Origin of the sequence: Hansschlegelia zhihuaiae, assembly GCF_004103825.1 — a bacterium.
In the GTDB taxonomy this organism is placed as follows: Bacteria; Pseudomonadota; Alphaproteobacteria; order Rhizobiales; family Methylopilaceae; genus Methylopila; species Methylopila zhihuaiae.
Genome location: NZ_RYFI01000003.1, coordinates 98,142 through 145,158 on the forward strand (window position 1 = coordinate 98,142; position 47,017 = coordinate 145,158).

Consider the following 47,017-nt stretch of genomic DNA (forward strand, 5'->3'; position numbering starts at 1 on the left):
TCTGTCCGAGGCCGACATCGGCTTCGACGGCCATGTCCCATCGCGCTTCGACGCCGGCAACGCATTCACGCTCGTTCCCGTGACGGGGCTCGACGCCCTCGGCCGCGCCCGACCCGATGCAGCGCGCTGGGCGGAAGCGATCAGCGACCGCGGCGCGTTTCTCTACACGCGCGAGACCGGCGATCCGACGCTCGCATTCCGCGCGCGCATGCTGCGGCCGGACGCCTCGGAGGACCCGGCGACCGGCTCGGCCGTCGCCTCCTTCGCCGGCGCCCTGGCGGCGTTCGAGCGGCCGGCGGACGGCCGCCACGCCTTCGCCATCGGCCAGGGCTTCGAGATGCAGCGGCCGAGCGTCATCGAACTCGGGCTCGAGGTCGCCGGCGGAGCGCTGGTCTCGGCGACGATCGGAGGCGCAGCGGTCGTGACCGCCGAAGGAACCCTCTTCCTGGCCTGACCGTCCGGCGTTCGCCTTCCGACGAAACCCCTGTACGACTTTGGTCTGGCGGTCCACTCTGGCCCTCTTCCAACGTCGGCGGGTGGCGTCCGCGCTTGTCTCCGTCGACCTCCGACCGACGTCAGCAGAAGGGATCCGACGGTGAGACTGAAGATCGCAAACCGGGCCTTCGCGGCCGCCGCCGCAACCGCGTTTCTCGTCACTGCCGCGCCTGTCGTTGCGCAGGAGGCCGCGGCGCCGGCCGCCGGCCAAGCCACGACCGCAAAGCCCAACATCGTCATCATCGGCACCGGCGGCACGATCGCAGGCGCGGGGGCGTCGACCGTCAACACCGGCGACTATGACAGCGCCAAGGTCGCCGTCGACAAGATCATCGCCGCCGTGCCGGAGATGAAACAGGTCGCCAATATCCGGGGCGAGCAGATCTTCCAGATCGGATCGGAGAGCTACAATGACGAGCGCATGCTCAAGCTCGCCAAGCGGATCTCGGAGCTCGCCAAGCAGCCCGACGTCGACGCCGTGATGGTGACCCACGGCACCGACACGATCGAGGAGACCTCCTATCTGCTCAACCTGACGCTGAAGACCGACAAGCCGGTCGTGATCATCGGCGCCATGCGGCCGGGCACGGCGCTGTCGGCCGACGGCCCGCTCAACCTCTACAACGCCGCCGTGGTGGCGGCCTCCAAGGAAGCCAAAGGCAAGGGCGTGCTGGTGGTGATGAACGACGAGATCCACTCGGCGCGCGACGTCACCAAGTCGAACGCGCTCAAGGTCGAGACCTTCCGTTCGCTCTACGGCCCGCTCGGCGTCGTGGTGGAGTCGAAGCCCTATTTCTACCGCCTGCCGGCGCGCCCGCACACGATGGCGACCGAGTTCGACATCGACCAGATCACGGCTCTGCCGAAGGTCGACGTGTTCTATGCCCACACCAGCATGGACCCGAAGATCCTCGGGGCGATCGCCGATCTCGGCGGCAAGGCGCTGATCTATGGCGGCACCGGCAACGCTTCGGTCGCGGACTACATGGAGGATCCGCTGAAGGAGGTCCGCAAGAAGGGCCTAATCGTGGTCCGCGCGACCCGCACCGGCTCCGGCCAGGTGGTGCGCAACGGCGAGGAGAAGGACGACGAGAACGACTGGATCGTGGCCGCCGACCAGACCCCGCAGAAGGCGCGCCTGCTCACCTCTCTCGCCCTCACGAAGACGCAGGACCCGAAGGCGATCGAGGCGATCCTGTACAAGTACTGAGCGGCTTCTCCTCTCCCGTTTGCTCGCGGGGAGGGCGACCGGGGGGCCCTACCCTTCTGCCCTCGCGGGAGAAGGTGGACTGCGCCGCAAGGCGCAGGCCGGGGCGTCTCGGCCATCCGCGACGGCGACCGATGCGCCGCATCCTGAACCGCCCCCTCACCCCGGCCCTCTCCCGCGAGGGGAGAAGGCGCGCCGCTCCGGCCGCCGGTCATGTTCGGCCGCCGTCACGTCAGGTCTCCTCTGGTCAGACAGCACGGTCGATGGGAAAGGCGCGGGAGGCCGGGCGACCCTCCGGCCAATTCCGCACGCCGCGCGCATGTCAGGCATGCCGAATGAGCAAGGCGATGGCCTAACGCGCGTTAACTTCGTCCGGCTAAACAGGGGCTCATCCTCCCCTGCCCGCCTCCGCCTAGCCTCCCGATGTCCGCCTTATCCGCAAATCTCTCCGCCCGGGCCGGCGCGCTCGACCCGACCACGCGCGGCGTCCTCGCCATGCTCACCGGCATGGGCTTCCAGGTCGTCAATGACGCCATCGTCAAGCTCGCGGCCGCCCGCCTGCCGGCGAGCGAGATCATGGCCCTGCGCGGCGTGCTGGCGATCCTGGTCGCGTTCCTGGTGATCCTAGCGCTCGGCGACCGGAAGCGCCTGAAGACGCTCGCGCATCCGCTGGTCGCGCTGCGCTCGATCCTCGAGGCCTGCGCCTGCCTCAGCTACATGACGGCGCTCGCCCATCTCGGCCTCGCCGAGTTCACCTCCATCGTGCAGGCGACGCCGCTGATCATCACCGCGCTCGCGGTCATGCTCGGCTGGCAGCGCGTCGGCTGGCGCCGCTGGGTCGCGGTCGGCGCGGGCTTCGTCGGCGTGCTGCTGATCGCCAGGCCCTCGGCGCACGGCGTCAACGCCTATGCTGCGCTCGCGCTGCTCTCTGCGTCCTTCATGGCGGTGCGCGACCTCGTGACCCGCAAGATTCCGGGCCATGCGCCCTCAATGGTCGTGACGCTGGGCTCCACCATCGCGGTGACCGCGGTGGGCATGGCGGCAGGCGCTGCCTCGCCCGGCGACTGGGTGGTTCCGGGCCTCATGGATCTCGGCTTCATCGCGATCGCCGCGGCGCTGGTCGTCGCGTGCAACATGACGATCGTGCTCGCCTTCCGGCTCGGCGACATGACCGTTGTCGGACCGTTCCGCTACAGCGTGATCCTCGGCTCCCTCGCGCTCGGCTGGGCGATCTGGGGCGACGTGCCCGACGCGCTCGCGCTGGTCGGCTCCGCGCTGATCGTCGGATCTGGCCTCTACGCCCTGAAGCGCGAGCGGCGCCCGATCGCCGCCAAGGCGGCGCCGCTGGGCTGAGCCAAGGCGGGGCAAGTCCGTCTTGCGGACTTTCCCCGACTATAGAAGGTGAGCGTGGCTCAGGCAGCCGCCTTGCCCGCGAACGCCGCTTTCAGCGTCGCGACGTCGAGCTTCATCATGTCCATCATGGCCTCGAAGGCGCGCTTCGCGGCCGCCGAGTCGGACGAGTTCAGCATCTCGATCATTGCCCGCGGCACGATCTGCCAACGCACGCCCCAGCGGTCGTGGATCCAGCCGCATTGGATCTCCCTGCCCCCGCTCTCCAGGATCTTGGCCCAGACGCGGTCGACCTCAGCCTGATCCTCGCACTCGAGCGAGAGCGACAGCGCGTCGGTGTAGTCGACCTTGGAGCCCGCGTTCAGCGCCTGGAACGTCTGCCCGGCGAGCGTGAACTGGACCAGCAGCACGGACCCCTGCTTGCCGCCCGGATAGTCCGACGGGCTGCGGGCGATGTGGTCGATCCGTGAGCCCGGCAGCAGCGACACATAGAAATTCGCGGCCTCCTCGGCGTCGTCGACGAACCAGAGGCACGGTGAGATCTTGGACATTGGCGGTCGTCCCTTCTGCTTTGCTGCAATGGCCGCGGTTCAGGCCGCGGCTTCGTTGGACTGAGGGGCGACGGCGGCGGGATTCATCCACACCACCTCCCAGATGTGGCCGTCCGGGTCCTCGAAGCTGCGGCCATACATGAAGCCGTGGTCCTGGGTCGGGGTGGGATCCGCGGAGCCGCCGGCGCCTGTCGCGTCGGCGACGCGGGAGTCGACCGCCTCGCGGCTGTCCTCGGTCACGGCGATCATCACCTGGGCGACGGCCTTGGCGTCCGGGATCTGCTTGGTCGTGAACGACCGATACTTGGGGTGGGTGAGCAGCATCACATGGATGGTCTCCGACAGCACCATGCAGGCGGCGGTGTCGTCGGAGAACTGCATGTTCTGGGTCGCGCCGACCGCCTTGTAGAAGGCGATCGAGTGGGGAAGGTCGGCGACGGGGAGATTGACGAAGATCAGCTTGGGCATCGGGGGCTCCTGTCCTCAAGATCCGAGCTTAGGACGAAGCGCGATGCGGTTTCCCGACAAGCGGCGCGCAAAATTATGCGAGCAGAGCGATTTCGCGCGGAAACGCCCGGAACTCAGTCGTCGTCCTCGAAGGTCTCGCCAAACAGGCGCGCCACCTTTCGGGGAAGCACGAGGATCGCGAGCGTCAGCACGACGCCCATGGCGATGATCGGCCAGCTCGCGAGCGCGCAGGCGACGCCGAGCGCGGCCGTCACCCAGACCGCCGCCGCCGTGGTGAGGCCGCGGACGCGGCTGTCGCCCGGAAGCTTCAGGATGACGCCGGCGCCGATGAATCCGACCCCCGTCAGCACCCCCTGAAGGACGCCCTGGATCACGCGGCTCATCGCGTCGGGCTCGGTGCGCATCGGCTCCGCGTGAAGGCCGGAAAGCGAGACGAGGCAGGCGCCGAGCGACACCAGCCCGAGCGTGCGCATGCCCGTCGGCTTGTTCTTGAGATCGCGGTTGAAGCCGACCAGCAGACCGCAGGCGGCGGCCGCCAGCAGTCGCAGCGCCGCGTCGAGTTCGAAGGGGGTCAGCATCGTGGCCATGGGCGAACGGGCAACCTCCGGCGCCGCCGGCGGGTTCCGTCCGCTCAGATCCCGAGCTTCGACTTCAGGATCTCGTTGACAGCCTGCGGGTTGGCCTTGCCGCCCGAAGCCTTCATCACCTGCCCGACGAACCAGCCGATCAGGGTGGGCTTGGCCTTGGCCTGCTCGACCTTGTCGGGATTGGCGGCGATCACCTCGTCCACAACCTTCTCAATCGCGCCCGCGTCGGTGACCTGTTTCAGGCCGCGCGACTCGACCAGCTCCTTCGGGTCGCCGCCTTCGGTCCAGAGAATCTCGAACAAATCCTTGGCGATCTTGCCCGAGATGACGCCGGTCGAAACCAGCTCCACCAGCCCGCCGAGTTGCTCCGCCGAGACCGGGCTCTCGGAGATCGGCGTTCCGTCCTTGTTGAGCCGCCCGAACAGCTCGTTGATCACCCAGTTGGCCGCGAGCTTGGCGTCGCCGCGCCTCGCCACCGCCTCGAAGAAGTCCGCAGATTCCCGCTCGAGCGTCAGCACCATGGCGTCGTAGGGCGTGACGCCGTAGTCGCGCACGAAGCGCGCCTTCTTCTCGTCCGGAAGCTCGGGCAGCCCCGCCGCGAGTTCGTCGACCTCCGCCTGCTCGACCACCAGCGGCAGCAGATCGGGGTCGGGGAAATAGCGGTAGTCATGCGCCTCCTCCTTGGAGCGCATGGCGCGGGTCTCGCCCCTCACGGGGTCGAACAGCCGCGTCTCCTGGTCGATCGCGCCGCCGTCCTCCAAGATTTCGATCTGGCGGCGCGCCTCGGTCTCGATGGCCTGGCCGATGAAGCGGATCGAGTTGACGTTCTTGATCTCGCAGCGGGTGCCAAACGGCTGGCCAGGCTTGCGGACCGAGACGTTCACGTCCGCGCGGAGATTGCCCTTGTCCATGTCGCCGTCGCAGGAGCCGATGTAGCGCAGGATGGTCCTGAGCTTCGACACATAGGCCTTGGCCTCCTCGGAGGAGCGCATGTCGGGCTTCGACACGATCTCCATCAGCGCGACGCCGGAGCGGTTGAGGTCGACGAAGGACGATTTCGGGTCCTGGTCGTGGATCGACTTGCCGGCGTCCTGTTCGAGATGGATGCGCTCGATCCCGACCGTGACGCTCTCGCCGTCGCCCATGTCGACCAGAACCTCGCCCTCGCCCACGATCGGGCTCTTGTACTGAGAGATCTGGTAGCCCTGCGGCAGGTCCGGATAGAAGTAATTCTTGCGGTCGAAGGTCGACTGCAAATTGATGCGCGCCTTGACCCCAAGCCCCGTGCGGATCGCCTGTCGCACGCATTCGTGGTTCAGCACCGGCAGCATGCCGGGCATCGCGGCGTCGACCAGGCTGACATGGCTGTTGGGCGGCGCGCCGAAGCCTGTCGAGGCGCCCGAGAACAGCTTCGCCTCGGACGTCACCTGCGCGTGGATCTCGAGCCCGATCACCACCTCCCAGTCGCCGGTCGCGCCGGGGATGAGCTTGGACGAGGCGGGGATCTTGGAGGGGGCGTTCATGGGGGCGTCGGCTTCCTTCGTTCGCGCGCCTAACTAGACCTATGTTACGGTCTGGGACAACGGGCGAGCCCCCCGCGGCGGAGGTCGCGATGAACCAGAGATTCGATCCTCAAGTCCCCTATCGGCTCGCCGAGCTGGAGCCGGGCATGGCCGTGCCGGCCGAGGTGTTTCTCGACTGGGTCGAGACGCAGGAGGGCAAGTACGAATACGACCGGGGGACGATCGGCATGATGGTGAGGGTCACCCGCAACCATTCCCGATTGGTCTCGAGCTTCGTTTACCTCCTGAGCAGAGCGCTTGAAGCGAAGCCGGTCGAAGTCCATGCCGAAGCGTTCGCCGTTCACACCGAGGACAGCATCCGCTTCCCCGACATATTGGTGCAGGAACCAGAACCCGACGGGGGCGCGCTCGCCTCGAAGGCGCCTCTGCTGATTGTCGAGGTGCTCTCGCCTTCTTCGCTCTACGCGGATCACGTGATCAAACGCGACGAGTATCTCGACCTGCCGACGCTGCAGGCCTACGTCGTCGCCGATCCGAATGCGGCGAACCTGACAGTGTGGGAGCGCGGCGAGACCGGCGCATTTCCTGATGCGCCGCTGGTAGTCGAGGGGCTGGGCGCCACCTTGACGCTGCGCGAACTCGGCCTGTCGCTGCCGCTCGCCGAGCTTTATCGCGGCGTCAGCCTCTAGCCCGCTCCATCAGCCGCCGCTCATGCGCGATGAACTCGCGCATCATGGCGCGCCACAGCGCCTCCGCGAGATCAGGGTCGATGTCGTTCCGTCCGGCGAGCTCGCGAGCATGCGACGCCACCTCCTCGACCCGCCAGGGCACGAGCGCCGTCTCGGGATCGCCCTTGAGGCGCGCGGCCTCTGCGATGCAGTGGGCGCGCTCGGCGATCAGCGGCATCAGTCTCTCGTCGAGCGCGTCGATCGCGGCGCGCACCTCGTCCATCGAGACGTAGCTCGGGCGATCCGGCGCGCTCACCACCAGCGCTCGGGGGAGAATCGGCCGGAGGCGTCCTCGATCACCGCGCCGGCCGAAAACAGCGTCTCCTCGTCGAACGGGCGTCCGATGAGCTGCAGCGCGAGCGGCAGGCCCTCCGCCGAAAGCCCCGCCGGCACGGCGACGCCGGGCAGGCCGGCCATGTTCACCGTGACGGTGAAGACGTCGTTCAGATACATCTCGACCGGCGACGCGTTGGCCATCTCGCCGACGCCGAACGCGGCGGACGGCGTCGCAGGGGTGAGGATCGCGTCCACCCCGTCTGCGAAGACCGTCTCGAAGTCGCGCTTGATCAGCGTCCTGACCTTCTGGGCGCGGACGTAATAAGCGTCGTAATAGCCGGCCGAGAGCACATAGGCGCCGATCATCACGCGGCGGCGGACCTCCGGTCCGAAGCCTTGCGCACGCGTCCTCTCATACATCTCGGTGACGTCGCGCCCATTGACGCGCGCGCCGTAACGCACGCCGTCATAGCGCGCGAGATTGGACGACGCTTCGGCTGGAGCGACAATGTAGTAAGCTGGCAACGCATATCTGGTGTGCGGCAACGAAACCTCGACGATCTCGGCGCCCGCCGCCTTGAGCTGCTCGGCGCCTTCGGCCCAAAGCCTCTCGATCTCGGCCGGCATGCCGTCGACCCGGTACTCCTTCGGCACGCCGATCTTGAGCCCCCTCACCGAGCGGCCGACGGCCGCCTCGTAATCCGGGACCGGACGGTCGACCGAGGTGGAGTCGCGCTTGTCGTAGCCCGCCATCGACCGCATCAGGATCGCGGCGTCTCGCACGTCGCGGGCGATCGGGCCGGCCTGGTCGAGCGACGAGGCGAAGGCCACGATCCCCCAGCGCGAGCAGCGGCCATAGGTCGGCTTCACGCCGACCGTGCCGGTGAACGCGGCCGGCTGGCGGATCGAGCCCCCGGTGTCGGTTGCGGTGGCGCCGAGGCAGATGCGCGCCGCGACCGCCGCCGAGGAGCCGCCCGACGAGCCGCCGGCGACGAGCGCCGCGTCCGAGCCCTTGCGGCGCCACGGATTGATGACGACGCCGAAGGCAGAGGTCTCGTTCGACGAGCCCATGGCGAACTCGTCATTGTTGAGCTTGCCGAGCATGACCGCGCCGTCGGCCCGCATCTTGGCCGAGACGAAGCTTTCGTAGGGCGGCGTGAAGTCGCCCAGAATCCTGGAGCACGCGGTCGTCCGCACGCCCTCGGTGCAGTAGAGATCCTTGACGCCGAGCGGGAGCCCTTCAAGCGGCCCTGCCTCGCCCTTCGCGATGCGCTCGTCCGAGGCGCGCGCGCGCTCGAGCGCGATCTCAGGCGTCTCGAGCACATAGGCGTTGAGGCCCCGAGCGGCCTCCATGGCGTCGAGATAGGCTTGAGTCAACTCGACCGCCGAAAAGTCTCTCTCTAAGAGAAGCTTACGCGCCTCGGCGAATGTCAGGTCGCAGAGTTCTGTCATTCGACGACCTTCGGCACGACGTAGAAATCGGCTTCGCGCGACGGCGCGTTCATTAGCACGGCTTCGGGGTTCTCGCCGTCGTCGACCACATCCTCGCGCAGCCGCGCCGACGCGGGGATGACGCTCGTCATCGGCTCGACGCTCTCAACGTCGAGCGCCGACAACTCCTCCACGAAGGCAAGGATCGCGTCGAGCTCGCCCTTGAGCTTCGTCACCTCGTGGTCCTCGACCGCGATGCGCGCGAGCCGCGCCACGCGGCGCACCGTGTGTTCGTCGACCGACATTCCTCGCCCTTCAGAGCTGACCGGCGCGGCGCCTCATGGTCCGGCGACGCGGGGCGCCTTTAGCATGGGGCTCTTCGCGCCCGCAACGGCGGGCAAGCAAGCTCGGAGCCGATCTGACAATTGAACAATGGCTGAAAGCGCTGCGTCATGCCAAACGAAGTTCCGGCATCCATTTCCGCAATCGTGGTCAAGGCCGTCGGACGCGGCGGGAATGGGCTCCGGGACTTCGCCCGGAACGACGGCGTCAAGACCCCAGGGCCGTCCCGCGGCGACCTTTCGGCCGAGGCTCATCCTTCGGCTTCGAACTCCACGCCGACTTCCGGGACCTTCACGGTGGTGCCGCGCACGCTGTCCATCAGCTCGGTGAAGCGCTCGGCCGAGGGGTCGAGCAGCGGGAAAGTGCCGTAATGGCAGGGCACCACGAGATCGAAATCGAAGAAATGCCGGCAGGCGTAGGCCGCGGTCTTGGCGCCCATGGTGAACCGGTCGCCGATCGGCACGAAGCCGATATTGGGCGCCCAGAGCTCGTTGATCAGCTTCATGTCGCCGAAAATGCCGGTGTCGCCCATGGCGTAGACGACCGGCTCGTCCTCGCCGTCGGGCGCGACGATCAGCCCGTGGGGATCGCCGAGATCGATCGAGACGCCGTTGTCGAGCAGCTTCGCGGAGGAGTGGAAGGCCTGAAGCATCGTGACCTTGAAGTCGCCGAGCTTGATCGAGCCGCCGGTGTTCATTGGCTCGAGCTTCTCGACCCCCTGGGCCCCGATCCACTGGGCGAGGTCGAAATCCGCGACCACGGTCGCGCCGGTGCGTTTCGCGATCTCCACGGTTTCGCCGACATGGTCGAAATGCCCGTGGGTCAGCAGGATGTGCGTGGCGCCCTCCGTGGCCGCCGTCCGATCTCCCTCGAAGACGCCGTTATCCAGGAACGGGTCGATCAGCACCACCGATTCGCCGAAGACGAGCTTGAAGGCGGAGTGGCCGTACCAGGTGATTCGCATGGGTCTCGCTTCGTCCTTCTCGCCGGGCGGAGGTCGCGCCCGAGTCTAGGCCCGGGCGCCGGGAGGGCAAGCGCATGGCCCCGTGGCGCTGGCGCCCGCCGGCGTGCTAGCCGGAACCCATGCCCGTCATTCCCGGCGCCTTCGAGGACTTCATCGCGGCCGTTCCGCCGAGCGGCTCTCTGATCGGCGTCGACCTCGGGACCAAGACGATCGGCGTCGCCTCGTCGGATCCGGGACGCATGGTCGCGTCGCCGCTCGAGACCATCGCGCGCAAGAAATTCACGCCGGACGCCGAAAGGTTGCTCGCGCTCGCGGCGAGCCGGGGCGCGGTCGGAATCGTGCTCGGCCTGCCCGTCAACATGGACGGCACCGAAGGCCCGCGGGCGCAGTCGACGCGCGCCTTCGCCCGCAGCCTTTCGGGCTTCACGGAGCTGCCGATCGGCTTCTGGGACGAGCGGCTCTCGACCGCCGCCGTGGAGCGCATGCTGATTTCGTTCGACACCAGCCGAAAGCGCCGCGACGAGATCGTGGACAAACTCGCGGCCGCCTACATCCTGCAGGGGGCGCTCGACCGGCTGGCGGCGATGCGTCGCGCAGGCGCCGTCGAGCCGTGATCGTCGCGATCGAGAGCCTGCTGCCCTCGCTGCTGCTCATCGCGCTCGGTTTCGGACTGGCCAGGACGCCGCTGTTTCCGACAGGCGGTTGGGACAGCGTCGAGCGCCTGAACTATTACGTGCTTTATCCGACGCTGCTGTTCGTCAGCGTGGTGAGGGCCGACCTCTCAGCCGCGCCGATCTTCGCCATGGCGCTCGCGATGGCGCTCGGCGTGCTGACCGTCGCAGCCGCGATGGCCGCGTCCCGACCTTTGTGGTCCCGCGCCGGGATCGACGGTCCCGCCTTCACGTCGCATCTGCAGGGCGCGATCCGGTACAACACCGCGATCGCGCTCGGCGTGGCGGGCGCGCTGTTCGGCGCCGAAGGACTGGCGCTGACGGCGCTCGGGACGATCGCGATCGTGCCTCTCGTCAATGTGATCTCGGTCGCGGCGCTCGCCTCGCTGGCCTCGAGCCGCCGGCCGACGCCGCGGCGCGTGCTGACCGAGATCGCGCTCAACCCGCTGATCCTCGCCACGGTCGCGGGGGCGCTCGTCAATGCGGCCGGGCTTCCGCTCTATCGGCCGCTGGTCGAGACCCTCGACCTGCTCGGCCGCGGCGCGCTGAGCCTCGCGCTGCTCCTCGTGGGCGTGGGTCTGCGGCCACAGTCGCTTGCGCCTCCGCGTCCGAACGTCGGCTTGGGCGTCGTGGTGAAGCTGCTGGTGACGCCGCTCGTGATGTTCGGCTATGCGCGCCTGCTCGGCGTCGAAGGCGTCGCTCTCGCGGCCATTGTGATCTCGGGGGCCGTGCCGACCGCGAGCAGCGCTTATGTGCTTGCGCGACGAATGGGCGGAGACGCGGATCTGATGGCCGCGCTGATCACCGCGCAGACGATCGCCGCCTACGCGACCCTGCCGATCGTCCTGTGGATCGCCGGCGGGACCGGAGCCCCGCCGTGAGCGTCGAAGGCCTCAGCAAGGCCGGTAGCGCACGACCCTGACCAGCCGCCCGCTCGCCGCCCGGCGGTTCACGATGACCTGGCACTCCGCGCCGTAATAGCGGCGGGGGGCGTAATAATCGTCATCGTAGTAGCCGTCGTAATAGTACGGGCTCGCAAGCGCCGCGCCAGCGGCCAGGCCGACCACGCCAGCGGCGTAGTAGCCGCCATAGTAATTGCCGTAGCCGCGCCGCCAGTAGCCGTAACGGCCGTAGGGGTAGCCCCGGTAACCGTAGCGATAGCCGCCGCCGCGATAGCCATAGCCGCCGCGATACCCACGATATCCGCCACGATAACCGTAGCCGCCGCCGCGATAGGCATAGCCGCGACCACCGCCATAGTAACGGCCGCCGCCACCCCATCCACGACCGCCTCCGCCGCCCCAACTACGGCCTCCGCCGCCGCCCCATCCACGGCCGCCGCCGCGGCCGACCTCCTGGATGTCTTTCATGCTGATGCCGGCCACCGAATTGCGGGACTTCCCGCCATTCGCCGGGGCCGCGTTCGCGGGCGCGGCCGTGGCGCCGACGCCGAGCGCGCAGGCGCCGGCGATGAGGGCATGGCTGAACGATTTCATTGGCTTCTAGCCTCCTGGCGAGCGTTTCGCCCCACCAACTCCGAAAGCAAACGCCGCGATGTGGCCGACAATGTGACTACACGCCCCATCGATCGGCGGGCGTCCCTTGGAGTGAAAAATGGGGTCAGACGGCGAGCGGACAAGAGAGCTGCGCACGAAGCGATCTCGGCGCTTGCCCCCCGCCCTAAAGGCGGCTTAAGAGACCGCCCTTGATGACCCCAGAACCGAACCCGCCGTTCGCGTTCCCGCACCGGCACCTGCTCGGCATCGCGGGGCTGTCGCCAACCGACATCGAGGGGCTGCTGGCCTCCGCCGAGAAGGCGGTGGCGCTGTCCCGCCAGGTCGAAAAGAAGAAGGCGACGCTGCGCGGGCGCACGCAGATTAATCTGTTCTTCGAAGCCTCCACCCGCACCCAGTCGTCCTTCGAGATCGCAGGCAAGCGTCTCGGCGCCGACGTCATGAACATGTCGGTCGCCTCCTCCTCGCTGAAAAAGGGCGAAACGGTGCTCGACACCGCCGCGACTCTGAACGCCATGCGGCCCGACATCATCGTGGTGCGCCATCACGCGGCAGGCGCGGTCGCGCTGCTCGCCCAGAAGGTCGACTGCTCTGTGGTGAACGCCGGCGACGGCGCCCATGAGCACCCGACGCAGGCGCTGCTCGACGCGCTGACCATCAAGCGCTCCAAGGGGCGGATCGCCGGGCTCAAGGTCGCGATCTGCGGCGACGTCCTGCACAGCCGCGTCGCGCGCTCCAACATCATCCTGCTGAACGCGCTCGGCGCCGAGGTCCGGGTCGTGGCGCCCTCGACCCTGCTTCCCGACGGCGTAGAGCGGCTCGGCGTCTCGGCCTTCCGCAACATGCACGACGGACTTGATGGGGTCGATGTCGTGATGATGCTGCGCCTACAGCTCGAGCGCATGCACGGCTCCTATGTGCCGTCGGTGAAGGAGTACTTCGCCCGCTTCGGCCTCGACGCCGCGAAGCTCGCCCACGCCAAGCCCGACGCCGTCGTGATGCACCCCGGACCGATGAACCGCGGCGTAGAGATCGCCTCGGAGGTCGCGGACGGGCCGCGTTCGCTGATCCGCGATCAGGTCGAGATGGGGGTCGCGGTCCGCATGGCGGTGCTCGAGGCGCTGGCGAGGCACCTGCCCAATGCGTGAGTACAAGCCCTCCGAGCCGCGCCCGACCCTGTTCGTCAACGCCCGCCTGGTGTGCCCTGCGACCGGCCGCGACGAGACGGGTTCGCTGCTGGTCGACGGCGGCGCCATCGCCGAGCTCGGCCCCGACGTGCCGCCGGCGGGACGCGCCGACGTCGTCGACTGCCGGGGCGCGGTCCTGGCGCCTGGCCTGATCGATCTCGGCGCCTTCATGGGCGAACCGGGGGCCGAGCATCGCGAGACGATCGAGACCGCGAGCCTCGCGGCGGCCGCCGGCGGCGTCACCACGATCGTCGCCCGCCCCGACACCACGCCGCCCGTCGACGCCCCCGAGATCGTCGATTATCTGAAGCGCCGCGCCCGCGACACAGCGAGCGTCCACGTCCATCCGATGGCGGCGCTGACCAAGGGCATCGCCGGCGTCGAGATGACCGAGATCTCGCTGCTGCTCGAAGCCGGCGCCGTGGCCTTCACCGACGGTCCGCGCTCGATCGCGAACGCCCGCCTGATGCGCCGCGCCATGACCTATGCGCGCGACTTCGGCGCGCTGATCTGCTGCCACACGGAGGACGCCGACCTGATCGCGGGCGGGGCCATGAACGACGGCGAGTTCGCCTCGCGCCTCGGCCTCCCCGGCCGCCACAAGGCCGCCGAGGCGCTGGTGCTGGAGCGAGACGTCCGCCTCGCCCTGCTCACAGGCGCGCGCTACCATGCCGGCCTTGTCACCTGCGCCGAGAGCCTAGAGGTGGTCGCGCGGGCGAAGCAGGGCGGCGCGGCCGTGACCTGCGGAACCTCGATCGCGCATCTCACGCTGAACGAGAACGACGTCGGCGAGTACCGCACCTTCTTCAAGCTCGCGCCGCCGCTGAGGCACGAGGACGACCGCCGCGCGCTCGTCCAGGCGCTCGCCGACGGCGTGATCGACGTCGTCTGCTCGGCCCACGACCCGCAGGACGTCGAGACCAAACGCCGCCCGTTCGCCGAGGCCGAGGACGGCGCGATCGGGCTCGAGACGATGCTGGCGGCCGGCTTGCGGCTGGTGCATTCGGGCGACGTGCCGCTCCCGAAGCTGCTCGCCGCGATGTCGACGCGGCCGGCCGAGCTTCTCGGCCTGCCGGGCGGCGCGCTCACGGTCGGCGCGCCGGCCGACCTCATCGTGTTCGACCCGGACGCCCCCTGGGTGCTGGACGCCCAGAGCCTCAAGTCGAAGTCGAAGAACACGCCCTTCGACCAGGCGAGATTTCAGGGCCGGGTGCTTAGGACCGTCGTTGCCGGGCGCACCGTCTACGCCTACGGTTGAGTGCCCCTGCGCGACGGAAACTGCCGACCTCCATGTCGACCGCCCTCCTCGTCTCGATCCTGCTCGGCTACCTGCTCGGATCCATCCCCTTCGGCGTCATCGTGACCCGCGCGGCGGGCGCGGGCGACCTTCGCAAGATCGGCTCCGGCAACATCGGCACCACCAATGTGTTGCGGACCGGCCGCAAGGAGCTCGCGGCGCTGACGCTGCTCGGCGACATGCTGAAGGCGACCGTCGCGGTCCTCGTCGCGCGGCATTTCTTTGGAGACATCCCCGCTCTCGCGGCCGGCGCCGCGGCCTTTCTGGGCCACGTCTTTCCGATCTGGCTGCGGTTCAAGGGCGGCAAGGGCGTCGCGACCTATCTCGGCGCGCTCATCGGCGCCGCATGGCCGGTCGGGCTCGCCTTCGCGGCCGTCTGGATCGCGGTCGCCTGGCTCACCCGCTATTCCTCGGCCTCGGCGCTCGCCGCGAGCATCGTCGCGCCCGTGTTGCTCGCGCTGTTCGTCGGACTGGTTCCGGCGCTCGTCTTCGCCGCGCTCACGCTCGCTCTCTGGGCGCTGCACCACGAAAACATCGCGCGGCTGATGGCGGGCGAGGAAAGCCGCATCGGCCAGAAGTCCACCGCGGCCGAGACCGGGAGCTGACGCGGCATGGCAGGGCTGACGCCGGAGCAGCGGACGGCCTGGCTGCGGCTCATCCGCTCGGAGAATGTCGGCCCCCGCACCTTCCGCAGCCTGGTCAACCATTTCGGCGGGGCGGCCGCGGCGCTCGAGGCGCTGCCGGAGCTCGCGCGGCGCGGCGGACGGCCGATCCGGGTCTGCGGTAAGGCGGAGGCCGAGGACGAGATCGCCGAGAACGAGCGCCGCGGCGTCCGGCTGATCGCGCTCGGCGAGCCGGACTACCCGGCGGCGCTCGCCGCGGCCGACGGCGCGCCGCCGCTGCTCGGGGTCGCGGGACACGCCTCCGTCTTTCTGCGTCCCGTCGTCGCGATCGTCGGAGCCCGGAACGCCTCCTCGGCGGGCCGCAGCTTCGCGGGACGCTTAGCCTATGAGCTCGGCGGCGCGGGCTGGGTGGTGGCGTCCGGCCTCGCCCGCGGGATCGACGCCGCGGCCCACGACGCCTCCGTCGGGACCGGCACCGTCGCGGTGTTCGCGGGCGGGCTCGACTGCGTCTATCCGCCCGAGCACGCCGATCTGGCGAGCCGGATCGTCGAGGAGGGCGCGCTGGTCTCGGAGATGCCGATGGGCTGGCAGCCGCGCGGCCGCGACTTCCCGCGCCGCAACCGGGTCATTGCGGGCCTCGCGCTCGGCGTCGTCGTTGTCGAGGCGGCGATGCGCTCCGGCTCGCTGATCACGGCGCGGCTCGCGACCGAGCTCGGCCGCGAGGTGATGGCGGCGCCCGGTTCGCCGCTCGATCCGCGCTGCGAGGGATCGAACGCCCTGCTGCGCGAGGGCGCGACGCTCGTCACCCGCTCCGACCACGTCATCGAGGCGTTGTCGCCGCTGGTCGACCGCGAAGCGCCTCGGCCCCAGCCGATCTCCTTCGCGCAGGCCGCGACGGCGGGTTTCGCGCCGATCACGCCGGGAGACGACGACCGCGCCCGCATCCTGGAGCTTCTCGGCCCCTCCCCGGCCGCTGTCGACGATCTCGTCCGGCAGGCCCGCGTGGAGGCGCGCTCCGCCCAGGTGGTGCTGCTCGAGCTCGAGCTTGCGGGCCGCCTCGAACGGCGGCCGGGCGGCGCCGTCGCGCTACGCGAGGTCGACCCCTGGCTCTGACCGCCGCCTGCCCTCGACGTCGCGGCCGCGCGCGGCGAGGTCGGCCTCGAGCTGCGCCATGTCGAGCAGATAGCCGAGCGTCACGAGGCCGTTGCGGCGGGAGATGTCACGAAGGTCGCGGCTGATCGCCGCCACATAGGCCGCCACCTCCTCGCGCGAAGAACGCTCCGAGTCGCCCCGAGCGCCGTTTGGTCCGCTTGCCACGCTCCGCGCACCTCTTTAGTGTGATAAAAACACTATATAAACCAAAGATTGTACCCACGCAAAGCCGGCTCTTGGACCAACGGCCACGACTCCGCTCGCGCCGGCGACGAGCGATGATTTGACAGGCTTCGGTCGCTCTCCCATTTTCCGCCCGCCGCCGCAGGCAACACGGCAGGCGAAAGGCCCCCATTCGATGCACAGCCTCGTCATCGTCGAATCGCCCGCGAAGGCGAAGACGATCAACAAATATCTTGGTCCGGACTATGAGGTCGTGGCGTCCTACGGCCACGTCCGCGACCTGCCCGCCAAGGACGGATCGGTCGATCCCGAGGACGACTTCCGGATGATCTGGGAGGTCGAGGGCAAGGCCAACCAGCGTCTCAACGAGATCGCCCGCGCCGTCAAAAGCGCCGACAGACTGATTCTCGCGACCGACCCGGACCGCGAGGGCGAGGCGATCTCCTGGCATGTGCTCGAGGTGCTGCGCGCCAAGAAAGCGATCAAGGACCAGCCGGTCGAGCGCGTCGTCTTCAACGCCATCACCAAGCAGGCCGTGCTCGACGCGATGAAGCGCCCACGCGAGATCGACGTCGCGCTGGTGGACGCCTATCTGGCCCGCCGCGCGCTCGACTATCTCGTCGGCTTCACACTCTCGCCCGTGCTGTGGCGCAAGCTTCCCGGCGCGCGCTCGGCAGGCCGCGTGCAGTCGGTGGCGCTCCGGCTCGTCTGCGACCGCGAGATGGAGATCGAGCGCTTCGTCCCACGCGAATACTGGTCGCTGACCGCGAAGCTCGCGACGCCCCGCGGCGAGGAGTTCGAGGCGCGGATCTCGTCCGCCGACGGCAAGAAGCTCGGCCGGCTCGACGTGCCCGACGAGACGACCGCGACTGCGCTCAAGCAGGCGATCGAAGCCTCGACGCTCGGCGTCGCCTCGGTCGAGGCCAAGCCAGGCCGACGCAACCCGCCTCCGCCCTTCACCACCTCGACGCTTCAGCAGGAGGCGTCGCGCAAGCTCGGCTTCGCGCCGAACCGCACGATGCAGATCGCGCAGCGGCTCTACGAGGGCATCGACCTCGGCGGCGAGACCGTCGGCCTCATCACCTATATGCGGACCGACGGCGTCGACATGGACCCGGGCGCGGTCCAGGCCGTGCGGACGCTGGTGGGCTCCGACTACGGAAGCCGCTATGTGCCGGAGGCGCCGCGCAAATATTCGGTCAAGGCGAAGAACGCCCAGGAGGCCCATGAGGCCGTCCGGCCGACCGATCCGCGCCGCTCGCCGGCCGAGATGGCGCGCCGGCTCGACGACGACCAGGCGCGGCTCTACGAGCTGATCTGGAAGCGCACCGTCGCGAGTCAGATGGAGTCGGCCGAGGTCGAACGCACCACCGTCGACATCTCGGCGACCGGCGCCGGCCGGCCGATCGAACTCCGCGCCACCGGCACGGTCGTGACCTTCGACGGCTTCCTGAAGCTCTATCAGGAGGGCCGCGACGACGACGGCGAGGACGAGGACGGCCGGCTGCCCCAAATGTCCGCCGGCGAGCCGCTGAAGCGCCTCGGCCCGGTCGCCTCGACCCAGCATTTCACCGAGCCGCCGCCCCGCTACACCGAGGCCGCGCTGGTGAAGCGCATGGAGGAGCTCGGCATCGGCCGACCCTCCACCTACGCCGCGACGCTCGCGGTGCTGCGCGACCGCGACTACGTCAAGCTCGACAAGAAGCGGCTCGTGCCGGACGACAAGGGCCGGCTGGTGACGGCGTTTCTCGAGAGCTTCTTCAACCGCTATGTCGAATATGACTTCACGGCGGCGCTCGAGGAGCAGCTCGACAAGATCTCCAACCACGAGCTCGACTGGAAGGAGGTTCTCCGGCGCTTCTGGAAGGACTTCATCGGGGCGGTCGACGCCACCAAGGAGCTCCGTGTCGCCGAGGTTCTGGACGCGCTGAACGAGATTCTCGGACCTTACGTCTTCCCCGCCAAGCCGGATGGCTCGGATCCGCGCGTCTGCCCGACCTGCGGGACCGGCCAGCTCTCGCTCAAGCTCGGCAAATACGGATCCTTCATCGGCTGCTCGAACTATCCGGAGTGCCGCTTCACGCGGCCGCTGGGCGCGGAGCTGAACGGCGAGGAAGGTTCGGCGACCGGGCCGGACGGCGTGAAGGTGCTGGGCAAGGATCCGGAGACCGGCTTGGACGTCACGCTGCGCGACGGGCGCTTTGGCGCCTATGTTCAGCTCGGCGAGCCGGTCGAGAAGGAGAAGCCGAAACGCGCCACGATTCCGCGCGGCTGGTCCGCCGCGGAGCTCGATCTCGAGGCTGCGCTCAAGCTTCTGTCGCTGCCGCGGCTCGTCGGCCAGCATCCCGAAACCGGCAAGCCGATCGAGGCCAATATCGGCCGCTACGGACCCTACGTCTCTCATGATGGGCTCTACGCCAATCTGGAGTCGGCCGACGAGGTGTTCTCGGTTGGCCTGAACCGCGCGGTCGCGGCGATCGCCGACAAGCTCGCCAAGCGCGGCGGCGGCCGCGGCGGCGCGCCCGCCGGACGGACGCTCGGGGACCACCCCGAAGGCGGTCCGGTCACGGTCCACGCCGGCCGCTATGGCCCCTATGTCAAGCACGGCAAGGTCAACGCCACGCTGCCCAAGGGCGTTGACCCGGAGGCGCTGACGCTCGACGAGGCGGTGAAGATCGTCGACGCCAAAGCCGCGCAGGGCGGGGGCAAGAAGCCCGCGCGCAAACTCGCGGCCAAGGCGCCGCCGAAGAAGGCGTCGACCAAGAAAGCGCCGGCGAAAAAGTCAGCTGCGAAGAAGCCGTCCGCAAGGGCCGCCGAGTGACCGGCTGCGTCGCGACAGGCTAAGGCTCGTCCTCCGGCTTGACCGGAGGACCCATGTTCGGCGTAGAGCACAGGGACCGGCTTGGATCCTCCGGTCAGAGGATGACGTCGCGCACAACGAACCTCCCCGGGTGAGAACCGACATTGCCACGCAAACCGAGACCTCTCGCGACCGCGCCCAAGCCGACCGGCCACGGCCTGCCGTCGCGAGACGATCTCGTGGCCTTCATCGCGCAGGAAGGCGGCAAGGCGGGCAAGCGCGAGATCGCGCGCGCCTTCCAGGTGAAAGGCTCCGACCGCGTCGAGCTGAAGCGGATGCTCGCCGAGCTCGAGCGTGAGGGCGCGGTGGACCGCCGTGGGAAACGGCTTGGCCAGGCCGGCCACCTGCCGCATGTGACGCTCGCCGACATCGTCGGCCGCGACCCCGACGGGGAATTGATCGCGCAGCCCGCGGAATGGGACGAAGACCATTCGGGGTCGGCGCCAAAGATTCTCGTCCTGACCTCCTCGCGAGGCCGCAAGCCCGACGTCGCGCCCGGTGTGGGAGACCGGGCGCTTATCCGCGTAGAGCCCCTCGACGAATTCGAGTCTGGCGGGCCGACGCATCAGGGACGAGTGATCAAGATCCTGTCGAAGCAGGCCGCAAGGGTGATCGGCGTGTTCCGCGCCTTGCCCGACGGTTCCGGGCGGCTTGCGCCGGTCGACAAGCGCAACGCCGGCCGCGAGCTCCAGATCGCCGCCGAGGACGCCGACGGCGCGAAGGACGGCGACCTGATCGCCGCCGACCTTCTCAAGTCGCGCAAGCATTACGGCCTGCCCTCCGCGCGGGTGCGGGAGAAACTCGGCTCGCTCACGACCGAGAAGGCCGTGAGCCTGATCGCGATCCACGTCCACGCCATCCCGCACGTCTTCTCGCGCGAGGCGCTCGCCGAGGCCGAGGCCGCGAAGCCGGCCGCGATGAAGGGGCGGGAGGACTGGCGGAAGCTGCCGCTCGTCACGATCGACCCCCCGGACGCCAAGGACCATGACGACGCCGTCCACGCCGAGCCGGACCACAGCCCCGACAACCCGGGCGGGCATGTCGTGACGGTCGCGATCGCCGACGTCGCCTCTTACGTCCGTCCGGGCTCGGCGCTCGACCGCGAAGCCCTCGACCGCGGCAATTCGGTCTATTTCCCGGACCGCGTCGTGCCGATGCTGCCCGAGCGCATCTCCAACAATCTCTGTTCCCTGCGCGAAGGCGAGAGCCGTCCTGCCCTCGCCGTCCGCATGATCTTCGACAGGGACGGACGGAAGCTTCGCCAGTCCTTCCATCGCGTGATGATGCACTCGGCCGCGAAGCTCTCCTACGCCCAGGCGCAGTCGGCGATCGACGGCGCGCCGGACGATGCGACCGGGCCGCTGCTCGAGCCGATCCTGAAGCCGCTCTGGGCCGCCTATGCGGCGCTGAAGGCCGCGCGCGACGGGCGGGGGCCGCTCGACCTCGATCTCCCCGAGCGCAAGCTCGTGCTGAAGGCGGACGGGACGGTGGACCGCGTCGTCATCCCACCCCGCCTGGACGCCCACCGCCTGATCGAGGAGTTCATGATTCAGGCGAACGTCGCGGCGGCCGAGGCGCTGGAGGCGAAGCGCACGCCGCTCGTCTATCGCGTTCACGACGCGCCATCGCTCGAGAAGCTCGAGGCGCTGCGGGAGCTCTTGAAGACGCTCGACATCGAGCTTCCGAAGTCCGGCAATCTCCGCCCTGCGCATTTCAACCGCATCCTCGCGCGCGTCGACGGCCAGGACTCTGCGAGCCTCGTCAACGAGGTCGTGCTGCGCACCCAGGCGCAGGCGGAATACACGGCCGAGAATTACGGCCATTTCGGCCTCAATCTGCGCCGCTACGCGCATTTCACCTCGCCGATCCGCCGCTACGCTGACCTGATCGTGCACCGCGCATTGATCCGGGCGCTCGACCTCGGGAGCGACGGCCTACCCGAGAGCGCCACCGTCGAGCAGCTCAACGAGATCGGCGCGCGCATCTCGGCGTCCGAACGCCGCGCCATGGCGGCCGAGCGCGAGACCGTCGACCGGCTGATCGCGCATTTCCTGTTCGACCGCGTTGGCGCGAGCTTCACGGGCCGGATCGCGGGCGTCACGCGCTCCGGCCTGTTCGTGAAGCTCGACGAGACGGGCGCCGACGGCTTCGTGCCGGCCAGCACTCTGGGCTCCGACTATTACGCCCATGACGAGGCGGCGCGCGCGCTGATCGGGACGCGGACCGGGGAGAGCTACAGGCTCGGCGACCATGTCGACGTGAAGCTCGTGGAGGCCGCGCCCGTCGCGGGAGCGCTGCGCTTCGAGATGCTGTCCGAGGGACGGCCGGGCAAACCCGCCGGTCGCGGCAAGCGCGGACTGCGGCGCGCCTCCGCGACGTCTGCCGCCTCGAAATCGGCGTCCCGCCCGGCTAGAAGCAAGGCCGCCAAGGCGAAGAACGCCAAGAAGGGTCGCCGATGAGCGTCGATTACGCACCGGCTCCGGCCGAGCCCGCCCGTCCCATCCTGCGCTCGCTAACGCGCGGCTTCTTCTGCCGTTGCCCCGCCTGCGGCGAAGGCAAGCTGTTCCGCGCCTATCTCAAGGTGTCGCCGGTCTGCGCCGCATGCGGCGAGGAACTCCACCACGAGCGCGCCGACGACGCGCCTCCTTACGTCGTCATCACGATTGTCGCCCATGTGGTGATCGGCGGGCTGCTCGCGGTGGAGGTCGCTTACCAGCCTCCGGTCTGGCTGCATCTCGCGGTCTGGCTGCCTTTGACCGTCATCCTGTCGCTCGGGCTGCTGCCGCCCGTGAAGGGCGCGCTGGTCGGCCTGCAATGGGCGCTGCGCATGCACGGCTTCGGCGGCGACGATCCTGACGCACTGCCGGACGGCGGCCTCAGGCCCGACGGCCAGGGATGAGCGCGGCCCCCGAGACTGCCGGAGGCGCCGGCGCGCCGAACCCTGCGCGGCAGCCCATCCGCGACGCCGGCACGCTGATCCTGCTCGACCAGTCGGACGGCTCGCCCAAGGTGCTGATGGGTCGGCGGCACGACGCCGTCCGCTTCATGCCGGGCAAGTTCGTGTTTCCCGGCGGCCGGGTCGAGCCAGAGGACGGCAAGGTCAATGTGGCGGGCGTCTATCCCGCCCATGTCGAGCGCAGGCTGCAGCACCGCGTCCGTCGTCCGTCGGTCACGCGCGCCCGCGCCTACGGCCTCGCGGCGATCCGCGAGCTCGCCGAGGAGACCGGCATCCTGGTCGGCGACCGCGAGGCCGGCCCGTTCGGGTCGCCCGGCTCGACCTGGGACGGCTTCGCCGAGGCCGGCGTCTTTCCGTCGCTCGAAGGGCTGACGCTGATCGCCCGCGCCATCACCCCAACGGGCCGCCCGCGCCGCTTCGACGCCCGCTTCTTCGCCGCCGACGCAAGCGCGATCGGCGCCCGGCGCGAGGGCGTCGTGACGCCGGACGCGGAGCTCGTCGAGGTCGTCTGGGTGACGCTCGACGACGCCCGCAAGCTCGACCTGCCTGCCATCACCGCGGCGGTGCTGCGCGATCTCGCGGAGCGGCTCGACGTTGGGCTCGAGCAGGATTTCCCCGTGCCGTTCTACCCCAAGGGCTCGTCGGGCGTGCGGGAGTTGATCTGAGCTTTGCGCTTTTGGGGCTGGCGCGGAGCCGCCGGCCGTGCTCTCGACTCCCCCGCATGACCTCCGCCGCCGCCCCCTCCCCGACGTCCGACCGGACCCGCGGCATCGTCGCCGCCATCGCCTGCATCACGCTTGCGGGGGTGAGCCTCGCGCTGTCGGTGCCGCTGCTGGCCTTCGCCATGGAGGCGCGCGGCGCGTCGGGCTCGTTCATCGGCGCCAACACCGCGATGGGCGGGATCGCGGTGCTGGTCGCGACGCCGCTGATTCCGCGGGTCGCGTCGATGATCGGGGTCCGGCCGCTGCTGTTCGCGGCCCTCGTTCTCGGCGCCGCGACCATGATCGGCTTCGCGCTGGTCGACCCGCTGTGGGCCTGGTTCCCGCTGCGCTTCCTGCTCGGCGTCAGCCTCGGCGCGATGTTCGTGCTGTCGGAGTTCTGGATCACGTCGCTCGCGCCGCCCCAGTCGCGCGGCCTCGTGATGGGGGCCTATGTCACCGCGCTTTCGCTCGGCTTCGCGGCCGGCCCGGCGGTCCTGGTGGCGACCGGGACGACGGGCCTCCTGCCCTATCTCGTCGGCGCGGCGCTGTTCGTGGTGGCGGTGGCGCCGATCCTGGTGTTCGGCGCCACGGCGCCGAACATCGACCCGCCGCAGCCGGGTCGCGGCGTCCTGTTCTTCCTTCGCCTCGCGCCGGTGGCGACGCTCGCCGGCTTCACCTTCGGCGCCATCGAGACGGGCGCCTTCACGTTCTTGCCGCTCTACGGCGTGCGCACCGGGCTCGACGCGGACACGGCCGCCCTGATCGGATCGGCGGTCGCGCTCGGCAACGTCGTCTCGCAGATCCCGCTCGGCCTGCTCTCCGACCGGATGGACCGCCGCCGCCTGCTCATTCTGATCGGCGCCGGCTGCGCCCTGGGCGCGGCCGCGATCCCGCTCACCAACGGCTCCGTGGTCGCGTATTTCGCGCTCGCGACCGTCTGGGGCAGCGTGATCTCGGGCCTCTACACGGTCGGCCTCGCGATGCTCGGCGAGCGTTTCACCGGCGTCGACCTCGCCACCGCCAACGCCGCCTTCGTGATGATGTACGCCTCCGGCATGCTGGTCGGCCCGCCGGCGCTCGGCGTCGGCATGGACCTCTGGAACCCCCACGGCGCCCCCGCGATGATCGCGCTGATGCTCGGCGCTTACGCCATTCTCGCCGCGTCGCGCGGCAAAGCCGTGGCGCAGCCTTGACAGGCGGCCGCGCGTCAGTAGGTTGCGCGGCTTCAATCAGACTGCGGGCGAAGCGTCCGCCCGTTCGAGGAATTCGTCATGGCGAAGGCCGCCAACATCAAGATCAAGCTGCTGAGCACGGCCGACACCGGCTTCTTCTACGTGACCAGCAAGAACTCCCGCACCAAGACCGAGAAGATGGTGCTGAAGAAGTACGACCCGGTCGCGCGCAAGCACGTCGACTTCAAGGAGACGAAGATCAAGTGATCTTCGTCGTCCGGGCCTGATCAAAAGGCGCTTCGTCCGGAGCGCCTTTTTTGTTTTCGGCGGGTCACGCACGCGGGAAGCGGACGTCGACGACTTGGCGCGTCGAACGCGACGATCCCGGTCAGTCGTCGACGCCCGTCCGCGTCCGGCATGGCGGCGCGGAGCGGCCGGCTCGAAGCGTCCCTAGTCGACCCGGGCGCAGTTGTAGTCGCCGCCGCCCGAGGCGTCGAAGCGGGTGAGGCTTCCGGCGACCGTCTGGCCCAGCACCACGCAGACGCTGTAGCTCAGCTTCCTGTTCGTCGGAAAGCCGTTGAACGGGACCGACCGCGTGCCGTCATAGGTCGAGCCGAGGCTCATGCCGTAATAGGCCGTCGATCCCCAGGCGATCTTCTCGGAGGTCGTCACCCCGTTGGGATTGTCGTAGGGCAATTCGTATTGAGCGGACTGGTACGGCCATTCCCAGTCGCACGGCAACGCCTGTCCCCCGCAGCCGGCGCCTGCGGCGTCGTGGGTGGCGTCGGTCTGGCCGCGCCCGAACGCGAACCCGTCATTGATCTTGGTGCCGGCGACCGGCTGCGGCTCGAACAGCCCCATCTCGAACTGGCCGGCGATCAGCGCCGTGTAGCGCGACTCGTCATTGGCCGCGTTCCAGGTCCAGGTCGAGTTGCGGGTCAGCGTCGGCGACGTGGTGGTGAAGTGATAGGCGGCGTCGCCCCAGACCACGCGGGTGATGGCGCCGGAGCCGGCGTTGAAGTCCAGCTTGCCGTAGGGTCCGCGCAGGTCGAAGCTCACGAGGTCCGGCCCGGGGATCCGACTGAGGTCGACGACGGTCTGGATGCGCGGGTGATCGCGGCCGTCCTGGAACGACCAGGTAATCGTGACCGGCAGTTCGTAGAGCTGGAACAGGCTCTGCGAGAGCCCGAGCGGCGGCTGGTCGTCGCCGGTGTTGTCGTCGATTCCGCCCGGCGCCTTGGCGCCGTAGCGCGGATAGACGGTCTTGAAGCGGTAGCTCTTGAACTTCTTGCCGTCCGCCCCGACCCTGCCGGTCACCGCGAAGCCGCGGCCGAGCGGCGAGTCGTCCTTGCCGAAGATCTTGCCCGCAATCGTGTTCGACTCGCCATCGGTGAACTTGCGGTAGCGCTCGTGCGAGACGAAGTAGCCGAAGCCGTCGTCTTTCGGCGCGTCCGCCGTCACGGTCCGCTTCGCGCCGGTCGAATCGAGATAATTATACGTCATCCGGATGGCGTAGCCGCCATGGCCGGAATTGCCGGCCCCTTCGCGCTTCAACGCGACCGACCGGAACCGGCCTGCGCTGTCGCGCCATTTGAAGACGACTGCCTTCTGGCCCTTGATCGTCGCATTCGTGCGTTCGACCGCGACCACCGGAGTGGCCAGCATCGTCCACGTCGCCGCGGCCGCCGCCGCGAGCGTCGTCGTTCGCATCGCCATCATTGATTGCCCCCCACGACTTTCGGACCGCGCGCGTTCCGCGCGCCGCCTTCGAGGCGCGACTGCGGCCGATCCGAAAAAACGCGACGCCGACTTCGATCGGGCGCAGGGTGGTCCGGCGTCAAAAGCGCACGGCCGAACCGCCGCGGCAAGTCCCTTCGCCGCCGTTCCGCTCATGGCCCGATTTGATCAGTGAGACCCCTAGGCAGCGTCCGCCGCCACGCGGTTGCGGCCGTCCGTCTTGGCGCGATAGAGCGCGACGTCGGCGCGCTTGAGCAGGGCGCCGGCGTCGTCCTCGGCGCCGAGGAAGCTCGCGACGCCGACCGAGACCGTCACCTCGAGCGTCGCCTCGCCGCCGCGGATCTGGAACGGCGCGGCGGCGGTCTTTGTGCGGATGCGTTCTGCGACGATGCGGGCCACCGCGCCGTCGGTCTCCGGCATCACCACCACGAACTCCTCGCCGCCGAGCCGGACGGCGAGATCGATCCCACGCACGCTGGCTTTCAGCCGTCGCGAGAACTCGCGCAGCACGTCGTCGCCCGCGTCGTGGCCATGGATGTCATTGACCTTCTTGAAGAAGTCGATGTCGACCACGAGCGCGGAGAGCGGCCGGTCGCGGCTCGCCGCCTGGTCGAGCAGCGCCTGGAGATGCATCTCCATGTAACGGCGATTGTGCAGCCCCGTGAGCCCGTCGGTGATCGCGAGCTCCATCGAGGTCTGCAGGTTCGCGCGCAGCCGCTCGGTGTAGCGCCGCCGGCGCACCTGGGTCCTCACGCGGGCCACGAGTTCGTTGGCGTCGATCGGGCGCATCAGATAGTCGGTCACGCCCACCTCGAGCCCGCGCAGGACGCGGGAGTGCTGCTCGGGGTCGGCGATCAGCAGGATCGGCAGCATGCGGGTGCGCTCGAGCGACCGGATTTGCGCGCAGAGCCTCAGCGCGTCGAAATTCTCGAGCGAGAGGCTGACCACGGCGACGTCGTAATCGCCGTCGGCCGCGCGGAACAGCGCCTCGTGCGGCTCGACCTCGACGTCGACCGACTGGGTCGCGGCGAGCGCGTCGCGGATGCGGGCCGACGAGAGTTCGCGGTCGTCGACCAGCAGGACCCGGCCATGCTCGCCGGTGTCGGAGACCGCCTCCATCAGCGCGTCCGACATGCCGATCTCGCGCGTGGTCTGGGCGCGCAGCCGCAACTCGTCGCCGAGCATCTTGAGGCGCGCGAGCGAACGCACGCGAGCAAACAGCGCGACATCCGACGCCGGCTTCGTCAGGAAGTCGTCGGCGCCGGCCTCGAGCCCCCTCACCCGGTCCGACGGCTGGTCGAGCGCGGTGATGATGACGACCGGGATGTGATGGGTCTTCGGGTCGGCCTTCAGCCTACGGCAGACCTCGAAGCCGTCGATCCCCGGCATCATCACGTCGAGCAGGACGATGTCGCACTGGGCGCGCGCGCAGAGCTCCAGAGCCGTCGCGCCGTCCGGCGCGGTGACGACGTCGAAATACTCCGCTGTGAGCCGATCTTCGAGCAGCTTCACATTGGCGGCGACGTCGTCGACGACGAGGATGCGGGCGGTCATGCGGGTCGGTCAGCCTTCGCCGAGATAGTGTCTGACGGTTTCGAGGAACTTCTGGACGGAGATCGGCTTCGACAGATAGGCCTCGCAGCCGCCGCCGCGGATGCGCTCCTCGTCGCCCTTCATGGCGAAGGCCGTGACCGCGATCACCGGGATCGCCCGGGTGCGCTCGTCCTCCTTGATCCACTTGGTGACGTCGAGGCCGGAGACCTCCGGCAGCTGGATGTCCATCAGGATCAGGTCGGGCAGGTGGGCGCGGGCGAGCTCCAGCGCCTCGACGCCGTTGCGGGTCTCGATCGTGGCGTAGCCATGCGCTTCGAGAAGGTCGTGGAAGAGCTTCATATTGAGCTCGTTATCCTCGACGATGAGGACGGTCTTGGGCATGAAGGACCTACACTCCTCTGCGCCGCCTACGCACGCAGTCCAAAGCCGCCCGGGAAGACGGGGCCTAACGGAAAACGTTAACCGTTTTCGGGCCGCCGCGATCCTGTTTTCAGCGGGACCGAGCCTAGCCGAGATGTGTTAAGAAAGGCGCATCCCAACATGAGACGACACGCCGTGATCGAGCCGTCCGCGGAGGACGTCGCGGGCCGGGCTCTCGGCTTTCTGGCCGCCGATCCGGAACGCCTCGGCCGCTTCCTCGCGCTGTCCGGACTGGACCCGGCGACGATCCGAGAGGCGGCGCGGGAGCCCGGCTTTTTGCCGGGAGTGCTCGACCACATCCTGACGGACGAGCGGCTGCTGACGGAGTTCGCCGAGGCCGAAGGGCTCGCGCTCGAGGCGGTGGGACGCGCGCGGGCCGCGTTCGGCGCCCCGCATCCGGAGCAATGACGCGGCCGCTTGATCGGACGGACTGTCCCGCCTGCGGCGAAGCGGGCAGAATGACGAGACGCGCTTCGCGCCTCGAAAGCCCGGATGTCCGACGCCCTCGCCTTCTGCCGCGACTGCCTGACCGAGTCGCCCGGCCCGCGCTGCCGGGCCTGCGGCAGCCCGCGCATGGCGAGCCATCCGAAGCTCCGGGCGATGACCGTCGCTCATGTCGATTGCGACGCCTTTTTCGCCTCGATCGAGAAGCGCGACGACCCGAGCCTCGCCGACAAGCCGGTGATCGTCGGCGGCGGCAAGCGCGGCGTCGTCTCGACCTGCTGCTACATCGCGCGCATCCGCGGCGTCCGCTCGGCGATGCCGATGTTCAAGGCGCTGAAGCTCTGCCCCGACGCCGTGATCGTGAAGCCGAACTTCGGAAAGTACGTCGAGGCGAGCCGGGCCGTGAAGGCCAGGATGCTGGCGCTGACCCCGCTGGTCGAGCCGCTGTCGATCGACGAGGCGTTCCTCGACCTTTCCGGCACCGAGAGGACGCATCGCGCCCCGCCCGCGGTCGCGCTCGCGCGCTTCGCGCTCGAGGTCGAGCGGGACGTCGGCATCACGGTCTCGGTCGGCATGGCGTCGAACAAGTTCCTGGCCAAGATCGCCTCCGAGATCGACAAGCCGCGCGGTTTCGCGGCGCTCTCGATCGACGAGGCGCCGGCCTTCCTCGCGCCGAAGCCGGTCGGCTTTCTCTGGGGCGTCGGCCCGGCCTTCGCATCGACGCTGGAACGCGACGGGCTGAGGACGATCGGCGACCTGCAGCGTGCCGAGCCGCGCGAGCTCGCCCGGCGCTACGGCGAGCAGGGCCTGCGCCTGTCGCGCCTCGCGATCGGACAGGATTCCAGGCGCGTTGAGCCAGACCGGGCGCGCAAGAGCGTCGGGGCCGAGACCACCTTCGACGTCGACCTCCGCGACGCCGAGGCGCTCGAGGCGCGGCTCTGGCGGCTCTGCGAGAAGGTCGCGGAGCGCATGCGCAAGGACGGCATCTCGGGCTCGGTCGTCACGCTGAAGCTCAAGACCGACGAGTTTCGCCTGCGGACCCGCGCCCAGGCCCTGCCCTCGCCGACGAGGCTCGCGGGCCGGATCTTCGAGGCGGCCCGGCGGCTGCTCGCCAGGGAGATCGACGGAACGGCGTTCCGGCTGATCGGCGTCGCGCTCTCCGAGCTCGGCCCAGCGTCGGACGCCGACCCGCCGGATCTCGAACGCCGCCATGCGCGCCTCGACGCGATCGAGACGGCGGTCTCCGAGCTCAGGGCGCGGTTCGGTCAAGATTCGGTCGACCGCGCCTTCGCGCGGCGGCCGCGGGAGAGGTGAGCGCAACCTGATGTCCCGGCCTTGAGCCGGGACCCATTGCGCGCTGCGGCGCCAAGACAGTGACCTACCGTCCGACCAAGCCTCTAGGCGTCGAGCCGAATGAGTCCGGGCTCAAGGCCGGGACGCGGCGAAGCGCCAGACGCTCACTTCTTGCAGGGCGTCGGCTTCATGATCTCGAGCTCCTTCAGGTCCCCGTCGATCACGAAATCCCCGTAGTCGATCTTGAGCGCCCGGCTGATGCCGTTGGCGTAGAGGTCGAAGCTCATCTGGTAGTCGGGGGTCTGCTCGCCGTCGGTCTTCTTGCCGCGCTCGAAATAGCTGATGGCGACCGGCCAGTAGGTCTCCTTCTCGAGCTCGGGGCGCCGGGCCGGCGCCTCGAGGCCGGCGGGCGGCGCGTCGGCCGGCTTGCCGATGACCGCGAGCGTGTCAAACGTTTTGTCGCCCGCTTCCGAACCGTCATAGACCGAGGCCTGCAGCAGCGTCTGCTTCTCGCGCGCGGCTTCGATGATCTTCACGAGGTGCTCGGTCGGGAACAGCATCCGGGCCTCGTAGCTGTTCGACAGCCGGTTCGGCTTGGAGATCGTGACCTTCACGGCGTCGCCGGCGCGCTCGGCGCGGCCGTCGGTGTCGCGGTCGAGCTGGTCGTTGAGGAAGTTCTGGGCCTGGAAGCGGAAGCTCTTGCCCGCCCCGTCCTCCCAGGTCTCGGAGCGCAGGTCCGAGACGTTGGTCTGGCCCTCGCCGTTTCCGATCTCGGTCACCTGCCGGAAGTTCAGCGCGTAGCCTTCGCAGGCGTCTCCGGTGAACTGGTAGACGATGCGCCCGCGGACCTGGTCGATCGAGCCGGCCCCGCCGCGCGCCTGGCTGAGGCGAAGCTCGTAGATCGCCCGATGCGGGATCAGGGTGACCTGGGCGGCCGCGGGAAGCGCAGCCGCCGTGGCGGCCAGGAGCGCCGCCGGAAGGGCGAAGGGGCGAAGTCCGGTCAAGTGCATCGTGCCTCGTGTCGTATCCTTCCCCAATGTGCGCCGAACGTCCCGAAAGGCAATGTCCGCGGCCCCTTGTCCACCCCGCTTGCGGGCCGCCCGGAACTGCGCCACACGGTCCGGGGACAAGGCATAATCGAGGAGAAGACAATGACGCGGCGCATCGAAGCGCGACTGGCCGAACTCGGCGTCGACCTGCCGGACGCCCCCGCGCCGGCCGCGAATTACGTGCCGGCCGTGATCTCAGGCAAGATGCTCTATGTCTCGGGCCAGCTGCCGCTGTCCGGCGGGGCGGTCACCCTGAAGGGCCATCTCGGCGACGGCGTCGACATCGAGGCCGCGCGCGACGCCGCCAAGCTCTGCGCGATCAACATCCTGGCGCAGGCCCGCGCCGCGATCGGCGATCTCGACCGGATCGCCCGGATCGTGAAGCTCACGGGCTTCGTGTCCTCCCGCCCCGACTTCGGCGACCAGCCCAAGGTGATCAACGGCGCCTCCGACTTCCTGGTCGAGGTGCTGGGCGACAAGGGCCGCCACGCCCGCTCGGCGATCGGCGTCGCGGCGCTGCCGTTCGACGCCGCCGTCGAGGTCGAGGCCGTCATCGAACTGGAGTGATGTCCGGCCATGGCCGCCCTCGACTGGTTGGTGGCCCGCCCGATCGCCCATCGCGGCCTGCACGACAGGTCGCTCGGCGTGATCGAAAACACGCCCAGCGCCGTGGCGCGGGCGCTGGAACACGGGCTGTCGGTCGAGATCGACGTCCAGCTGACGGGAGACGGCGACGCCGTCGTCTTCCATGACGCCACGCTCGACAGGCTGACCGAGGCGACCGGGCGCGTCTCGGGAATGCCGCTCCAGGACTTGCGCAAGGTGGTGTTCCGCGAGACTGCAGACCGCATCTGGACACTCGACGACTGCCTTGACCTGATCGGCGGCCGGCAGGCCCTTGTGGTCGAGATCAAGTCCGACTTCGACGGCGACATGCGGCTCGCGCGGCTCGTGGCCGACCGGCTCCGGCTGCGCGGCGGACCGGTCGCCGCCAAATCCTTCGATCCCCGCGCCGTCCGGGCGATCGCTGCCTCGGCGCCGCGGCTGCCGCGCGGGATCGTCGGCGAGGCCTTCGCGGACGACGACCCGCATTGGGCGGGTCTCTCCGGCTTCGAGCGTTTCAAAGCCCGCAATCTCCTTCACTGGCCTCTGACCCGCCCCCAATTCTTGTCCTGGCATGTCCGCGACGTCGGCCGGCGGGCTATCCGGCTCGCGCGCGCCGCCGGCCTGCCGGTGATGACCTGGACGGTCCGCACGCCCGAAGATCAGGCGTATGCGGCGCTTTACGCCGACCAGATGATCTTCGAAGGCTTCATGCCGGACGGCGTCGTCAGAACCTGAGCCCGATCCCGACCGTCGCGCCGCGCTCGTCGAGGCAGTCCTGGCCGACCGGGGTGAAGAAGGCCGCGGCGAAGATCGACCACCTCTCGTTCAGGTCGAAGATCGCGGCGCCCTGGAGCTTGTGGATCCGCTGCTTCAGCTCGTAGGGGCCTTTCCAGCGCCCCGTTCCGATCTGGTTGAAGTTCTGGACGAGCAGCAGGAGGCGCTCGATCGGCCGGATTCCCAAGGTCACGTCGATCCTCATCTCGTTCGCCGGGTCGCCGCTCCGCCACCGATAGCCCACGCCCATATCGAGGAAGGCCGGCTTTCCGAAGACTTCGAAGCTGCGCGCGACGAGGCCTCGGACGTCGGCCTGGTCGTCGGTCTCGCCGATGGCTGCGAGGCCCGAGCCCTTCTTCGCGCCGGCGATGACGGCGGAGGCCTGCGCCGAGACGATCCAGCCGTCCTGCGACCAGAGCCGCGCCCGGGCGCCGGCCTCGGACCGCCCGAGCCCCTCGCGGTCATGCACGCCGCCGTCCTTGGCCTCGATCCGCTGCAGGGCCGTCGATCCGAAGAGGGTCAACCCCTCGAGCGCGCCATATTCCACGAAGGCCTGGAGCTCCCGCTTCTCGTATCTTCCGCGCGACTGGCGCTTGCCCATTCGGTCGAAATACTCGTCGCCGGACATCACATAGCCGGTCAGGAAGGCTTTGACCTCGCCGCGTTCGAGCGTGAAGGCGCCCGCGGCCGCCGCATGCGGCGCGGCGGCGGTCCCCAAAAGCGCGAGTAAGGTCATGACCGGGACGCGCATGGCGTCCTGCCCCCAAGCGAAGGCCGCCGGCCTCCGGGCCGGACCCCGCGCCACGATCCTGCCGCAATCGATTCAAATTGCAACCAAAGCGATTCGCAACCGCGTCAGTCGCGGCTCTCGACCAAGGCGAGGATATCTCGAACGAGCTCGCCGGACGCGTCGGAAGGCAAGCCGCCGCCGGCGACGCGGGAGGCGATGACGCGCTTCTCCAGTTGAGCGGCGCGCCGACCCAGCTCGAGCAGCCCGAGGGTCGGAGACGCGCCCGCCAGATTGTGGAGGCCGAGACGCAGGCTGTCGCCGGCGGCGGCCGCGGCGGCGGCGTCGGGCCCTGAGGCCGCGTGCGCGGCCTCCGCGAGCTGCGCCAGCCGGTCGCCGAGGCCGGCGAGGAAACGGGCGCGCACGGCCGCGATCCGTTGCGCCGTCCGGGCCCGCGCCTGCTCGTTGTCTGTCGTCATATCGGTCACGACCCGCCGCTCCTGCCGACGGCAATGCGCCCCCTCAGTAATCCCATTCGACGGCGACGCCCGCAGAAGTGTTGCCGCCAGCGCCCGCCATGCCTTGCGCCTTAATGTTCTTGGTGATGTCGATGTTCACGGTGGCGCCCGAGGTCTCCGGCGTCGTGCCCTGCCGAAAGCCGAGATAGATGTTGTCGGAGATGTAGCGTCCCACGCCCACGCCGAAGCCTCCCCCGTCCCCCGCCCCGATGTCGAGCGTATCGACCCCGAGCCCCTTGCGCAGTCCATCGAGCGGTCCGGCCCCGCCGCCGCCCATGCCCGAATATTGCGCGACAGCCTGAGCCAGGGTGATGGCCTGGCTCGGCGAAAGCTCGCCCGAGGATTTGTCAAATAAGAGGCGCGACAGGACTTCATCCTGCGGAACCGCGGGATTCGACGTAAATTCGATCTTGGGGCTCGACGCCGTGCCGGTGATCACGACCTGCGCCGTGATGCCCTTCGCCGGGGTCTCGGCCAGGAAGTCGAGCGTCGGATCGAGGTCGCCCGCGAAACCGATCTGCCCGCGCGTGAAGTTCAGGCGCTTGCCGATCACGGTGATCGAGCTGCGTCCGCGGCGGAGCTCGAACTTGCCGACTGGCTGCGGCTCGGCCGACGTTCCGGCGATCTTGATTTCGCCGCCGGCCTCCGCGGTCATGCCCATGCCGCGGATGAAGATGCGGTTCTGCGCCTCGACCGTGATGTCGAGGGTCGCGAGGAACGCGTCGTCCTTCGAGCCGCCGCCGCCCTTGCTCTCGCCGGCGTTGACGACGTCCTGCTGGCGCGTGAACGCGGCCGGCGCATGGATGTGCTTCACGCCCGGCAGCGGCGTGTAGCGCGCCGGGATGCGGTCCGGGATCTGGATCTCGACCGAGCGCGTGCGGATCGTGCCGTTGACGACCGGGCGCCGCGAGAGCGGACCCTGCAGCTTCAGATTGGCGTCGGTGATCGCGGTGACGATGTCGGTTCCCATCACCTCAGCGTTCTGCGCCTGGAAATTGATCTCTCCGGGGAAGCCGCGCGCCGGGTCGACCGCGACCCTGCCGGAGCCCGAAATCGTGCCGCCGTTGCGGGTGGTCGCCCGCAGGCTGCGGACCTCGACATTGGTCCCGTTGGCCGCGATCGAGGCCGACATGCCGCGCAGCTGAAGGCCCGATGCCCGGTTCGAATAGGACGCGTTGGTGAGGCCGCCCGCGCCGTTGACGCGCGGGCTCGAGGTCGGACCGCCGACCTTCACGTCGAAGCTCGCGACGCCGTCGATGCGGTCGCCCGAGACCGACAGCGTGTCGTTGAGGAAGCCCAGCGGCGCGCGGCCCTCGACCGTGAGGTCGAGGTCGCCGGCGCCGAGCGGCGCCGAGCCGCGCGCCGTGACCCTGAGGCCCTGTGCGGCGGTCACCACCGTGTCGGTGAAGATCCGTTTGCCGTCGAGCCGGCCCTTGGCGTCGATGCCGGCCGCCGGCACGCCGGCCCCGCGGGTCGCCCGGGTCGAGAGCTCGCTCACCTTGAGCGAATAGGTCCCGGTGGGAGCGGCGATCGTGCCTCCCACCTTCGCCTCGCCCTGCAGCGAGCCGTTGGCGCCGAGGCCAGACGAAAAACCGTCGGCGAGCGAGAGCGGCGCATTGCGGATCAGCACGGTGACGTCGAGCGGACCGGCGCCGAGCGGCGCGGAGCCGTTCGCCGTGATCCGGAGGCCGCTGGCGCCCGTCAGCGCCGTGTCGGTCGTCACCCGTCCGCCGCCGAGATCGCCCTTCGAGACGATCTGCAAGGGCGGAACGCCCTTGGCGGCCGCCGCGGTCAGACCGGAGACGCGGAGATCGTACCGGCCCGTTGGGGCCGCGACCGTGCCCGCGACGTTGGCCTTGCCGGCGAGCTTGCCGCCGAGGCCGAGGCCCGGCGAAAAGCCGTTCGCGACGGCCAGCGGGACCTCGGCGATGTCGAGAGCGAGTTCCACCGGGCCCGAGCCGTTGACCGGCCCGGCGCCTTTCGCGGTGAGCCGCACCCCGCCGCCGCCCGTGACCGAGGTGTCGGTCGTGACGCGCTGGCCTTCCATCGTCCCGCGCGTCGCGATCTGGAGCGCGGGCACGCCCTTCGCCTGCGCGGCCGTGAGGTTCTCGACCTTCAGGTCATAATTTCCAACCGGCGCGGTCAGTTGGCCCGCGACCTTCACGTCGCCGCGCAGCTTGCCTCCGAGCCCGAGCGAAGGCTGGAACGCGTTGGCGATCGCGAGCGGGACCTCCCGGATCGCGACGGCCATGTCGACGTCGCCGGCGCCGAGAGGCGCGGAGCCCTTGGCCGTCAGGCTTACCCCGCCGCCGCCCGTCACCACCGTGTCAGTCGTGACGCGCTGGCCTTCGAGCGCGCCCTTGGTCTTGATCTCGAGCGCCGGCACGCCCTTGGCCTGCGCGGCGGTCAGGCCCGTGACAGCGAGGTCGTAGGTCCCGCGCGGGGCGTCGAGCGGACCCTGCACCCTGGCGTCGCCGCGCAGCACGCCGGCGAGGCCGAGCGTGGGCTGGAAAGCGTTGGCGAGCGCCAGCGGCAGCTCGCGGATCGTGACGCCCACATCGAGGTCGCCGGCGCCGATCGGCGCCGAGCCCTTGGCAAGAAGCTGGATGCCCCCGCCGCCCGTCACCGTCGTGTCTGTCGTGACCCGGTCGCCCTCGAGCGCGCCCTTCGTGACCACCTGAAGCGCCGGCACGCCCTTGGCCGGCGTGGCGGTCAGGTCCGAGATGGCGAGATCGTAGCTCCCGCGCGGGGCCGACACCGGCCCCGTGACCCTGGCGTCGCCGCGCAGCACGCCCGCGAGGCCGAGCTCGGGCCTGAAACCGTTGGCGAGCGCGAGCGGCAGCTCGCGGATCGCCACCGCCATGTCCAGGTCGCCCTCGCCGATCGGCGCCGAGCCCTTGGCCGTCAGGCTGACGCCACCCGCTCCGGTGACGCTCGTGTCGGTCGTCACCCGCTCGCCCTGCAGAGCGCCGACGGCGGCGACCTGGAGCGGCGGCACGGCCCTGGCTCGCGCGGCGGTGAGGTCGGAGATCTTGAGGTCGTAATCGCCGACCGGTCGCGTCGCGGGTCCGCGCAGCCGGACGTCGCCGCGCATCACGCCGCCGAGGCCGAGCTCCGGCCGCACCGTGTTGGCGAGAGCGAGCGGCAGTTCGCGGATCGTCACGCCGAGGTCGAGGTCCCCGTCGCCGAGCGGAGCCGAGCCCTTCGCCGCGACGCTCAGGCCTCCGCCGCCGGTGATCGTCGTGTCGGTGGTCGCGCGCGCGCCCTGGAGCTCGCCCTTGGTGGCGATCTCGAGCGCCGGCACGTCCTTGGCCTTGGCGCTGGTCAGGCCCGTCACCGTCAGGTCGTATGTCCCGACCGGCGCCGAGACCGGCCCCGTCACGCGCGCCTGTCCGCGCGCCTCGCCGGCGAGGCCGAGATCCGGCGCGAACACGTTGCCGAGCGCGAGCGGGAAGGAGCGGAGACCGACGGTCATGTCGAGATCGCCCTCGCCGATCGGGGCCGAGCCGCGCGCCGACGCCTGTATGCCGCCGCCGCCGGTGATCAGCGCGTCGGTCGCAACGCGCTTCGGGTAGAAATCGCCGCGCGCGACGACGAGCAGCGCGGGCACGCCGCGGGACTGCGTCGACGTCAGGTCCTCGACGGTGACGTCGTAGACGCCGGAGGGCGCGTCCGCGGGTCCGGTGATCCTGGCCGTGCCCTTGAGCTCGCCGCCGAGGCCGAACTCGGGCGCGAAGGCGTTGGCGAGCGCGAGCGGCGCGCGGCGCAGCGACACCGTCATGTCGAGGTTGCCCTTCCCGATCGGGGCGGAGCCTTCGGCCGCGACGTCGAGCCCGCCCCCCGTGACCGTCGTCTGCGTCGTCACCCGCGTGCCCTGCAGCGCGCCGCGCGTGTCGATCTGGAGCGGCGGCAGGCCCTTGGCCGGCGCCGCGACGAGCTCCGTCACGCGCAGGTTGTAGTTGCCGCGCGGGGCGTCGACCGGGCCGCTGACGCGGATGTCGCCGCGCGCCATGCCGGCGAGGCCGAGCTCGGGCTTCACCGCGTTCGCGATCGCGAGCGGCAGTTCGCGGATCGAGACGCCCATGTCGATCTCGCCCGGCCCGAGCGGGGCGGAGCCCTTCGCCGTCAGGCTCAGGCCGCCGCCGCCAGTGATCGCGGTGTCGGTCGTGACCGTGCGGCCCTCGAGTCGGCCCTTCGTGTCGATCTTCAGCGCCGGGACGTCCTGCGCCAGCGCCGTCTTCAGGTTGACGACCTGGAGGTCGTAGGTCCCGCGCGGCGCGTCGATCGGACCCGCGACCTTGACCGCGCCCTTGAGCTCTCCGCCAAGGCCAAGGTCCGGGGCGAAGGCGTTGGCGATCGCGAGCGGAATCTCGTCGATCGCGACGTCCATGTCGACGTCGCCGGCGCCGAGGGGCGCGACGCCGCGCGCGGTCGCGCGGATTCCCCCGCCGCCGGTGATTGCGGCGTCGGTCGTCACGCTGCGGCCGCGGAGCTCGCCGCTCGCCGCGACCGAGACCGGCGCGACGCCGCGAGCTCGGGTCGAGGTGAAGTCGATGACGCGGGCGCGATAGGTCCCGTTCGGCGCCGCGACCGACCCTGTGATGCGCGCGTCGGCCTCCAGCCGCCCGCCGAAGCCGAGCTCCGGCTGGAAGGCGTTGGCGAGCGCGATCGGCAGGCGCCGCACCAGCACGGTCATGTCGAGCTCGCCCTCGCCGAGCGGCGCCGAGCCCTGCACGACGGCGTTGATGCCCCCGGCCCCGGTGATCGCCGTATCGGTCGTGACGCGCTGACCCTCGAGCCGGCCCTTGGTCGCGATGGCGAGCGCCGGGACCTTGGCGTCGCGGAGCTTCGCGATCGAGAGGTCCGCGACGTTGAGGTCGAAATCGACGGTCGGCTCCGTGGCCGCGCCGGTCACCGTCGCGCCGCCCGCCGCCATGCCGGCGAGTTCGAGTCCGGGCGTGAAGGCGTTGCCGAGCGCAAGCGGCAACTCGCGCAAGCCGATCTTGAGGTCGAGCCGCTCGCCCGCGCGCCCAGAAACGTCCAGCACGCCGCCCTCGCCGGCCCGCAGCGAGAAGGCGTCGATCGCGACCTCGGAGCCGATCAGCCTGAGCCGGGCCGGCGCGGCGAGGCCCCCGGTCTTGCCGCCGCCCGCAAGGTCGAGCCGCGACAGGTCGATGCGGGTTTCTGTCGGCGTGTAGGCCACACGCGCGTTGGCGCCGAGCGCCGAGCCCAGCGCGCCCATGTCGAGCTTCACGTCCATGCCGTTCGGCGCGCCCTTGGCGACCACCGCGAGCGTGTCGATGGCCTGGCCGCCGGCGACGATCGAGGACCCGTTGACCGTGCCGTCGATCCTGAGGTTTCCCGCCGGGTCCATCACCGTCATCGCGACGTCGAGCGACCCGACCTTGGCGCCGGGCGCGGCGACGCCGGACCCGTCGAGGTCGATCACAACCCGCTGCACGCCGTTCTCGACCGACAACGCGACGTCGCCCTCGACGGAGCCAGCGAGCTCGGTCAGCGCGAGCGCGCCGACCTCGGACAGGTCGGACGCGTCGAAGGCGAGCTTGCCGGTCGCGAGCCCCTCGGGCGTCACGGCGACGTCGCCCGTCACAGTCGTGGAGGCGATCGCGACGTCGAGACCCTGCACGCGGCGGACGCCCGAAGGCTCGGTGACGAGCCGGCCCGCGCCCTTGATCGCCTTGCCGTCGAGGCTGCCGGAGACCGCGATCGTTCCGGCCGCGGCCTCCGTCACGTCGGTCGCGTCGATCCGGATCTCGACGTCCTTCAGGGTCTTGTCCAGCGCCCGGCCCTTGGGGAGCTCGACCACGGCCTTGACGCCGAGATCGTCGAGCCGGCCGGTGAGGTCAGCGTCGACGGTCGCCTTGCCGGCGGCGCGCGGGTCGATCAAAGCGAGGTCGGCGACTTCCGCCGCGATCTTCGCGTCGGCGCGCTCGCGGGTCGCAGACCCGTTCGCGGTGACCGTGACGTTCTTGCCCCGCGCGTCGAAGCCGCGGAACGTGAAGGAGCCATCGTCGGCGCGTGTCACGCCGCCCTTGATCGAGAGGTCGCCGCCGGTCAGCGCGTCGACCTGCGGGACGCCTGTGACGAGCCCGCTTCCGGAGCCGTTGGCCGAGACGACGAGGCGCGACATGTCGAAGGCGACGTCGAGGTCGCTCGCGAGATCGATCGAGCCCGCGAGCGGGCGGCCGACGAGCGGCGCGAGGGTGGAAAGGTCGGAGGCCTGAACCGTCGCGCGGCCCTTCACGGCCTCGGGAGAGGCCGTGCCGGCATAGGTCGCGCGAACATTCGCGAGCTCGATCTCAGCCCGCTCGATGTCGGCGAAACCGCGGAGGTCGCTGACGGCGGCGGCGGAGAGCGAGAGCGACCTGCCGAGGCTGAACAGACGGTCGTCGGCGAATTTCACGCCCTCGGCCGAGCCGTCGACCTTCGCCGCGACATTGGTGGTCTCCTTGGTCAGCGGCCCGTCCGGGACGGCCGAAAGGGTGAACCGCCCGGTCTCGGCTGCGCCCTGCGGGGCTGCGAGCCCGCCGCCGTCGACGGTGGCGTTCACCGCCGGATGGTCGAGCGGTCCCTTAGCCGTGCCGAGGACGGTAAGCGAGGCCCAGCGCGTGCCGGGCGGCAGCAGCTTGTCAAACCGCGCCGGATCGCCCGCCCGAAGCTCGTAGGACAGGTCCATGGTCTCGGCGTCGGGATCGACCTTGCCGCGCGCGCCGAGCCTCACCGCCGGGATGTCGACGGTCGCGTCGACGATCTCGATCGGCCCCTGATCGGGCACGATCGCCTCGGCGGCGATCTTCGACATGCCGTCGACCAGCTTGGCATAGGCCGGCGGCGCGATCCGCCCGACGTCGCCATTGAGGCCGATCGTGACCCGACGCGCCTTGTTCTCGCGCTTGACCTCGGCCGCGCCGTCGATGCGGCCCTGGCCGCCCGCCGTCAGCACGAGCTGGGCGCGCAGCGCGTCGAGCGTGCCGGCGCCCTCCATGCCGACGTCGATCGGCGGCAGGCCGGGGATCTCGGCCAGTCGGGCGATCAGCCCGCCGGCGGGCTCGGAGGCGCGCAGCGAGATCTCGACGCCGTTGGTGGCGGGCACGAAGCGCGCCCGGCCGGCGACTTGGCCTTTCGTGTCGTCGATCCGGCGCAGGTCGAACTCGGCCGACACACCCTGCTTCGGCTGGCGGATCTGCGCCGACATGCTGGCCGCGAGCCGCGCGGGAACGCCGATCACCGGCTCGGCGAGATTGAGGTCGGCGAGCGTGAACCGGTCGAGCTTGATCTCGATCGGAAGCTCCGGGAACAGCGGGGCGTTGGCATCGGGCGGCGGCGCGGGCTTGGACGACTCCGGATATTCGGGCTCGCGCGCGACGTCGACCTGCCCGACGTCGACGAGATTGACGGTGAGCTTGCTCGAATAGAGGTCGAGCGGCGACCAGACCACGCGGGCGCGGTCGAGCTTCAGCCATTCGCCCTTGCGGTCGGAGAGCCTGACGTCCTTCAGAGTGAGGTCGTAGGGGAACGCGCCCTCGATGTCGCCGATCGCGATCTTGGTGTCTTCGGAGCTCGCATAGGTCGAGACGATCGAGGCTACGGTCGAGAGCCCGTGCGCCGTCATCAGATAGGCCACGACGGCGCCGAGCACCACCACAGGGATCAGCAGCAGGACGCCGAGGACGATGAGGGCGCGCTTCAGGATCGCCATGGTCAGAACGCCTGTCCGATGGAGACGTAGAAAGCGACGCGCGGATCGTTCTTGCCACGCCCCATGACGGGCGTCGCGACGTCGAAGCGGATCGGACCGATCGCCGTGTAATACCGGAGTCCGAGGCCGGCGCCGACGCGGATGTCCTCCTTGAAGTCCGGGATCTCCTTCTCGAAGGCCGCGCCGGCGTCGACGAACGGCACGACGCCGATCGTGTCCGTCACCTTGATGCGCGCCTCGAGCGAGGTTTCGAGCAGGCTGCGGCCGCCGACCGGCTGGTCGTCCCGCTCGTTGCAAGGGATCGACCTGTCGGGCCGCGGCAGGATCTTCTCGCAGAGCGGGCTCGCGCTCTGGAAGGCGAAGCCGCGGATCGAGCCGCCGCCGCCGGCGAAGAAGCGCCGGTTCGCCGGCACGTCGGCCGTGGTCGAAGGCCCGACGATGGAGCCCGCGCCCACCCTGCCGGCGAGAATGTAGCGGCCGTCCTCGTCGAACGCCCAGTAGGCGGAGATCTGCCCCTCGAAGATGTTCAGCGACTTCTGCTTGCCCTGGGCGTTGTAGTAGGGCGCCGCCGAAATCGTCGCTCTGATGCCTTTGGTGGGATCAAGCGGGCTGTCGGTGCTGTCGAAGGTGACGCTGACCGGGACGCCCGTGAGCAGGAAGTTCTCCTCGCCGAAAGTGTCGCGGATGGTCGAGGCTTCGACCTCGAGGCCGGCTTGCGCGGACAGGTGGGTCGAAAGCTTGGTGCGGATCGCGATCTGGCCGCGAATGCCGTCTCGCCAATAGGCGTCGGGCCGCTCCCTCAGCGCCTCGACCTCGGCGAGCAGGTCGTCATACCCCCTGAAGATTCCGGGTTTCTCGAACTGCGCGCGCAGCTGATACTCGTACTCCGCCGGCTTGTTGGTGATCAGCTTGCCGACGCCGGCGTCGAGCCTCAGCTTCTCGGCGCCGCCGAACAGATTGCGGTGGCCCCAATAGACGTTGACCCCGGCGCCGTCGATCGAGTCGTATTTCGCGGCCGCGCCCACATAGCGGAACTTCTTCTCCTCGACCTCGACCCGGATCGGCACGCGGCCCGAGGCGTCGGGCTCGGTCGCCTCACGCACGCGGATCGAGCCGAACACGTCGAGCTTGGCGATCTCGTCGCGCAGCTCCTTGACCTTGGCGGGGTCGTACTGGTCGCCCGGCCGGAATGGGACGCGGCCCTGAACCACCTTGGGGTCGACCTCCTTGGTCCCCGAAATGGTCACCTCGCCGAAGGGCGCGCGCGGACCGGCCTGAACCTGGATCACGACGTCGAGCTGGTTGCGGGCGTGATCCGCCACGGTGCTGCGGTTCGGGGTCTTGGCGAAGGGATAGCCGTCCGAGCGGAGCTGATCGACAATCTTTGACTCGGCCGCGAACACGGCGGTCGACGGCGCGGGCTTGCCGGTCTCGAGTCCGGTCTTGCGCAGGTTGATGTCGGCGGCCGAGGCGCCGCGGTCGAGCGGCTGGAGACGGATCGAGCCGAAGGTGAAAACCGGCCCCGGATTGATCTTCACGACGGCGGGGACGGGCTTGCGGGAGCGCTGGGCCGCATCCGCGGCGGATTCGGACGTGACCGAGACGCCGGCCACGGTGACGTCGACGATCGCGCCGTAGCGCCCCGTGGCCATCAGGGCCGCGGAGATGCGCTCGATGTCGGCCTTGGCGCGGCCGACGAGCCCCGGCGGACCCGGCGGCGCCTCCTTCTCGAGCGTCTTCAGCGTCGAGGTCTCTTCCGCGATCTTCTGGACGTCGGCGTCGCCGCCCTGGACTTGGAACGTCACCGTATAGGGAACGCCCGGCACGGCCGTGGCGGCCGCGGGCGGCGCGTCCGGCGCAGGCTGCTGGGCCCTGACGGCCTCCGGCGACGCGCATATCAGGGCCGCGGCGGCGAGCCACGACGCGCAGGCGCCGTCCAGGGTCTTACGCAACGCTGCCATTCTCGCCCGTTCCGCTGCGCGGCCGGACGCGAAACGCCTCTCCGGCCGACTGCCGATGTCACGCCGCGTCTCGCGACGCCCTGCGTCAGGACCGCCCGGCGAGCAACCTGCGGCAGGCCGCAAGCTCCTCGAGCGCGGCCGATAGACGACCGGCCTGGTCCTCGGTCAGGCGGGCGCGTGGCGCCGCCGGCTCCGGCTCGACCGTCGTCTGATTGTCTTGGGACGACGGCGTCCGCTCAAGCGAATACGCGCCAGCAGACCCTTCCGGATCGCTTTCACGAGGCGAGAATTGCGGTTCGGCGCGCCGCTGTGGCGCCCAAAGCTCAGGTCCGGCGGGCGGGACCGCTCGTGCGGACGTCTCCGGCGCGGCCTCGGCGGCGTCGCCCGGCGCGAGGCCGGCTGCCTGCGCGATCTTCCGTCCGCCCTGCTCGCGCAGGATGCGTTGCACGCCGCGGATCGTGTAGCCTTCGCCGTAGAGCAGCTGCTTGACGCCGCGCAGCAGGTCGACGTCGTTGGGCCGGTAGTAGCGCCGGCCGCCGCCGCGCTTCACCGGCTTGATCTGCGGGAAGCGGCTTTCCCAGAAGCGCAGGACGTGCTGGGGAAGACCGAGTTCCTCGGCCACCTCGCTGATCGTGCGGAAGGCGTCGGGCCCCTTCTTCGCGCCCTCGCGACCCTCGTCCTCCGGATCCTCGCTCACGCCGCGCCGTTCCCGGCCTTGGGCGGATCGCCTTCGCCGCCATTGATGCGGTGCTTCAGGATGTTGGACGGCTTGAACACCATCACCCGCCGTGGCGGGATCGGCACCTCCTGTCCGCTCTTCGGGTTGCGGCCGACGCGCTCGCCCTTGTCGCGCACCACGAAGGAGCCGAAGGAGGACAGCTTGACCGTCTCTCCGCGTTCCAGACAGTCTCCGATCTCGCTCAGGACCATCTCGACGAGAGCCGCGGACTCGGTGCGCGACAGCCCCACCTTCTGGTAGACGGCCTCGCAGAGATCCGCGCGCGTAACCGTGCGCCCCGCCATGCTGTCAGTCCCCCCACACGCCGCGTTCTCGCGCGGTCTTTGGTCTGGCGCTAAACCCCGCCGGACCAAGGCTATGTGTCTGACCTTTCCGGGTCAACGGCCGCGATGCGCCATCGTTGAACGAAGTTGTCGTCCGTTCACCAGCGTATGAGGGCCGACCCCCAGGTGAAGCCGCCGCCCATCGCCTCGAGCAGCACGAGGTCGCCCTTCTTGATGCGCCCGTCCTGGCGCGCGACGGCGAGCGCGAGGGGGATCGAGGCCGCGGACGTGTTGCCGTGGCGGTCGACCGTCACCACGACCTTCTCGGGCGCGATGCCGAGCTTGCTCGCGCTCGCGTCGATGATCCGGCGGTTGGCCTGGTGGGGCACGAACCAGTCGATCGTCTCGGCCGTCTCGCCGGTCGCCTCGAAGGCGTCGCGGATCACGTCGGTGATCATGCCGACCGCGTGGCGGAACACCTCGCGACCCTCCATCCGGAGATGGCCGACCGTGCCAGTCGAGGACGGGCCGCCGTCGACGAACAGCTTGCCCTTGTGGCGGCCGTCGGATCTGAGATGGCTCGTCAGCACGCCGCGATCCGTGCCCTTCTGAGCCTCCAGCACCACGGCGCCGGCGCCGTCTCCGAACAGCACGCAGGTGGTGCGGTCGGTCCAGTCCAGGATGCGCGAGAAGGTTTCGGCCCCGATCACGAGCGCCCGCTTCTGCTGGCCCGAGACCAGGAACTTGTCAGCGACCGCGAGCGCGTAGACGAAGCCGGAGCACACCGCCTGCAGATCAAACGCGAAGCCAGTGGTGATCCCAAGGCCCGCCTGCACAGTCGTTGCGGTCGCGGGGAAGGTGTTGTCCGGGGTCGAGGTGGCGAGCACGATCAGATCGATCTCGCTCGCCTCCATTCCGGCGTCGGCGAGCGCCTCGCGGGAGGCCGCGAGCGCGAGGTCCGACGTCATCTCCCCTGGCGAGGCGATGTGGCGGGCGCGGATGCCGGTGCGCTGCACGATCCACTCGTCGGTCGTGTCGACAGTCTTCGCGAGGTCCTCATTGGTCATGACCTCGGACGGGAGATAGGCGCCGCAACCGCGGACGACGGACCGGATCGGGCTCACGACGCGGCCCCGACGAGCGCCGCAGGCGCCTCCTCGTCGGTCTCGACGCGGGTCGACTGTTCGTGCGCGAGGCCCTGGCGGATCTTCTCCATCAGGTCGTAACGCGCCATGTCGTAACCAAGCTCCACCGCCGAGGCGAAACCTTCGGCGTCGGTTCCGCCATGGCTCTTGATGACCACGCCGTCGAGGCCGAGGAACACGCCGCCGTTCACCTTGCGCGGGTCCATCTTCTCCTTGAGCGTGTCGAAGGCGTGCTTGGCGAGCACGTAGCCGACCTTCGACAGCAGCGTCCGGCTGATCGCCGAGCGCAGATATTCGCCGATCTGCTTGGCCGTGCCCTCGGCGGTCTTGAGCGCGATGTTGCCCGAGAAGCCTTCGGTCACCACGACGTCGACCGTGCCCTTGCCAAGGTCGTCTCCCTCCACGAAGCCGCGGAAGTCGAGCGTGGAGAAGTCGTCCTCGCGCAGCAGCCGCGCGGCCTCCTTGACCTGCTCGACGCCCTTGATCTCCTCGACGCCGACATTGAGCAGGCCGACCGTCGGACGCTCGATGTCGAACAGGATGCGCGCCATCGCCGCGCCCATCACCGCGAAGGTCACGAGCTGCTTGGCGTCCGCGCCGATCGTCGCGCCGACGTCGAGCACGATCGACTCGCCCCGAAGCGTCGGCCAGATCGCCGCGATGGCGGGCCGCTCGACGCCGGGCGTCATGCGCACGCAGAGCCGCGACATCGCCATCAGCGCGCCAGTGTTGCCGGCCGAGATCGCGGCGTCGACCTTGCGGCTCTTCATCGCATCGAGCGCCAGCCACATCGAGGATTTGTAGCGACCCTTGCGGAGCGCGACGCTCGGCTTGTCCTCCATCCGCACCGAGACGTCGGTATGCAGGATCTCGGAGACCGCCTTGAGCGCGGGATCGGCGTCCAGCAGCGGCCGGATCTCGGCCTCGTCGCCGACGAATAAGAATTTGAGGTCAGGCTTGCGCGACAGCGCGATCGAGGCGCCGGGCGCCACGACGCTCGGGCCGTGATCTCCGCCCATGGCGTCGAGAGCGATGCGAACCGTGTCTGTCATGCGTCCTGGAGCCGGAATGTTCTCGCCCTGCGAGACTGGGCCGCGCCTTGGTCGGCAGGCGACGGGCGACGGTTCGGGCGCGCCGGGACCATAGCGGCTGCCGCCCGCGAGGCAACCCTGAGCGAACGTCGGGGGATCAACTAGGTTCGTTCCGGCGGCCGAGGCCGCGGAGAGCGGCGAAGGGCGAGTCGCTCGGATCGCGCTCCTTCGGTTCCTCGAACGCGACGCCCGGCTTGCGTGGATGGAGAGCGAGGCCGAGCGTGAAGAACTCGGCCGCCACCGCTCCGAGATCGACGACGCCGTTCTGGAACGTATCGGGCGGATCGTCGTCCTCGGATTCGTCGGCGACGGAGCTTTCCGGGACGAAGCGGACGTCGATCTCCTCGTGGACGGCCTCGACGAAGGGCTCGAGCGTCACCACGCAGAGGCGCGTCGCCGCCGCCTCGAGATCGCCCGTCACGCTGAGCCCCTCGCGACCGAACGGCCGCACCGTCAGCCGCGCGAACAGGCGCTCGACGGATTCGACCTCGTTCTCGGCCGCAAGCCTCTCCAATTCGGCCGGGCCGGCCTCGATCTCGATCACCTCGCCCTCGGCGGGCGCGCTCGAAACCACGAAGGGCCGCGACAGCGGCGCGTCAGTCATGCCGACTGCTCCTCGATCTCGGGGAAGGCGGGACCGCGTGTGGTCAGTTCGTCGACGGGCTGCGCGGCGAGCGCCCGGTCGGCGCGCAGCGCGTAGGCGGCGAGCCGCGCCGGCCCGTCGGCGGGGGCGGCCGG

The 47,017-nt window shown here is 69.8% G+C and carries 44 protein-coding genes; 21 read left to right on the top strand and 23 right to left on the bottom strand.

Going from position 1 to position 47,017, the window contains the following annotated elements:
* The 3 genes from EK403_RS22945 to EK403_RS04370 all read left to right on the top strand — a co-directional run.
* The coding region (locus EK403_RS22945) for a PhzF family phenazine biosynthesis protein (protein ID WP_245479501.1) at positions 1-454 on the top strand (454 nt) is incomplete at its 5' end.
* 141 nt (positions 455-595) lie between these two features.
* The gene (locus tag EK403_RS04365) at positions 596-1,705 is read left to right on the top strand and encodes an asparaginase (protein WP_128776284.1); all 1,110 of its coding nucleotides are present in this window, start codon (positions 596-598) and stop codon (positions 1,703-1,705) included.
* 420 nt (positions 1,706-2,125) lie between these two features.
* Positions 2,126-3,055: a DMT family transporter gene (locus EK403_RS04370; protein ID WP_128776285.1), complete on the top strand. Its 930-nt coding sequence runs from the start codon at positions 2,126-2,128 to the stop codon at positions 3,053-3,055.
* Between the two features lie 59 nt (positions 3,056-3,114).
* Here EK403_RS04370 and EK403_RS04375 read toward each other — a convergent pair whose 3' ends face one another.
* From EK403_RS04375 to gatB, 4 genes are all read right to left on the bottom strand, one after another.
* A complete protein-coding gene (locus EK403_RS04375; protein ID WP_128776286.1) occupies positions 3,115-3,603 on the bottom strand; it encodes a VOC family protein in 489 nt (162 codons plus the stop codon).
* Between the two features lie 39 nt (positions 3,604-3,642).
* The gene (locus EK403_RS04380) at positions 3,643-4,071 is read right to left on the bottom strand and encodes a VOC family protein (RefSeq protein WP_128776287.1); all 429 of its coding nucleotides are present in this window, start codon (positions 4,069-4,071) and stop codon (positions 3,643-3,645) included.
* A 113-nt stretch (positions 4,072-4,184) separates the two neighbouring features.
* Positions 4,185-4,658 (bottom strand): MgtC/SapB family protein, encoded by a 474-nt coding sequence (locus tag EK403_RS04385; protein ID WP_342633769.1) that lies wholly within the window; start codon positions 4,656-4,658, stop codon positions 4,185-4,187.
* Between the two features lie 44 nt (positions 4,659-4,702).
* The gene (gene gatB, locus EK403_RS04390) at positions 4,703-6,181 is read right to left on the bottom strand and encodes an Asp-tRNA(Asn)/Glu-tRNA(Gln) amidotransferase subunit GatB (protein ID WP_128776288.1); all 1,479 of its coding nucleotides are present in this window, start codon (positions 6,179-6,181) and stop codon (positions 4,703-4,705) included.
* Between the two features lie 89 nt (positions 6,182-6,270).
* On the opposite strand from gatB, the gene EK403_RS04395 reads away from it, so the two are divergent.
* On the top strand, positions 6,271-6,870 hold the full coding sequence (locus tag EK403_RS04395) for a Uma2 family endonuclease (protein WP_164919493.1): 600 nt from the start codon (positions 6,271-6,273) through the stop codon (positions 6,868-6,870).
* Here EK403_RS04395 and EK403_RS04400 read toward each other — a convergent pair.
* From EK403_RS04400 to EK403_RS04415, 4 genes are all read right to left on the bottom strand, one after another.
* Positions 6,860-7,165 carry a chorismate mutase gene (locus tag EK403_RS04400; RefSeq protein ID WP_245479502.1) on the bottom strand — a complete coding sequence of 102 codons (306 nt, stop codon included), beginning with the start codon at positions 7,163-7,165 and terminating at the stop codon, positions 6,860-6,862. The genes EK403_RS04395 and EK403_RS04400 overlap by 11 nt on opposite strands.
* On the bottom strand, positions 7,162-8,637 hold the full coding sequence (gene gatA / locus EK403_RS04405; protein WP_128776290.1) for an Asp-tRNA(Asn)/Glu-tRNA(Gln) amidotransferase subunit GatA: 1,476 nt from the start codon (positions 8,635-8,637) through the stop codon (positions 7,162-7,164). The genes EK403_RS04400 and gatA overlap by 4 nt, the downstream gene beginning before the upstream one ends.
* On the bottom strand, positions 8,634-8,921 hold the full coding sequence (gene gatC / locus EK403_RS04410; protein WP_128776291.1) for an Asp-tRNA(Asn)/Glu-tRNA(Gln) amidotransferase subunit GatC: 288 nt from the start codon (positions 8,919-8,921) through the stop codon (positions 8,634-8,636). The genes gatA and gatC overlap by 4 nt, the downstream gene beginning before the upstream one ends.
* Positions 8,922-9,208: 287 nt before the next feature.
* Complete coding sequence (locus EK403_RS04415) at positions 9,209-9,922, bottom strand: metal-dependent hydrolase (protein ID WP_128776292.1); 714 nt, start codon at positions 9,920-9,922, stop codon at positions 9,209-9,211.
* Between the two features lie 119 nt (positions 9,923-10,041).
* Here EK403_RS04415 and ruvX point away from each other — a divergent pair, with 119 nt between their 5' ends.
* Positions 10,042-10,536 carry a Holliday junction resolvase RuvX gene (ruvX, locus tag EK403_RS04420; RefSeq protein ID WP_128776293.1) on the top strand — a complete coding sequence of 165 codons (495 nt, stop codon included), beginning with the start codon at positions 10,042-10,044 and terminating at the stop codon, positions 10,534-10,536.
* Positions 10,533-11,474: an AEC family transporter gene (locus tag EK403_RS04425; RefSeq protein ID WP_128776294.1), complete on the top strand. Its 942-nt coding sequence runs from the start codon at positions 10,533-10,535 to the stop codon at positions 11,472-11,474. Before ruvX ends, EK403_RS04425 begins: the two co-directional genes overlap by 4 nt.
* A 12-nt stretch (positions 11,475-11,486) precedes the next feature.
* On the opposite strand, the gene EK403_RS22665 is transcribed toward EK403_RS04425, so the two are convergent.
* Positions 11,487-12,089, bottom strand: coding sequence for a hypothetical protein (locus tag EK403_RS22665; protein ID WP_206659477.1), 603 nt, complete (start codon positions 12,087-12,089; stop codon positions 11,487-11,489).
* Between the two features lie 212 nt (positions 12,090-12,301).
* On the opposite strand from EK403_RS22665, the gene EK403_RS04435 reads away from it, so the two are divergent.
* Genes EK403_RS04435 through dprA form a run of 4 tightly spaced genes read left to right on the top strand, consistent with a single transcriptional unit; the run spans position 12,302 to position 16,327 of the window.
* Positions 12,302-13,255 (top strand): aspartate carbamoyltransferase catalytic subunit, encoded by a 954-nt coding sequence (locus EK403_RS04435; protein WP_128776295.1) that lies wholly within the window; start codon positions 12,302-12,304, stop codon positions 13,253-13,255.
* A complete protein-coding gene (locus EK403_RS04440; RefSeq protein ID WP_128776296.1) occupies positions 13,248-14,552 on the top strand; it encodes a dihydroorotase in 1,305 nt (434 codons plus the stop codon). Before EK403_RS04435 ends, EK403_RS04440 begins: the two co-directional genes overlap by 8 nt.
* A gap of 32 nt (positions 14,553-14,584) precedes the next feature.
* On the top strand, positions 14,585-15,196 hold the full coding sequence (gene plsY, locus EK403_RS04445; RefSeq protein ID WP_128776297.1) for a glycerol-3-phosphate 1-O-acyltransferase PlsY: 612 nt from the start codon (positions 14,585-14,587) through the stop codon (positions 15,194-15,196).
* A gap of 6 nt (positions 15,197-15,202) precedes the next feature.
* On the top strand, positions 15,203-16,327 hold the full coding sequence (gene dprA, locus EK403_RS04450) for a DNA-processing protein DprA (RefSeq protein ID WP_128776298.1): 1,125 nt from the start codon (positions 15,203-15,205) through the stop codon (positions 16,325-16,327).
* On the opposite strand, the gene EK403_RS04455 is transcribed toward dprA, so the two are convergent.
* A complete protein-coding gene (locus tag EK403_RS04455; protein WP_128776299.1) occupies positions 16,301-16,531 on the bottom strand; it encodes a hypothetical protein in 231 nt (76 codons plus the stop codon). The two genes, dprA and EK403_RS04455, sit on opposite strands and share 27 nt — an antisense overlap.
* 193 nt (positions 16,532-16,724) lie before the next feature.
* On the opposite strand from EK403_RS04455, the gene topA reads away from it, so the two are divergent.
* The 6 genes from topA (at position 16,725) to rpmG (ending at position 24,505) form a co-directional block, all read left to right on the top strand.
* On the top strand, positions 16,725-19,370 hold the full coding sequence (gene topA / locus EK403_RS04460; RefSeq protein WP_128776300.1) for a type I DNA topoisomerase: 2,646 nt from the start codon (positions 16,725-16,727) through the stop codon (positions 19,368-19,370).
* A 143-nt stretch (positions 19,371-19,513) separates the two neighbouring features.
* Entirely contained in the window at positions 19,514-21,868 is a 2,355-nt protein-coding gene (rnr, locus tag EK403_RS04465; RefSeq protein ID WP_128776301.1) for a ribonuclease R, read from the top strand.
* Positions 21,865-22,308, top strand: a complete 444-nt coding sequence (locus EK403_RS04470; RefSeq protein ID WP_128776302.1) for a DUF983 domain-containing protein — start codon at positions 21,865-21,867, stop codon at positions 22,306-22,308. Before rnr ends, EK403_RS04470 begins: the two co-directional genes overlap by 4 nt.
* The gene (locus EK403_RS04475; protein ID WP_128776303.1) at positions 22,305-23,030 is read left to right on the top strand and encodes an NUDIX hydrolase; all 726 of its coding nucleotides are present in this window, start codon (positions 22,305-22,307) and stop codon (positions 23,028-23,030) included. The genes EK403_RS04470 and EK403_RS04475 overlap by 4 nt, the downstream gene beginning before the upstream one ends.
* Before the next feature lie 56 nt (positions 23,031-23,086).
* On the top strand, positions 23,087-24,259 hold the full coding sequence (locus EK403_RS04480) for an MFS transporter (RefSeq protein ID WP_128776304.1): 1,173 nt from the start codon (positions 23,087-23,089) through the stop codon (positions 24,257-24,259).
* 78 nt (positions 24,260-24,337) lie between these two features.
* Entirely contained in the window at positions 24,338-24,505 is a 168-nt protein-coding gene (gene rpmG, locus EK403_RS04485; protein WP_128776305.1) for a 50S ribosomal protein L33, read from the top strand.
* Between the two features lie 183 nt (positions 24,506-24,688).
* Here rpmG and EK403_RS04490 read toward each other — a convergent pair whose 3' ends face one another.
* Positions 24,689-25,903 (bottom strand): hypothetical protein, encoded by a 1,215-nt coding sequence (locus EK403_RS04490; protein ID WP_128776306.1) that lies wholly within the window; start codon positions 25,901-25,903, stop codon positions 24,689-24,691.
* Between EK403_RS04490 and EK403_RS04495 the strand changes: the two genes are divergently transcribed.
* Positions 25,893-26,150, top strand: a complete 258-nt coding sequence (locus EK403_RS04495; protein ID WP_128776307.1) for a hypothetical protein — start codon at positions 25,893-25,895, stop codon at positions 26,148-26,150. The genes EK403_RS04490 and EK403_RS04495 overlap by 11 nt on opposite strands.
* Positions 26,151-26,155: 5 nt before the next feature.
* Here EK403_RS04495 and EK403_RS04500 read toward each other — a convergent pair whose 3' ends face one another.
* Both EK403_RS04500 and EK403_RS04505 read right to left on the bottom strand, forming a co-directional pair.
* Positions 26,156-27,529 (bottom strand): PleD family two-component system response regulator, encoded by a 1,374-nt coding sequence (locus EK403_RS04500; RefSeq protein WP_128776308.1) that lies wholly within the window; start codon positions 27,527-27,529, stop codon positions 26,156-26,158.
* Between the two features lie 9 nt (positions 27,530-27,538).
* The gene (locus EK403_RS04505; protein ID WP_128776309.1) at positions 27,539-27,910 is read right to left on the bottom strand and encodes a response regulator; all 372 of its coding nucleotides are present in this window, start codon (positions 27,908-27,910) and stop codon (positions 27,539-27,541) included.
* 159 nt (positions 27,911-28,069) lie between these two features.
* Here EK403_RS04505 and EK403_RS04510 point away from each other — a divergent pair, with 159 nt between their 5' ends.
* The gene (locus EK403_RS04510) at positions 28,070-28,357 is read left to right on the top strand and encodes a DUF3572 domain-containing protein (protein ID WP_128776310.1); all 288 of its coding nucleotides are present in this window, start codon (positions 28,070-28,072) and stop codon (positions 28,355-28,357) included.
* Between the two features lie 84 nt (positions 28,358-28,441).
* Positions 28,442-29,707, top strand: coding sequence for a DNA polymerase IV (locus EK403_RS04515; RefSeq protein ID WP_128776311.1), 1,266 nt, complete (start codon positions 28,442-28,444; stop codon positions 29,705-29,707).
* Between the two features lie 143 nt (positions 29,708-29,850).
* Here EK403_RS04515 and EK403_RS04520 read toward each other — a convergent pair whose 3' ends face one another.
* The gene (locus tag EK403_RS04520; RefSeq protein ID WP_245479503.1) at positions 29,851-30,690 is read right to left on the bottom strand and encodes a cell envelope integrity EipB family protein; all 840 of its coding nucleotides are present in this window, start codon (positions 30,688-30,690) and stop codon (positions 29,851-29,853) included.
* A gap of 147 nt (positions 30,691-30,837) precedes the next feature.
* Here EK403_RS04520 and EK403_RS04525 point away from each other — a divergent pair, with 147 nt between their 5' ends.
* Positions 30,838-31,302, top strand: coding sequence for a RidA family protein (locus tag EK403_RS04525; protein ID WP_128776313.1), 465 nt, complete (start codon positions 30,838-30,840; stop codon positions 31,300-31,302).
* A 9-nt stretch (positions 31,303-31,311) separates the two neighbouring features.
* Positions 31,312-32,076 (top strand): glycerophosphodiester phosphodiesterase family protein, encoded by a 765-nt coding sequence (locus tag EK403_RS04530; RefSeq protein WP_128776314.1) that lies wholly within the window; start codon positions 31,312-31,314, stop codon positions 32,074-32,076.
* On the opposite strand, the gene EK403_RS04535 is transcribed toward EK403_RS04530, so the two are convergent.
* From EK403_RS04535 to EK403_RS22195, 9 genes are all read right to left on the bottom strand, one after another.
* Entirely contained in the window at positions 32,066-32,851 is a 786-nt protein-coding gene (locus EK403_RS04535) for a hypothetical protein (protein ID WP_128776469.1), read from the bottom strand. The genes EK403_RS04530 and EK403_RS04535 overlap by 11 nt on opposite strands.
* Positions 32,852-32,970: 119 nt before the next feature.
* Complete coding sequence (locus tag EK403_RS04540; RefSeq protein WP_245479523.1) at positions 32,971-33,321, bottom strand: Hpt domain-containing protein; 351 nt, start codon at positions 33,319-33,321, stop codon at positions 32,971-32,973.
* A gap of 43 nt (positions 33,322-33,364) precedes the next feature.
* Positions 33,365-41,080, bottom strand: a complete 7,716-nt coding sequence (locus EK403_RS04545; protein WP_128776316.1) for a translocation/assembly module TamB domain-containing protein — start codon at positions 41,078-41,080, stop codon at positions 33,365-33,367.
* A gap of 2 nt (positions 41,081-41,082) precedes the next feature.
* The gene (locus tag EK403_RS04550; RefSeq protein ID WP_128776317.1) at positions 41,083-43,041 is read right to left on the bottom strand and encodes an autotransporter assembly complex protein TamA; all 1,959 of its coding nucleotides are present in this window, start codon (positions 43,039-43,041) and stop codon (positions 41,083-41,085) included.
* An 85-nt stretch (positions 43,042-43,126) separates the two neighbouring features.
* The gene (locus EK403_RS04555; protein ID WP_128776318.1) at positions 43,127-43,738 is read right to left on the bottom strand and encodes a MerR family transcriptional regulator; all 612 of its coding nucleotides are present in this window, start codon (positions 43,736-43,738) and stop codon (positions 43,127-43,129) included.
* The gene (locus EK403_RS04560; protein ID WP_128776319.1) at positions 43,735-44,064 is read right to left on the bottom strand and encodes an integration host factor subunit alpha; all 330 of its coding nucleotides are present in this window, start codon (positions 44,062-44,064) and stop codon (positions 43,735-43,737) included. Before EK403_RS04560 ends, EK403_RS04555 begins: the two co-directional genes overlap by 4 nt.
* Before the next feature lie 137 nt (positions 44,065-44,201).
* Positions 44,202-45,167: a beta-ketoacyl-ACP synthase III gene (locus tag EK403_RS04565; protein WP_128776320.1), complete on the bottom strand. Its 966-nt coding sequence runs from the start codon at positions 45,165-45,167 to the stop codon at positions 44,202-44,204.
* A complete protein-coding gene (plsX, locus tag EK403_RS04570; RefSeq protein WP_128776321.1) occupies positions 45,164-46,240 on the bottom strand; it encodes a phosphate acyltransferase PlsX in 1,077 nt (358 codons plus the stop codon). Before plsX ends, EK403_RS04565 begins: the two co-directional genes overlap by 4 nt.
* A 136-nt stretch (positions 46,241-46,376) precedes the next feature.
* Positions 46,377-46,883 (bottom strand): YceD family protein, encoded by a 507-nt coding sequence (locus tag EK403_RS22195; protein ID WP_164919494.1) that lies wholly within the window; start codon positions 46,881-46,883, stop codon positions 46,377-46,379.
* Between the last annotated feature and the right edge of the window lie 134 nt (positions 46,884-47,017).

What these genes read in the sequence shown, in the direction of transcription:
- EK403_RS04370 (WP_128776285.1), top strand. Translation starts at nt 2,126, where the DNA reads ATGTCCGCCTTATCCGCAAATCTCTCCGCCCGGGCCGGCGCGCTCGAC.
- EK403_RS04375 (WP_128776286.1), bottom strand. Translation starts at nt 3,603, where the DNA reads ATGTCCAAGATCTCACCGTGCCTCTGGTTCGTCGACGACGCCGAGGAG.
- EK403_RS04380 (WP_128776287.1), bottom strand. Translation starts at nt 4,071, where the DNA reads ATGCCCAAGCTGATCTTCGTCAATCTCCCCGTCGCCGACCTTCCCCAC.
- EK403_RS04385 (WP_342633769.1), bottom strand. Translation starts at nt 4,658, where the DNA reads ATGGCCACGATGCTGACCCCCTTCGAACTCGACGCGGCGCTGCGACTG.
- gatB (WP_128776288.1), bottom strand. Translation starts at nt 6,181, where the DNA reads ATGAACGCCCCCTCCAAGATCCCCGCCTCGTCCAAGCTCATCCCCGGC.
- EK403_RS04395 (WP_164919493.1), top strand. Translation starts at nt 6,271, where the DNA reads ATGAACCAGAGATTCGATCCTCAAGTCCCCTATCGGCTCGCCGAGCTG.
- gatA (WP_128776290.1), bottom strand. Translation starts at nt 8,637, where the DNA reads ATGACAGAACTCTGCGACCTGACATTCGCCGAGGCGCGTAAGCTTCTC.
- gatC (WP_128776291.1), bottom strand. Translation starts at nt 8,921, where the DNA reads ATGTCGGTCGACGAACACACGGTGCGCCGCGTGGCGCGGCTCGCGCGC.
- EK403_RS04415 (WP_128776292.1), bottom strand. Translation starts at nt 9,922, where the DNA reads ATGCGAATCACCTGGTACGGCCACTCCGCCTTCAAGCTCGTCTTCGGC.
- ruvX (WP_128776293.1), top strand. Translation starts at nt 10,042, where the DNA reads ATGCCCGTCATTCCCGGCGCCTTCGAGGACTTCATCGCGGCCGTTCCG.
- EK403_RS22665 (WP_206659477.1), bottom strand. Translation starts at nt 12,089, where the DNA reads ATGAAATCGTTCAGCCATGCCCTCATCGCCGGCGCCTGCGCGCTCGGC.
- EK403_RS04435 (WP_128776295.1), top strand. Translation starts at nt 12,302, where the DNA reads ATGACCCCAGAACCGAACCCGCCGTTCGCGTTCCCGCACCGGCACCTG.
- EK403_RS04440 (WP_128776296.1), top strand. Translation starts at nt 13,248, where the DNA reads ATGCGTGAGTACAAGCCCTCCGAGCCGCGCCCGACCCTGTTCGTCAAC.
- plsY (WP_128776297.1), top strand. Translation starts at nt 14,585, where the DNA reads ATGTCGACCGCCCTCCTCGTCTCGATCCTGCTCGGCTACCTGCTCGGA.
- dprA (WP_128776298.1), top strand. Translation starts at nt 15,203, where the DNA reads ATGGCAGGGCTGACGCCGGAGCAGCGGACGGCCTGGCTGCGGCTCATC.
- topA (WP_128776300.1), top strand. Translation starts at nt 16,725, where the DNA reads ATGCACAGCCTCGTCATCGTCGAATCGCCCGCGAAGGCGAAGACGATC.
- EK403_RS04470 (WP_128776302.1), top strand. Translation starts at nt 21,865, where the DNA reads ATGAGCGTCGATTACGCACCGGCTCCGGCCGAGCCCGCCCGTCCCATC.
- EK403_RS04475 (WP_128776303.1), top strand. Translation starts at nt 22,305, where the DNA reads ATGAGCGCGGCCCCCGAGACTGCCGGAGGCGCCGGCGCGCCGAACCCT.
- EK403_RS04480 (WP_128776304.1), top strand. Translation starts at nt 23,087, where the DNA reads ATGACCTCCGCCGCCGCCCCCTCCCCGACGTCCGACCGGACCCGCGGC.
- rpmG (WP_128776305.1), top strand. Translation starts at nt 24,338, where the DNA reads ATGGCGAAGGCCGCCAACATCAAGATCAAGCTGCTGAGCACGGCCGAC.
- EK403_RS04490 (WP_128776306.1), bottom strand. Translation starts at nt 25,903, where the DNA reads ATGCTGGCCACTCCGGTGGTCGCGGTCGAACGCACGAATGCGACGATC.
- EK403_RS04500 (WP_128776308.1), bottom strand. Translation starts at nt 27,529, where the DNA reads ATGACCGCCCGCATCCTCGTCGTCGACGACGTCGCCGCCAATGTGAAG.
- EK403_RS04505 (WP_128776309.1), bottom strand. Translation starts at nt 27,910, where the DNA reads ATGCCCAAGACCGTCCTCATCGTCGAGGATAACGAGCTCAATATGAAG.
- EK403_RS04510 (WP_128776310.1), top strand. Translation starts at nt 28,070, where the DNA reads ATGAGACGACACGCCGTGATCGAGCCGTCCGCGGAGGACGTCGCGGGC.
- EK403_RS04515 (WP_128776311.1), top strand. Translation starts at nt 28,442, where the DNA reads ATGTCCGACGCCCTCGCCTTCTGCCGCGACTGCCTGACCGAGTCGCCC.
- EK403_RS04525 (WP_128776313.1), top strand. Translation starts at nt 30,838, where the DNA reads ATGACGCGGCGCATCGAAGCGCGACTGGCCGAACTCGGCGTCGACCTG.
- EK403_RS04530 (WP_128776314.1), top strand. Translation starts at nt 31,312, where the DNA reads ATGGCCGCCCTCGACTGGTTGGTGGCCCGCCCGATCGCCCATCGCGGC.
- EK403_RS04535 (WP_128776469.1), bottom strand. Translation starts at nt 32,851, where the DNA reads ATGACCTTACTCGCGCTTTTGGGGACCGCCGCCGCGCCGCATGCGGCG.
- EK403_RS04540 (WP_245479523.1), bottom strand. Translation starts at nt 33,321, where the DNA reads ATGACGACAGACAACGAGCAGGCGCGGGCCCGGACGGCGCAACGGATC.
- EK403_RS04545 (WP_128776316.1), bottom strand. Translation starts at nt 41,080, where the DNA reads ATGGCGATCCTGAAGCGCGCCCTCATCGTCCTCGGCGTCCTGCTGCTG.
- EK403_RS04550 (WP_128776317.1), bottom strand. Translation starts at nt 43,041, where the DNA reads ATGGCAGCGTTGCGTAAGACCCTGGACGGCGCCTGCGCGTCGTGGCTC.
- EK403_RS04560 (WP_128776319.1), bottom strand. Translation starts at nt 44,064, where the DNA reads ATGGCGGGGCGCACGGTTACGCGCGCGGATCTCTGCGAGGCCGTCTAC.
- plsX (WP_128776321.1), bottom strand. Translation starts at nt 46,240, where the DNA reads ATGACAGACACGGTTCGCATCGCTCTCGACGCCATGGGCGGAGATCAC.
- EK403_RS22195 (WP_164919494.1), bottom strand. Translation starts at nt 46,883, where the DNA reads ATGACTGACGCGCCGCTGTCGCGGCCCTTCGTGGTTTCGAGCGCGCCC.